This is a genomic window from Streptomyces sp. NPDC001828, from assembly GCF_042892175.1.
Lineage (GTDB): Bacteria > Actinomycetota > Actinomycetes > Streptomycetales > Streptomycetaceae > Streptomyces.
This window is the reverse complement of the sequence record NZ_JBIATV010000024.1, coordinates 1-57671: the sequence shown is the minus strand read 5'-3', so window position 1 is coordinate 57671 and position 57671 is coordinate 1. Positions and strand designations below refer to the sequence as shown.

The window sequence follows — 57671 nt, the reverse complement described above, 5'->3', positions numbered from 1 at the left end:
ATCTACGAGCAGTACGCCTCCCGCGAGGAGCAGCTCGGCTCCGACATCATGCGCGAGCTGGAGCGCCGCGTGGTCCTGTCGGTCCTGGACCGCAAGTGGCGCGAGCACCTCTACGAGATGGACTACCTCCAGGAGGGCATCGGCCTGCGGGCCATGGCGCAGAAGGACCCGCTGGTCGAGTACCAGCGCGAGGGCTTCGACATGTTCAACGCCATGATGGAGGGCATCAAGGAGGAGTCCGTCGGCTATCTGTTCAACCTGGAGGTCCAGGTCGAGCAGCAGGTCGAGGAGGTCCCGGTGGAGGACTCCGTCCTCGCCGACGCGCCCTCGCTCAGCAAGGAGGACGCCATCCCGGCCGCGCGCCCGGAGATCCGCGCCAAGGGTCTGGACGCCCCGCAGCGCCCCGACCGGCTGCACTTCTCGGCGCCCACGGTGGACGGCGAGGGCGGCGTGGTCGAGGGCGACTTCGACAACGGTGACGACGAGCCGGCCCGCTCGGAGACGGACGGTCTGACGCGCGCCGAGCGCCGCAAGGCCCAGAAGACCACGGGCGGCCGCCGCCGCAAGAAGTAGGCGAGCCCGAGCAGCCGTCGGCTGTACGCGGTCGAGGGGCCCGGCACCGGAAGGTGCCGGGCCCCTCGCTATGCCGGGACCCGCTCGCCGCCCAGCTCCACCGCGGCGCACCGCCAGCGCTGATCGGCGCCCCGCTCGAGGCGGAAGGCCATGGCACGCACCTGCTCGCCCGCCGCGATGCAGGCGGCCGCCTCGACGATCCCGCGGTCCAGCGGCGCCGCCCTGCAGGACCGTACGACCGGCCGGGCGCCGCGGGTGCGGAAGGGGGTGCGCGGGGCGAGCCGCACCAGCTGCTCGTAGGCGTCCCCGACCGTCAGGCCCAGCATCCAGTGCACCGGGCGCTCGCCGCTGAGCACCGCGAGCAGCTTCTGCGCGAACAGCTCGTGCGGGGTCAGCCGCTGCGGCCGCCGGGTTCCGGTGCTGCCGGGCCTGCGCTGGTCGCCGCGTCCCGCCGGTCCTGTCGTGGTCCCGCTCATGGCTGCCGCCCCCTTCGATACCAGTGGGTAACTTCTGTTGGGGATCTTGTACGGGGACGGCGGGAGCGGCCGCAAGGACCGGAACCGGGGTGGGTGACGCCGTACGGATTCACCTATCCGGATGAGCGGGCCCGCCGTCTTTGCAGGTGGGAGCCGGTCGGGGTGAGTCCCGGGGGCACCGGCGCCGAGGGGGCACCGGCAGCTCGAAGGGGGACTCCCGCGCGTATCCTGAACCCGTCTCACGACCGGATGGGACGACGAGAAGAGAGCGATCCCTCATGCGCGTCTACGTACCCCTGACCATCTCCGGTCTCGCGACGGCCCACGGCGCCGGAGAGCTCGGCCCCGGGCCGCTCACCGCCTACGCCGTGACGCCCGGCCTGCGCGAGTGGTACGTGTCCGACGACATCGAGGAGCTGGAGTACGCGGCGCTCAACCGTGCCGCCGCCGCCTCGCTGCGGCTGCTCGCCGGCGAGCCGGGCACGGCCAGGCGCCGCGTCGTGGTCGCCGTGGACGTGCCGGACAACACCGTGGCCGCCGACCCCGACAGCGCCCTGGACGCGAGCTCGCTCGGTGAGGTCAGGATCGCCGCCGCGGTCGCGCTGGCCAAGGCGGCCGCCGTGCACGTGGACGCCGAGGACGCGGTGGCCGACGTGACGGCCGCGGCCGACGCGCTCGGCGCGGCCGATCACGGCGACGACGACGCCCAGTTCACCGTGGACGGGGCCGAGGACCACGAACTGCTCTGGTTCGGCGTGCAGGAGATCCCGAATCTGATCGCCTGACCTGCGAGTATGGCCGCCCGTGGTCGATTGTCAGTGCGGGTGGGTACCTTTTTGGCATGGGGAACGGCAGGCAGGACACGGGGAAGCGCCAGGCCCATCTGGTCTGGGACTGGAACGGCACGCTGCTCGACGACAACGTGGCGGTCATCGATGCCACCAACGCCGCCTTCGCGGAGCTCGGCCTGGAGCCGATCACCCTTGAGCGGTACCGCGATCTGTACTGCGTACCGATACCCCGGTTCTACCAGCGGCTGATGGGCCGGCTGCCCACGGACGCCGAATGGCTGGTCATGGACGCCGCCTTCCACCGGCAGTACTGGTCGAGGGCGGAGTCCTGCGGGCTCACGGTGGGCGCGGCCGAGCTCCTCGCGGCGCGCTGGGCGGCCGGCCTCAGCCAGTCGCTGCTCTCCATGGCGCCGCACGAGCACCTGGTCCCGATCGTGCGCCGGCACGGCATCACCGAGCACTTCGTACGGGTCGACGGACGCACCGGGCCCTCGCACGGCAGCAAGGCGGAGCACATGGTCCGCCACCTGACCGCGCTGCGGACGGCGGACCCGGAGATATCCGGCGAGCGGATCGTGGTGATCGGGGACGCGGTGGACGACGCGGTGGCCGCGGCGGCCGTGGGCGCGCAGGCCGTGCTGTTCACCGGCGGCTCCCACAGCCGCACCAGCCTCGCCGCGGCGGGCGTGCCGGTGGTGGACACCCTCGCGGAGGCGGTTGCCGTGGCGGAGGATCTGGTGGCCTGAGGGACCCCCGGCTGGTGACCCGAGGGCCCCGGCTCGCCCCGCCCCGGCTCGGCCCGACCCGACCCGACCTGGCCCCGCCCCGACCCCGCCCGGTGCCGGTTACGTCACCGGAGCCTTCGCCCGCAGCACCGTCAGGAACTCCCGCATCCAGCTGGAGTGGTCCGGCCAGGCGCGGGCGGAGACCAGCGTGCCGTCCACCACCGTCTCCGCGTCCTGGAAGGTCGCGCCCGCCGTCTGCATGTCCAGCTCAAGGGCGGGATAGGCGGTGACCCGGCGTCCGCTCAGGCCGCCGATCGCGGCGGTGAGCAGCGGGCCGTGGCAGATCTGGGCCACCGGCTTGTCGGTGTCGAAGAAGGCCTTCAGGAGCTTCCTCAGCTCCGGGTCGTTGCGCAGGTACTCGGGCGCCCTGCCGCCCGGGATCACCAAGGCGACGTACTGGCCGGGATCGACCTCCGAGAAGGCCAGGTCGGCGGGCCAGGTGTAGCCGGGCTTCTCCGTGTACGTGTCGAAGCCGGGCTCGAAGTCGTGGATCACGAACCGCAGCTTCTTGCGGGCCGGGGCCGCGATGTGGACGTCGTACCCCTCCTCGCGCAGGCGCTGGTAGGGGTAGAGGACTTCCAGGGATTCGGCCGCGTCACCGGTGACGATGAGGATCTTGGCTGCCATGAGTGCACTCCCTCTCAGGGGGCCGGGGCTCGGATGGTCCGAGGTCGATCGCACCTGCGGGTTCCGTACCGTCAACCTGCCCCTGCGGCGGCCGTTTGCCAAGAGGCTCGTTCGCGCCGCCACGTCGCTGTCCAGAGTGTCAAACTTCGGGCCCAGCTTTTGTACACATAAGGCTCATGACGGTTCGGGGGGAAGGGGCGATAGCCTTGACCCGTGATCAGCGCGATATGTCGCGGAGGCACTGCCGCCTCTGCCCTGCGCCCGGAGCGCCACGGCGCCCGGGCAGTCGCTGATTCCCTCCACCCGGAATCAAGACCCGAAGCCACAAAATTGGCCGGGAAGCACCCGGGTATCTCTCATCGCGGCATAGCGTCGACACCGACCGGACACCCCGCGTCGTGGCGTTGCGTCGCTTCTTTCCCCTACGTCACGCAACGGCGCGCGACAGGAGCCAGAGGACATGCAGACCAAGCTGGACGAAGCCAAGGCCGAGCTGCTCGCACGGGCGGCCCGGGTAGCTGAGAACAGCCCGGCCGGGGGGCCCGGAGGCCTGGGGGACACCCCCAGGACCGACCGGGCGGCCACGACTGGGGCCACGAGCGAGGAAGGTCCCGACCAGGGCGTCCTCCTCGGGTACCTCCAGCGCTACTACCTGCACACCGCACCCGAGGACCTGGCCGACCGCGACCCGGTCGACGTCTTCGGCGCCGCGCTCTCCCACTACCGCCTCGCGGAGAACCGGCCGCAGGGCACCGCCAACGTCCGGGTGCACACCCCGACCGTCGAGGAGAACGGCTGGACCTGCAGCCACTCCGTCGTCGAGGTCGTCACCGACGACATGCCCTTCCTGGTCGACTCGGTCACCAACGAGCTGTCCCGGCAGAACCGCGGCATCCACGTCGTGATCCACCCCCAGGTCGTCGTCCGCCGCGACCTGACCGGCAAGCTCATCGAGGTGCTCGACACCGGATCCCAGACCGCCGAGCTGCCGCACGACGCGCTCACCGAGTCCTGGATCCACGTCGAGATCGACCGCGAGACCGACCGCGCCGACCTCAAGCAGATCACCGCCGATCTCCTGCGCGTCCTGTCCGACGTGCGCGAGGCCGTCGAGGACTGGGAGAAGATGCGCGACGCCGCGCTGCGCATCGCCGACGAGCTGCCCAAGGAGCCCAAGGCCGGCGACGTCGTCGACCAGGAGGTCGACGAGGCCCGCGAGCTCCTGCGCTGGCTCTCCACCGACCACTTCACCTTCCTCGGCTACCGCGAGTACCAGCTCACCGACGACGACTCGCTGTCCGCCGTCCCCGGCACCGGTCTCGGCATCCTGCGCTCCGACCCGCAGCACGGCGAGGAGGACGACGGCCACCCCGTCTCCCCCTCCTTCAGCCGGCTGCCCGCCGACGCCCGGGCCAAGGCCCGCGAGCACAAGCTCCTGGTGCTGACCAAGGCCAACAGCCGGTCCACCGTGCACCGGCCCTCCTACCTCGACTACGTCGGCGTCAAGAAGTTCGACGAGCAGGGCAACGTGATCGGCGAGCGCCGCTTCCTCGGCCTGTTCTCGTCGGCCGCGTACACCGAGTCCGTGCGCCGGGTGCCGGTCGTGCGCCGCAAGGTCGAAGAGGTCCTCAAGGGCGCCGGGTTCTCGCCCAACAGCCACGACGGCCGCGACCTGCTCCAGATCATGGAGACCTACCCGCGCGACGAGCTGTTCCAGACCCCGGCCGACCAGCTGCGCTCCATCGTCACGTCCGTCCTGTACCTCCAGGAGCGGCGCCGGCTGCGCCTGTACCTGCGCCAGGACGAGTACGGCCGCTACTACTCGGCGCTGATCTACCTGCCGCGCGACCGCTACACCACGGGCGTACGGCTGCGGCTCATCGACATCCTCAAGGAGGAACTGGGCGGCATCAGCGTCGACTTCACCGCCTGGAACACCGAGTCGATCCTGTCCCGGCTGCACTTCGTGGTGCGCGTCCCGGCCGGCACCGAGCTCACCGAGCTCACCGACGCCGACTCCGACCGCATCGAGGCCCGCCTCGTCGAGGCCGCCCGCTCCTGGGCCGACGGCTTCTCCGACGCGCTGAACGCCGAGTGCGGCGAGGAGCGCGCCGCCGAGCTGCTGCGCCGCTACGGCCACGCCTTCCCCGAGGGCTACAAGGCCGACCACTCCCCGCGTGCGGCGGTCGCCGACCTCGTGCACCTGGAGCAACTCACGCACGGGCGGCGGGACTTCGCGCTGTCCCTGTACGAGCCGGTGGGCGCGGCCCCCGGCGAGCGCCGCTTCAAGATCTACCGGATCGGCGAGCAGGTCTCGCTCTCCGCGGTCCTCCCGGTGCTCCAGCGCCTGGGCGTCGAGGTCACCGACGAGCGCCCCTACGAGCTGCGCTGCGCGGACCGTACGCACGCCTGGATCTACGACTTCGGCCTGCGCATGCCGAAGAGGACCAACGGCAACGGCGACTACCTGGCCGACGACGCCCGCGAGCGCTTCCAGGAGGCCTTCGCCGCGACGTGGACCGGCTCCGCCGAGAACGACGGCTTCAACTCCCTGGTGCTGCGCGCCGGGCTCAACTGGCGCCAGGCGATGGTGCTCCGGGCCTATGCCAAGTACCTGCGCCAGGCCGGTTCGACCTTCAGCCAGGACTACATGGAGGACACCCTCCGCGACAACGTCCACACCACCCGGCTGCTGGTCTCGCTCTTCGAGGCGCGGCTCTCGCCGGACCGCCAGAAGGCCGGCACCGAGCTCATCGACGGGCTCCTCGAAGAGCTCGACGGCGCCCTCGACCAGGTGGCCAGCCTGGACGAGGACCGCATCCTGCGCTCCTTCCTCACGGTCATCAAGGCGACGCTGCGCACCAACTACTGGCAGAAGAACGCCGAGGGGACGCCGCACGCGTACGTCTCCATGAAGTTCGACCCGCAGGCGATGCCCGATCTCCCGGCGCCCCGCCCGCAGTTCGAGATCTGGGTGTACTCGCCGCGTGTCGAGGGCGTCCACCTGCGCTTCGGCAAGGTCGCCCGAGGCGGCCTGCGCTGGTCCGACCGGCGTGAGGACTTCCGTACCGAGATCCTCGGCCTGGTCAAGGCGCAGATGGTGAAGAACACCGTCATCGTGCCGGTCGGCGCCAAGGGCGGGTTCGTCGCCAAGCAGCTGCCCGACCCGTCGGTGGACCGTGACGCCTGGCTCGCCGAGGGCATCGCGAGCTACAAGACGTTCATCTCGGCCCTGCTCGACATCACCGACAACCTGGTCGCGGGCGAGGTCGTCCCGCCGGCCGACGTGGTCCGCCATGACGAGGACGACACCTACCTGGTGGTCGCCGCCGACAAGGGCACCGCGACGTTCTCGGACATCGCCAACGACGTGGCGATCAGCTACGACTTCTGGCTCGGCGACGCCTTCGCCTCCGGCGGCTCCGCCGGATACGACCACAAGGGCATGGGCATCACCGCCCGCGGCGCCTGGGAGTCCGTCAAGCGGCACTTCCGCGAGCTCGGCCACGACAGCCAGACCGAGGACTTCACGGTCGTCGGCGTCGGCGACATGTCGGGCGACGTGTTCGGCAACGGCATGCTGCTCTCCGAGCACATCCGCCTGGTCGCCGCCTTCGACCACCGGCACATCTTCCTCGACCCGAAGCCGGACGCGGCGGTCTCCTTCGCCGAGCGCCGCCGGCTGTTCGACCTGCCGCGCTCCAGCTGGGCCGACTACAACAAGGAACTGCTGTCGGCCGGCGGTGGCATCCACCCCCGCACCGCCAAGTCGATCCCGCTGAACGCGCACGTCCGCGAGGCCCTCGGCATCCCGGCGGGCGTCACCAAGCTGACCCCGGCCGACCTGATGCAGGCCATCCTCAAGGCGCCGGTCGACCTGCTGTGGAACGGCGGCATCGGTACGTATGTGAAGTCGTCCACGGAGTCCAACGCCGAAGTCGGCGACAAGGCCAACGACGCGATCCGCGTCAACGGCGAGGACCTGCGCGTCAAGGTCGTCGGCGAGGGCGGCAACCTGGGCCTGACCCAGCTCGGCCGGATCGAGTTCAGCCGCAAGGGCGGACCCGAGGGCGAGGGCGGCAAGATCAACACCGACGCCATCGACAACAGCGCGGGCGTCGACACCTCCGACCACGAGGTCAACATCAAGATCCTGCTCAACGGGCTGGTCGCGGAAGGCGACATGACCGTCAAGCAGCGCAACAAGATCCTCGCCGCGATGACCGACGAGGTCGGCCACCTGGTGCTGCGCAACAACTACGCGCAGAACGTGGCGCTGGCCAACGCGGTCGCCCAGTCGCCCTCGCTGCTCCACGCCCACCAGCGCTTCATGCGCCGCCTGGGCCGCGACGGACACCTCGACCGGGCCCTGGAGTTCCTGCCCAACGACCGCCAGATCCGCGAACTGCTCAACACGGGCAAGGGGCTCAGCCAGCCCGAGCTCGCCGTGCTGCTCGCCTACACCAAGATCACGGTGGCGGACGAGCTGATCCACACGGACCTGCCGGACGCCCCGTACCTGGCCAAGCTGCTGCACGCCTACTTCCCGCAGCAACTGCGCGAGAAGTTCGCCGAGGCGGTCGACGGGCACGCGCTGCGCCGCGAGATCATCACCACGGTGCTGGTCAACGACACCGTCAACATCGGTGGCTCGACGTTCCTGCACCGGCTCCGCGAGGAGACCGGGGCTTCGCTCGAGGAGATCGTGCGGGCGCACGTCGCGGCCCGCGAGATCTTCGGCGTGAACAAGGTGTGGGACGCCGTCGAGGCGCTCGACAACAAGGTCGACGCCGAGGTCCAGACCCGCATCCGGCTGCACTCGCGCCGCCTGGTGGAGCGCGGCACGCGCTGGCTGCTCAACAACCGGCCGCAGCCGCTCCAGATGGCCGAGACGATCGAGGACTTCTCGGCCGGGGTGGCCCAGGTCTGGGACGCGCTGACGGACCTGCTGCGCGGCGCCGACCTGGAGTGGCACCAGGGCATCCTGGACGAGCTGACCGAGGCTGGAGTGCCCGAGGAGCTCGCGCGGCGGGTCGCCGGGTTCTCCTCGGCCTTCCCGGCGCTCGACATCGTGGCCATCGCCGGCCGCACCGGCAAGGAGCCGCTCCAGGTCGCCGAGGTCTACTACGACCTCGCCGACCGGCTGGGGATCGCCCAGCTCCTGGACCGCATCATCGAGCTGCCGCGGGCCGACCGCTGGCAGTCGATGGCGCGGGCCGCGATCCGCGAGGACCTGTTCGCGGCGCACGCCGCGCTGACCCAGGACGTGCTGTCCGTCGGCAACGGCACCACGCCGCCGGAGCAGCGCTTCAAGGCGTGGGAGGAGAAGAACGCGGCGATCCTGGGCCGGGCCCGCTCGACCCTGGAGGAGATCCAGTCCTCCGACGCGTTCGACCTGGCGAACCTGTCGGTCGCGATGCGGACGATGAGGACGCTGCTGCGCACGCACGTCTGAGGCTCCGGCCCGGCCGCCCGCGCGGCCGGGTGCTGACCCACCGAACCCCGCGCCCCTCAGGGGGTGCGGGGTTCCGTGCTTCGGGTGGCGGCCACCGTGGTCGTGGACGCGGTGACCGTCGAGGCCCACAGGCGGCGACAGGAGACCAGCGCCGCGGCCACCAGCAGGGTGTTGCGCGCGACCATGACCCCCGTGCCCAGGGCCGTCCCCGCGATGACCTGCTCGTAGAGGCAGGGGAAGGCCAGCGCGCTCAACGCGGCTGCGGGGAGCAGGAGTTGGGCCACCGTGCGCTGACTGGTCTGGCGCGAGGTGAGGCAGACGGCGGCCAGGCCGAGCAGCCAGACCAGGTACTGGGGGCTGATCACCCGGCTGGTCACGGTGAACAGCAGCACCGCGCACAGTGCCGCGTCCAGCGGCACCGCCACCGTCCAGCGCCGGGCGCGCACCCGCCAGAGCACCAGCCAGCAGAGGGCGAGCCCGGTCAGGGCGAGGCTGACCGTGGCGAGCGCGGACACGTACGGCCCGGCGAACTCCATGGCCCCGTACCGGTAGACGACCCGGCCGGGGTGGCCCGTGACGAGGTGGGCGAGCTGGTACGCGGTGCCGCCCAGGGATTCGATCTGGAGGCCCCGGCTGCCCTGCTGGCGGGCGAAGTCCAGGGTGTGGTCGAAGGCGAGCGCGAGCACGGTGAGCAGGGCGGCCACCGCGGCGAGCGCGCCGAGTCCGGCCCGGCGGGCTCCGCGGCCGGGCGGAGCGCCGATCAGGGTGAGCAGCGGCCACACTTTGACCAGGGCGCCCAGGGCCGCGAGCGCCCCGCCGGTGAACGGCCTGCGGCGCAGGGCGAGCAGGGCGCCCACCGCGAGGGCGGTGACCTGTACGTCGTAGCGGCCGTACGGGACATGAAGCAGCAGCGGGAGTCCGCCCACCCACAGCCACGCCCCGGCCTCGCTGCCGCCGGGGCGGGCGCCGGCCCGCAGCAGGGCGCGGGCGATCAGCGCGTCGCAGCCGAGGGTGATCGCGGTGAACGCCTGGAAGAAGGTGAGGAACGGGAAGAGCGAGGGGGCGAGCAGCAGCACGCCCGCGCCCGGCGGGTACTGCCAGGTGGGATCCCCGAACGGGAAGGAGCCCGTGCCGAGCTGCTCGTACCAGCGGCGGTAGAGGACGTACACCTCGCCGCTCACCCCGCCGACGCCGAGCCGGTCGGTGACCAGGAGGTGGAGCATCAGGGCGCGGGTGGCGAGCCAGCTCACGGCGAGCGCGGCGTACCGGGTACGGCGGCCGAAGGCGCCCGGGTCGGGCGCGGGCGCGGGGGCCGGGATGCGGACCCGGGCGGGCGGCGGGGGCATCTGAGAGGGCGTCATCGCGCGAAGTTTATGCGCGCTTTGTCCCGATTCCGCGAGGCGCCGCGACGGGGTGGCGAGCGGCGGGGGAGCGCCCGCGTGTGCGGGACGCGATGGGGGCGCCCGGGCAGGGATGGTGCGGGACACCATAGGCGTGCCAGGGGCGGGCATGGTGCGGGGAACCATGAGGGTGCCAGGGGCGGGCATGGTGCCGGGCACCATGGGAACGCTCGGCAGGCGTGGTGCCGGACACCGTGGGGGCGCTCGGCAGGCGTGGTGCCGGGCATCATGGGGGGCGCTCGGCAGGCGTGGTGCGGGGCACCAGGAGAGTGCCCCGCGCGGTGTGGGGCCGCTGCCTGCGGGCGGCGGCTACTTCTTCTTCGTGAACCGCTCGTACTCGGCGAGCACCTCGGCCGTCGGGCCGTCCATCCGCAGGGTGCCCGACTCCAGCCAGAGCGTCCGCTCGCAGGTCTCCCTGATCGAGGCGTTGCTGTGGCTGACCAGGAAGACCGTGCCCGCCTCCTTGCGCAGCTCGTTGATGCGCTCCTGGCTGCGGCGCTGGAACCGGGCGTCACCGGTGGCCAGGGCCTCGTCGATGAGCAGCACGTCGTGGTCCTTGGCGGCCGCGATGGAGAAGCGCAGCCGGGCGCTCATGCCGGAGGAGTACGTGCGCATGGGCAGCGAGATGAAGTCGTCCTTCTCGTTGATGCCGGAGAAGTCGACGATGTCGTCGTAGCGCTCGCGCACCTCCTCGCGGGTCATGCCCATGGCGAGCCCGCCGAGGGTGACGTTGCGCTCGCCGGTCAGGTCGTTCATCAGCGCCGCGTTCACGCCGAGCAGCGAGGGCTGGCCCTGCGTGTAGATCTTGCCGCGCGCGGTCGGGAGCAGGCCCGCGACCGCCTTGAGCAGGGTCGACTTGCCCGAGCCGTTGGAGCCGATGAGGCCGATGGCCTCGCCCCTGCGGGCCACGAAGGTGACGCCCTTGACGGCATGCACCTCGCGCATGCCGGGGGTCTCCTTGCGCGAGACGATCCGGTTGAGCGCGGCGGTGGCCCCGCCCTTGCCCTTGGCGCCGGTCCCGTTGACCTTGTAGATGATGTGCACGTCGTCGGCGATCACGGTCGGCTCGCCGAGTACGACCTCGTCCTCGGCCGGCCTGTCCAGGGTCTGGGTCTGGGTCTCAGCCACGTCCGTACTGCTCCTCTGCCTTCCAGAAGTACATGAAGCCGAGGGCCAGCGCGACGACCGCCCAGCCGCCGGCCACCGCCCACACGTGCGGGGGCAGCTTGTTCGCGTGGAAGCTGCGGATCATCGCGAACCGGACCAGGTCGATGTACACGGCGGCCGGGTTGAGCCCGAGCAGCTGGCCCACGATCGGCGACATCTTCTTGAGCTGCGGGCCCAGGTTCCACATCACGCCGGACATGTACATCCAGGTGCGCAGGATGAACGGCATCACCTGGGCGATGTCCGGGGTCTTCGCGGTGATCCGGGCCATCACGAGGGACAGGCCCGTGTTGAACATCGACTGCAGGACCAGGGCCGGGATCAGCAGCAGCCACGAGACGCCGGGCAGCTGGCCGAAGCACATGATGATGATCGCGAGCGCGGCCAGCGAGAACAGGAGCTGCTGGAGCTGCTGGAGGGCGAGCGAGACGGGCAGCGAGGCGCGGGGAAAGTGCAGGGCTCGCACCAGGCCGATGTTGCCGGTGATCGCGCGGGTGCCCGCCATGATCGAGTTGGCCGTGAAGGTCCAGATGAAGACGCCCGTGACCAGCCACGGGATGTAGTCGGGCGTGCTGCTCTTGTTGCCCATCAGGATGCCGAAGATGAAGTAGTACACCGCCGCGTTCAGGAGCGGCGTCATCAGCTGCCAGATCTGCCCCAGCTTCGCCTCGCTGTACTGCGCGGTCAGCTTGGCGGTGGCGAACGCGGTGATGAAGTGGCGGCGGGCCCACAGCTGGCGGACGTACTCCGGCAGCGTGGGGCGGGCGCCGCTCACCTTCAGGCCGTACTTGGCGGCCAGCTCGGCCGGGCTGAGGGCCTGGTCGCCGGTGTATCGGCCGGACTGCGTCGGAATGTAGGCCGACGCGGCCGGGGGTGCCGCGGTCTCGCGCGCTGGTGCGGTCTGGCTCACTGCGGTCGCTTTCGCCGGGGGTTCCCGGGAGGCTTCCCGGGGCGGGGGATCACTCGCGACGGAACGGACCCGTATCGTCGCTACGGGGAGAGTAGGACGCCTCGACGTCGCAACGCAACCGTCTCGTCGCAACGCTATGCTCAAGGCATGACCAAGACGGACCCGGAGACCCCCACGAAACGCCCGCAGCCGCGCCGCGCTCCCGCCGGGGCCGCCGTGCTGCGCGAGGACGTCACCGACGCCATCCGGGCGGCCGTCTTCGAGGAGCTCGCCGCGGTCGGCTTCGCCCGGATGTCCATCGAGGGCATCGCGCGCCGCGCGGGCGTGGGCAAGACGGCGGTCTACCGGCGCTGGAAGTCGAAGCTCAGCCTCGTCCTCGACCTGGTGTCGGCCTTCGCGGAACAGGGCCTCCCCGTGCCGCACACCGGCTCCCTGTACGGGGACATCCGCGCGCTGCTCGCCGTCGCCTCGCTCGCCCTGCGCCATCCGATCGCCTCGCAGGTCATCCCCGACCTGCTGGTGGAGTCGGTACGCCACCCGGAGATCGCCGAGGCGATCAAGGCGGCGCTGCTCGACGGGCAGCAGGGGGTGGCCGCGGTCGTCGTCCGCGAGGCCGTCGAGCGCGGGGAGCTGCCGGTGGGGGCGGATCCCGATCGGGCCCTCGATCTGATCGTGGGCCCGCTCTACTGGCGGCTCGTCGTCGTCAAGGGGCCGCTGCCGAAGGGGTACCTCGACGATCTGGCCAGGTCGGCGGTGGCGGCGCTCAGCGCGTAGCGCGGGCGGGTTGCGGTTCGGGCCCGCCTCGGTGGGGGGCCTCCGCGTGTTGTCCATCGGGTGCGGGCCGTGCGGGGCTGGTCGCGCGGTTCCCCGCGCCCCTGTAGGAGCCTGGCGGCTCCATCGGTTCTGGCGAGGTGCGACGCCCTCAGGGCCGCGGGGAACCGCGCGAGAGGGCACGGCGGGTCGCGCCTGGCGATGCGCGATGGCTCAGCGGCGCGGGGGCGCGGCGAGTGCTGGCGGGGCGAACTCCGTTGCGTGGGCGCGCTGTTCGGGCAGGCTTCGGGGCGCCGGAGCCGCCCCCGCCTCGCCGAGGAAGACGCGGCGGACCACCCGGTCGGCCGCGTGGCCGTCGTCGTACGGGCAGAAGCGGGCGCGGAACGCGGCGCGCAGCTGGGCCGAGCGGGAGCCGCGCCAGTGGCCGGTGGTGAAGATGTCGATCAGCTCGTCCTCGGTGTGGGCGACCGCGCCCGGCGGCCCGCCGCGCAGGTCGAAGTAGGTTCCCCGGGCCGCCTCGTACGCCTCGCGGTCGTCGTCGAGGATCACGATGGGCCGGTCCAGGTTGGCGTAGTCGAACATCAGGGACGAGTAGTCCGTCACCAATGCGTCGGCCACGAGCAGCAGTTCCTCGACCGAGGGGTGACCGGTGACGTCCAGGACGCGCGGCAGCGGCGTCCGGCTCAGGGGCTCCCGATAGGCGAAGTGGGCGCGGGTGAGGAGGAAGAACTCCGGGCCGAGCGCGCGGCCGAGCCGCTCCAGGTCGAGCGGAAGGTGCTGGGCGCGGCTGTAGTCGCGGTACGTCGGCGCGTACAGGACGACGGTCGACCGCCCCGGGATGCCCAGCCGGTCCCGCACCTGGGCCGCGTCGACGGCGGTGGCGCGGAGCAGTACGTCATTGCGCGGGCTGCCGTATTCGAGCGTCGTGTACGCGGCCGGGAAGGCGCGCTCGCCGGTGAGCGTGGAGTGACGGTTGGCGGACAGGACGAAGTCCCACTTGTCGGCGTCCGCGAGCAGCCGCGTGAAGTCGGTGCCGTGCGCGGCCGCCGGACGGTCCGTCAGGTCCAGGCCCATCGTCTTGAGCGGAGTGCCGTGGTGGGTCTGGAGGAGGGTCTGGCCGGGGCGCTTGACCAGGCGGTGGTCGAACTCCACGTTGTTCACCAGGTACTTGGCGCGTGCCAGGGCCGAGAAGTAGGCGAAGCCGCCGGGGCGCAGACGGCGGGTGGGCGTGGGCACGGTCGCGTCGTGCTCGGGCGTGGTGATCCACGCGGTGCGCGCACCCGGGACGAGTTCGCGGACCTTCGCCTCGATCGCGGCCGGGCCGCACGTGTAGCCGCCGTTCCAGTACGCGCTGAACACCGCCAGGTCCTCGCGTACGGGCAGGCTGCGCTGGACGCGGTAGTGCAGGCGGAGTGCGGCCGTCCGGGCCGGGCGGGCCAGGGCCGTCGCGAGCGCGCGGGCGCGGGCGCGCAGCGCGCGGAGCCCCCGCAGCGCGCGGTAGGTGCGGTACGTCCCGAAGCGGACCCCGGCATGGCGCAGCCCGGCGGCGCCGGGCACGCGGTGGCGGCCGTAGTGGGCGCGGGCGAGCCGGAAGAATTCGGAACGGGTGCGCGCCGAGAGCCCGGGGGCGGTGAGGACGTCGGCCGACGCGGCGGCCAGGTGGTCTGCCATCCGGCGGGCGAGGACCGGGCGCCAACTGCCCAGCGCCGGGCGGGAGTCGACGAAGTCGAAGACGCGGTCGTACTGCGGGAAGAGGTCGAAGTGGCGGCCGTGTGCGACGGCCGGGCCGCGCCGTGCGCGGTGGTGGACGCAGACCCGCTCCAGGGTGCTGAGCGAGGCCGCCGCGAGCAGGGTCGCGTACGACCAGAAGGTGTCCGTGTGCCGTCCGGGCGGGAAGGCGAGCCCCTCGCGCTCGATGAACTCCCGCCGGTACGCCTTGTTCCAGGACGGGGACGGCTGCCTCAACAGGGCCGGGCGCTCGGCCAGTTGGAAGGAGGCGGGGCCGGACTCGGTGAGGTGCGGCGGCACCGGAGGGTGTTCGGTCCCGCCCGACCAGCGGGTGCGGGCATGGCCGAAGACCAGCACGTCCGGGTCGCCGGAGGCCTTGAGCCGGTCCGCGATGTCGCGCAGGGCGTGCGGCGCGAGGGTGTCGTCGCCGTCCAGGAACAGCACGTAGTCGCCGGTGGCGCGGACGAGCCCGGCGTTGCGCGCGGGCCCCGGGCCCTGGCCCGGATCCGCCGGGTCGGCCGGCAGGTGCACCGCGGCGACCCGGGGATCGCGGGCGGCGAACTCGTCGATGATCTCGCCGCAGGAGTCGGGCGAGCCGGCGTCGACCGCGAGCACTTCCAGATCGAACGCCGGGCTCTCGTCGCTCTCGAACGTCTGACTCAGTACCGATTCAAGACAAGCGTGAAGATGGGCCTGGAGCTTGTACGCGGGCACGATGACGCTGAACCGGGGCAACGGACATCCTGGGGGCGTGAGAGGGCGCGGGCGGATGGCCCGTGAACGTCCGAAGGAGTGATCGGGTTACGCCACCGGTGCCGTCCGGCGTAGTTCCGTGATCATGCCCTTGACGTCGCGTCATGCGAGGCGCGGGCATGATCGTTCGATCGAGTGGTCAAGTCCGTTGTGCGTACGCTCACTTCACCGCGCCGGCCATCACCCCCGACACGAACTGCCGCTGGAAGGCGAAGAAGACCGCGAGCGGGATGACCATCGAGACGAAGGCACCGGGCGCGAGCACGTCGATGTTGTTGCCGAACTGGCGTACCTGCTGCTGCAGGGCGACCGTGATCGGCGGGTGCTTGGAGTCGGCGAAGATCAGCGCGACCAGCATGTCGTTCCAGACCCACAGGAACTGGAAGATGCCGAGCGAGGCGATCGCGGGGCCGCCGAGCGGCATCACGACCCGGGTGAACAGGCGGATCTCGCCGGCCCCGTCGAGCCGGGCCGCCTCCAGGAGCTCCCTCGGGATCTCCGCGAAGAAGTTGCGCAGCAGGAAGATCGCGAACGGCAGGCCGAAGGCGACGTGGAAGATGATCACGCCGATCGTCGTCTCGAAGATCCCGATCTGCCCGAAGAGCTTGGCGACCGGCACGAGGGCGACCTGGACCGGCACCACGAGCAGGCTCACCACGATCATGAACCACCAGTCGCGGCCCGGGAATTCCATCCAGGCGAAGGCGTAACCGGCGAACGAGCCGATGACGACGACCAGGACGGTGGCCGGGACGGTGATCGCGACCGTGGAGAGCAGCGAGTTGGTGATCGTGCTGTTGTCCAGCAGGTCCGCGTAGTTGTGGAAGGTGAACTGGGACGGGTCGGTGAACGTCTTCCACCAGCCGGTGGAGGCGATGTCGGAGGGGCTGCGCAGCGAGGACAGCAGCAGCCCGACGGTCGGCATCAGCCAGAACAGGCCCACCAGGATCAGGAACACGCGCAGCACGCCGCCGCCCGCCCGCGTCGCGATGCGCGCGGGCAACGACTGCCGGGCCTTGACGATCCCATCGACAGCGGTCATCGCCGGGCCTCCCGTCGCATGCGGCGGATGTTGCTGTGCTGTCCCGGGGGGCGGCCCCCGGACCCCCGGCAGGGGGTGTTCGCCGTACGCCGGGCCGTCATCGTCGGCCCTCCTTCCGCATGCGGCGGATGTTGAAGAGCATCACCGGGATGACCAGGAGGAGCAGCAGGACCGCGATCGCGCTGCCGATGCCCAGGTCCGCCTCGGTGCCGAAGGAGGAGCGGTAGAGCTGGAGGGCGAGGACGTTCGCGTCGGCCTGGCTGGAGCCGGGCGCGATGATGAAGACCAGGTCGAAGATCTTCAGGACGTTGATCATCAGCGTGACCAGGACGACCGCCAGGACCGGCGCGAGCAGCGGGACGGTCACCCGGCGGAAGACCTGCCACTCGTTGGCCCCGTCCACCCGCGCCGCCTCCAGGAGTTCGCGCGGCAGACCGGCGAGGCCCGCCGCGATGAGCACCATCGCGAAGCCCGCCCACATCCAGATGTACGAGCCGATGATGGCCGGGGTGACGAGCGTCGGGCCGAGCCACTCGATGCCGTTGTACGGCTGGTGGAAGTTGCTCTCGGGGAGCCGGAGTTGGGCCCCGTCGGCGGCGGCCGGCAGGGCGAACGTGCCGTCGGCCGCGGCGGTGGCCGAGGCGACGACCTTGCCGTCCTTCACGGCCTCGACCTTGATGCCCTTGAGGCCGAGCTCCTTGGCGTCGATGACGTTCGGCCGCCCGCCGCCACCCTTGGTGAAGTCGAGCCAGACCGTGCCGGTGACCTTGCCCGGCTCGTTCGGGGCGGGCTTCGCGACCCCGGCCGAGGCCGGCATCGTGTCGGCGGCCACCCCGACGAGGGGGAGCAGCGCGGGCTGCCCGGCTCGCACCGGGGCCCGGGTGACGAAGGTCCCGCCGCCCCCGTCCTTCAGGGGGGCGCTGGGCAGCGGATGCGCCTTGGGGTAGCCGGCCGACTCGGTGAACGTGTCGTGCACGCCCACCACCACCGCGTTGGCCACCCCGCGCGCGGGGTCCTGCTCGTACACCAGGCGGAAGATGATGCCCGCGGCGAGCATGGAGATCGCCATCGGCATGAACACGATGAGCTTGAACGCCGTTCCCCAGCGCACCCGTTCGGTCAGTACGGCGAAGATCAGGCCGAGGGCGGTGGCGATCGTCGGGGCGCACACGACCCAGATCGCGTTGTTCTTCACCGCCGTCCGGATGGTGTGGTCCGTGAACAGCGTCTTGTAGTTGTCGATTCCGGCGAACGAATGACCGGACTGATCGAAGAACGACCGATAGATCGAGAATCCGATCGGATAGACGACCAGTGCACCGAGCAGTACGAGCGCGGGCAGCAGGAACAGGGCCGCGATCCACTTGCGGGTACCGGTGACGCTCTTGGCGGGCCTGGGTGCGGGTGAGGCGGCGGGAGGCGGGGCGCCTCCCGCCGTGGCGGTGGTCATCGCCGGGTCAGTTCTTGAACGCCGCGGCCGCGTCGGCCTCCAGCTTGGACTGGGTGCCCGCGATGTCGGACGGGTTCTTCAGGAAGTCCTGGAGGTCCTTCCACTCGCCCTTGCCGGGAGTGCCGCCGAAGGACTGCGGGGCCTGGTCCGACATGTCGAAGCGGACGTTGTCCCCGGCCGCGATCAGCGCCTTGGCGATGCCGCGCTGCACGTCGTTGGGGTACGCGGACGCGTCGAGCGCCTTGTTCGGCGAGATGAAGCCGCCGGACGACGCCGCGATCTTCGCCGCATCCGTGGACGCCAGCCAGGTCAGCAGCGCCTGGGCGCCCTTGGTGTCCTTCAGCGCCACGGCCGCGTCGCCACCGGTGACGACCGGGGCCTTGTCGCCCACGGCGGGGAAGGGGAACGACTTGGCGTCGGTGCCGACCTTGGCGGAGGTCTCCGCGATGTTGACCGCCGCGAAGTCGCCCTCGAAGACCATGCCCGCCTTGGGCTGGTCGCCGCCGGTGAACGTCTGCGTCACGGAGGCGGGGAACTCGGTCTGGAGCGCCCCGTCGGTGCCGCCCGCGATGAGGTTCGGCTTGCCGAAGAGCTGGGCGAGGGTGGTGAGCGCGTCCTTCACGGACGGGTCGGTCCACTTGATCGCGTGCTTGGCCAGCTGGTCGTACTTCTCGGGCCCGGCCTGGGAGAGATAGACGTTCTCGAACCAGTCGGTCAGCGTCCAGCCGTCCGCGCCGCCCACCGACACCGGGGTCACCCCGGAGGCGGAGATGGTGTCGGCGGCGCTGAGGAAGTCCTTCCAGGTCGCGGGCGGGGTGACGCCCGCGTTCTCGAAGACCTTGGTGTTGTACCAGACCAGGGACTTGTTGGCGGCCTTGAAGTAGACCCCGTACTGGGTGCCGTCGACCGCGCCCAGGTCCTGCCACACCTTCGAGTAGTTCGCGGCGAGCTGGGCCTTGGCCTCGGGTCCGGCGGGCTTGGCCCACTTCTTCGCCACGGCCTGCTGGATCGCGCCGACCTGGGGGAGCATCGCCACATCGGGCGGACTGCCGCCGGCGATCTTGGTGCCGAGGAAGTTGACGATGGGGTCCTGGGCGGGCACGAAGGTGACGGTGGCCCCGGTCCGCGACTCGAACTCCTTGAGCACCTTGACGAAGTTGGCCTGCTCGGCCCCCGTCCACACGGCGGCGACCTCGATCTTCTCCCCGTTCAGCTTGGGGAGTTGGACCCCGCTGCCCGACTGCGCCGAGGTGGAGGTGCCGGCCGACGGTGTGCTCTTTCCGCCGTCGCCGCCACCGCACGCGGACGCGCCGAGGGCGAGCCCCCCGATGGCCAGCGCGGACATGAGGGTGCGACCCGTCGTGCTCGTGGCGATGGTGGTGCGGCCTGTACGAGTGCTGCGCATGCGTGCCCCGTCTCTCCCGTGCGCGTACGAACCGCCGCGCCCGGTGACGCAGGCGCCGCAGCTCTCGTCCCGTGCGACAGTCCTACGCCGGGTGCGGGGGCGCCGCAATACCGTCTTCGCCGTCAACCAGTTGATCGTGATGGGCTTGTGACGTTGGGTCATGCGGGATGTCCCAACTGCCGCCCATTGCGGACGGGTTGATCGCCGGGTGCCGCGCGCGGCGGCGGCCCGGCGTCAGGGCAGCGGCTGCACCGGAGGGGCGTTGACCAAGGAAGCGGCACGGTCGAGGGCACTGGCGAGCAGGGCCAGGTCGGTGGGGCCGTTGCCGAGCTCGCGGACGGGGCGGCGGGCCGGCGGATCGCCCATCCGCTCCCACTCCAGGACCACCACCGTGGGCCGCTGGGTCGCCGTCCGGGGTATGCGTCCGGTGACCCGGCCGCCCTGGAACGGCACGGACGCCCCGTCCGCCTGGTACAGCCGGCCGCGCCCCGGCGACGGCTCCTCCGGCGAGGGCGCGGCGGGCGGCGGGTCGAGCACCACCCGGTGCCGGGCGCCGCGCGCGAGCTCGGTGTCGGCGGTGCGCTCCGGCCGGGCCGAGGCCGCCACCAGATGCACCCCGAGCCGCTCGCCGTCGCGGGCCACCGCCTCCAGGGCCCGTACGACCGAACCCGCGGCGGGCCGCCCGGGACTGCCGAGCGCGGGGGCGACCAGCGCGTCCAGATCGTCGACGAGGACGACCAGGCGGGGCAGCGAGGGGCCCTCCTCGGTGCGGCTGCGCGAGACCGGGCGCAGCCGCAGGGTGCTGCTGCCCGGCGGATCGAGATCGCCCCGGCTCTCTGCGGCGGGCGCCTGGCGCTGACCCACGAGACGGCCCGCGACCTCGCGCCGGCTCTGCCACTCGGTGAAGCCGAGGCCGCCGAGCAGCTCGGCCCGGCGCTTGAGCTCGGCACCGAGGGACTGCGCGAACTCCCGCATCCGGACCGGGTCGGAGGCGATCAAGTGCGTTGCCACATGCGGGAGTTCGGTACAGGGGCGCAGGCCGTCGCCCCGCTCGCCGCCCGCCCCGTCGACGAGGATCAGGCCGAGCCGGTCGGGCCGGGCGCCCGCCGCGAGCGAGGCGGCGACCGCGCGCAGCAGCTCGGTACGCCCGCTGCCGGGGGGTCCTTCGACGATGAGGTGCGGGCCGTCGGAGACGAGGTCCACCCCGACCGGGCCGTGCGGTCCGGTGCCGAGCACGACCGCGCCGTCGGGCGCCGACTCCCAACGGGCCATCAGGGACGCGGGGGTGGCCCGCGCGAGGCCCAACTCGTCGAGCAGGCGCGACGACCGGGGCAGCGAGGAGGCAAGCCGGCCGGCCGTGGCGGAGGTGCCGTCGCCGGTGCGCAAAGGGGCGAGCGCGCGGGCGAACCGCTCGGCCCAGGGGCGCGACACCGCGTCGACCGCGGCCACCGTGCCGTGTCCGGCGGGCCGGCCGCCCGCGATGCGCAGCAGCCGCAGGGCGGTGGCCACGTCGCCGCTGAGCAGCGCGACCGCACCGCACTCGCGGAACGCGAGCGAGGCCGCGCACGCCGTCTCGTACGTCGCGGCGACCGGGGACGCGGCGGACGCGGCCGGGGTCTCGGCGAGGCAGAGCAGATGGATGCCGGCCGCCGCGCCCGCCGAGGCGAGGCGCGCGGTGCTCTCGCGCAGCGGGGCGGAACCCGGGTCGCCGTCCACGACGACCACCGTGAACGGGCCCTCGTAGCGGGCGGCGGCCTCGGCCACCGCGGCCCGGTCCGCCGAGGCCCAGCCCGGGCCGAGCGGGCCCGCGTCGAGCCTGCGGGCGAGCTCGGCCGTGCGGGCCGTCGCCTGGTCGCGGTCGTAGGCGAGGAGCAGCCGGCAGTCCTGGCCGTGTGCCGGGCGGACCTGGGGGAGCCAGCCCAGCCAGTCCCACTCGGCGGTGCGCGCCTGGAGGCCGCGCGCCCGGTCCGTGCTGATGAGGACGATCTCCAGGGTGGTCGGCGCGTGCAGCGCGGCGAGCTGCGCGATCGCGGAGCGCGCGAGGCCCGCGAGCCGCTCGCGGGGCCCGGCGAGGCCGAGCGAGCCCACTTCGCGCAGCCCCACGGTGACCGGCACGGCCGCCAGCTCGCCCCGGTCGGCGGTGCCGACCCGGACGGCGAGCGCCTCCGGATGGCCGAGCTCGCGCTCCCACAGGCGGGGGCCGGGGCCCAGCGCGGTCAGGAGCAGGGCGGCCGGATCGGGCCAGCTCTCCGGCGCGGGCTCGGCCGGGAGGCGCTGCGGCTCGGCGGGCGACAGCTCGGGCTCGGCCTCGCCGCGCCCGCCGGCCAGCCGCCGTGCCCAGGCGCCTATCCCGCCGCGCCGACGGCCGGCGTCGGCCTGGTCGGCGCGGGCGTGCTGCACCTCGTCGGGGGCCGTCAGGCCTTCGGGCAGCCGGGTGCCGCGTGTCGGGGTGCCCTGCCGTCTGCTCGGCGAGGGCGGCTCGCGCCGGTCGTCCCGGCCGTCGTGCCCGTACCCGGCCGGCGCCCCCAGCGCGTCGAATCCGCCGTACGGCTCCTGGTGCGCGCCCGACGCCGTGGACGTGCCGAAGGGCGGCGTGGACGTACCGGAGGAACCGGAGGAACCGGAGGAAGGGGCGAGTGGGGCCGGGGTGGTGCGGAAGGTGTGGGCCGTTTCGTCGGGCAGGGCGTCCAACTGACCTGCGGGACGCGGCTGTTGGACGCCCGGAGCGGACGGTGGTGCCGCGTTCGGCGTGAGCCGGAGGTGGCCCTCGCCGTCCGGCACGGTCGTGAGGGAGGGCTCCCGGGCGGGGCCGCCGGCGGCCAGGCGCAGGGCCGATTCGCCGATGCGGAGCAGCGCGCCGGGGGCGAACCGGACCGGCTGGGCGCCGATCTCGCGGCCGTCGAGGCGGGTGCCGTTCGTCGAGTTCAGATCCGCCACGCGGACCCGGCCGTCCGCCTCGACGGTGACCTCGCAGTGCTGGCGCGACACATCGGGGTCGTCGAGGGGGACGTCGGACTCGGTGGAGCGGCCGACGCCGATGCGGCCGCCGTGCAGCAGGTGGACGCCGCCCGCGTCCGGGCCCGCGACCACGTGCAGCCGGGCCGGGGCCGGACCGTCGTGGGCCGGCTCGTCCTCGGCGGGGGAGGCCAGGGAGAGCACCGCGCCGTCCACCAGGGGGGGCTCGCCGAGGATGCGGCGCTGGGCGTCGAGCCGCTCGCGGCCCGCGTACAGCACCACGGAGGCGCCCGAGACCTCCGCGCCGGACGCGGCCGACGCCAGGCCGGACGCGACGGCCGCGAGTGCCGTCCCCGCCGGGGCGGTGACGAGCACGTCGCAGGCGCGCGCCGCAGCGTGGCCGCTGCGCGGCGCGAGGACGGTCAGCCGGATCTGCATCGCCTCGGCGGTCCCTTCTGCGCGGGGGTGCCAAGAAGGGGGACCGGACCAGCCCTGTGATTCCCCCCACCCGGCACACAATTCGTGCTGAGGGCATCCTCGCACCTGCCACTGACAACACGCCCGTCGCCCACCTCGAATTGATCTTGATTGGTCGGCTCGGCGAGCAAAAGTGGACGGAAAAGTGGCTGGTTGCGACCGAGTGGGGCATTTCACGGGGAGGCGGGGCACGGCCGTTCGGCAACCTTCCGTGCGAAGACCGCGTCTTTCCCGGGAACGATGAGAAGCCGGTGAACAACCTGGTGGCGCCGACGCCACGACCCGTCGGCGGTGCCGGGAGCGGCACTAGAGTGGGCCGGAAACCCACACAGCAATGGACGCGAGCAGCAGGGAGCGCATGACGTGCGGCCGGTAGGCAGCAAGTACCTGCTCGAGGAGCCGCTCGGACGCGGCGCCACGGGCACCGTCTGGCGAGCCCGCCAGCGAGAGACCGCCGGCTCCGAGGCATCCGTGGCGGGCCAGCCGGGCGAGACCGTGGCGATCAAGGTCCTCAAGGAGGAGCTCGCCAACGACGCGGACGTGGTGATGCGCTTCCTGCGCGAACGCTCCGTGCTCCTGCGGCTGCGTCACGACAACATCGTGCGCACCCGCGACCTGGTCGTCGAGGGCGATCTCCTCGCCCTCGTGATGGACCTGGTCGACGGCCCGGACCTGCACCGCTACATCCGCGAGAACGGCCCGCTCACCCCGGTCGCCGCGTCCCTGCTCACCGCGCAGATCGCGGACGCGCTCGCCGCGAGCCACGCCGACGGCGTCGTGCACCGCGACCTGAAGCCCGCCAACGTCCTGCTGGACGAGCGCGACGGCGCGATGCACCCGATGCTGACCGACTTCGGCATCGCCCGCCTCGCCGACTCCCCGGGCCTGACCCGTACGCACGAGTTCGTGGGCACCCCCGCCTATGTCGCCCCGGAGTCCGCGGAGGGCCGCCCGCAGACCTCCGCCGTGGACATCTACGGCGCCGGAATCCTGCTGTACGAGCTGGTCACGGGACGCCCGCCGTTCGCCGGCGGCACCGCGCTCGAAGTGCTGCACCGCCACCTCAGCGAGGAGCCGCGCCGGCCCACCACCGTCCCGGCCCCGCTGTGGACGGTCATCGAGCGCTGTCTCAGCAAGGACCCCGACCGCCGCCCCAGCGCCGAGAACCTGGCGCGCGGGCTGCGCGTCGTCGCCTCCGGCATCGGCGTGCACTCCACCCCGGCCCAGGTCGAGGCGGCCGACGGGGTGGGGGCGCTGCTCGCGCCCGACCCGGCGCCGGCCCCGGTACCGGAAGCGCCGGGCGCGGCCGATCCGACCCAGGTGCTGCCGAGCAACGCGGGCTCGTACGACCCGGCCGCGCGCACCTCGGTGCTGCCGCAGACCGGTCAGGCCCCGGGCGCCGACCCGACGGCCGTCCTGCCGCCGGTCCCGCAGGGTCCGCCGCAGCCGCAGGAGCCGCACCCCTGGCAGTCCCAGCTCCGGGCGGCGCGCGACCGCAACGAGCAGACCCAGGTCGGCTATCTGCCGCCCGAGCAGGACCCGCTGCGCCGCCGCCCGCACCGCCAGCAGCAGCCCCCGCAGGGCTACGGCCAGCAGGGTCAGCAGCCGCCGCAGGGCTATGGCCGGCAGCGCCCGCCGCAGGGGCAGCAGCGTCCGCCCCAGCACCAGCAGTACGCCCCGCAGCCGCAGCAGCCGTATCAGCAGCAGCAACCGCAGCAGTACGCGCCGCAGCGCCAGCAGTACGCGCCGCCGCAGCCCCCGCCGCAGCAGCCGCAGGCACCGGCGCGCGAGCCCCGGGAGCCCCGCGAGCCGCGCAGGCGCAGCCCGAACCGGATGCGGATCCCGGGTCTCGGCTGTCTGAAGGGCTGCCTGTTCACCTTCGTGCTGCTCTTCGTGGCGGGCTGGCTGATCTGGGAGCTGACCCCGCTCCAGGACTGGGTCGCCCAGGGCAAGAGCTACTGGCAGGCGATCGGTGACGGGATTTCGACGGTATCCGGCTGGATAAAGAGCATCGGCGACTCCACAAAGCAGTAAAGGGCGGCGGACAAAGGGCCCCGGCCCGGCGGTCCGGGGCGCGACTTCATGGATTTGTCGACTTCCAGAGGGTGATTTCGGCGCCAGAAGTGAAGGTTGGCGTCCCGGCCGCGTAGCCTCAGCGTGCACAGCCAGCCGCTGAGGGAGCAGTCTTGGCACGGAATATCGGCAGCCGGTACACCGCCCACCAGATCCTGGGCCGCGGCAGCGCCGGCACGGTGTGGCTCGGCGAAGGGCCCGAGGGCCCCGTCGCCATCAAGCTGCTGCGCGAAGACCTGGCCGCCGATCAGGAGCTGGTGGGCCGCTTCGTCCAGGAGCGCACCGCCCTGCTCGGCCTCGACCACCCCAACGTGGTGGGCGTGCGCGATCTGGTCGTCGACGGCAACGACCTCGCCCTCGTCATGGACCTGATCCGGGGCACCGACGTCCGCACCCGTCTGGACCGCGAGCGCAGGCTCGCCCCCGAGGCGGCCGTGGCCATCGCGGCCGACGTCGCCGACGGGCTCGCAGCCGCCCACGCGGCCGGTGTGGTGCACCGGGACGTCAAGCCCGAGAACATCCTCCTGGACATGCAGGGCCCGCTCGGCCCCGGCGGCGCCCACCCCGCGCTGCTGACCGACTTCGGCGTCGCCAAGCTCATCGACACCCCCCGCCGCACCAAGGCGACCCGGATCATCGGCACCCCGGACTACCTGGCCCCGGAGATCGTCGAGGGCCTCCCGCCGCGCGCCGCCGTGGACATCTACGCGCTCGCGACCGTCCTGTACGAACTGCTCGCGGGCTTCACCCCGTTCGGCGGCGGCCACCCCGGCGCCGTCCTGCGCCGCCATGTGACCGAGACCGTGGTCCCGCTTCCCGGCATCCCCGACGAGCTGTGGCAGCTGATCGTCCAGTGCCTGGCCAAGGCACCGGCCTCGCGCCTGCGCGCCTCCGAGCTCTCGGTGCGGCTGCGCGAACTGCTCCCGCTGGTGGCGGGCATGCCCCCGCTCGACGTGGACGAGCCGGACGCCGAGGGGGCCGAGGACGAGGAGGCGTACGAGGACCCGTACCCGACCGTCCCCACCACCCCCCGCCGGGGCGCGGTCCCGCTGGTGCCCGGGGCGGGGCACGACTCCGCGAACCGTGACACCCACACCAGCATGCGGGTGCCCGGTCCGGACGAGCTGGCCGGCGGCCCGCTGGGCACCGCACGCGCGCCCCGCCCGGCGGGGGCGCCCCGGCCGGGCTCCGCCCGTCACCGCGCCGACCAGGTCCGCAAGCGCCGCCTCGTCCTGACGGCCTCGGCGGTCGCGCTCGCCGCGGCGGTCGGCGTCGGCGGCTGGCTGGCCCTGAGCGACGACTCCGGCAAGCAGCAGCCGCCGCAGGACACCAAGAACTCGGCGCCCGTCCTGCCGTAGGCGGCCCCGGATCCGGCCGGGAAGCCCGTGATCCGGCGGCCCGGGGAACGCCGGAGCGCGCAGCCGTTACGCTGGACCCGTGGCAGTCGTCGATGTATCCGAAGAGCTGAAGTCCCTCTCCTCGACCATGGGGTCGATCGAGGCCGTCCTGGACCTCGACACGATGCGGGCGGACATCGCCGTGCTCGAGGAGCAGGCGGCCGCCCCGTCCCTGTGGGACGACCCGGAGGCGGCGCAGAAGATCACCAGCAAGCTTTCGCACCTCCAGGCGGAGCTGCGCAAGACCGAGGCCCTGCGCGGCCGGATCGACGACCTCGCGGTGCTCTTCGAGCTCGCCGAGGAGATGGACGACCCGGACACCCGCACCGAGGCCGAGGCCGAGCTGGAGTCCGTCCGCAAGGCGCTGGACGAGATGGAGGTCCGTACGCTCCTCTCCGGCGAGTACGACTCCCGCGAGGCGCTGGTCAACATCCGCGCCGAGGCCGGCGGCGTCGACGCCTCGGACTTCGCCGAGCGCCTCCAGCGCATGTACCTGCGCTGGGCCGAGCGGCACGGCTACAAGACCGAGGTGTACGAGACCTCGTACGCGGAAGAGGCCGGCATCAAGTCGACCACCTTCGTGGTCAACGCCCCCTACGCCTACGGCACGCTCTCCGTCGAGCAGGGCACGCACCGCCTGGTCCGCATCTCGCCCTTCGACAACCAGGGCCGCCGCCAGACGTCCTTCGCGGGCGTCGAGGTGCTGCCCGTCGTCGAGCAGTCCGACCACGTCGAGATCGACGAGTCCGAGCTGCGCATCGACGTGTACCGCGCGTCGGGCCCGGGCGGCCAGGGCGTCAACACCACGGACTCCGCGGTCCGCATCACGCACATCCCGACCGGCATCGTGGTGTCCTGCCAGAACGAGCGCTCGCAGATCCAGAACAAGGCGAGCGCCATGAACGTCCTGCAGGCCAAGCTCCTTGAGCGCCGCCGCCAGGAGGAGCAGGCGCTGATGGACTCGCTCAAGGGCGACGGCGGCAACTCCTGGGGCAACCAGATGCGTTCGTACGTCCTGCACCCGTACCAGATGGTGAAGGACCTGCGCACCGAGTTCGAGGTCGGCAACCCGCAGGCGGTCCTCGACGGCGAGATCGACGGCTTCCTCGAAGCCGGCATCCGCTGGCGCAAGCAGCAGGAGAAGTAGCCCCCGCCGAGGGCCGCTTACGGACCCGGGCACTCGACGACGCCGGACCCTTTCACGGGGTCCGGCGTCGTTCGTTGTGCGGGCCGTGTGCCGTTTCGGCGGTGCTTCGGTGCCGGAAGCGGTGCGCCCGAGCGCCGCACGGCCGAATTCGCCGACGCAAGCGTTAATTGAGCGACTCGGAGCTTTGTCGACATCGCAACTCCCCGGCGGGGAGCGTCAGTTCGGGTCTTCTGTCACAGTCGTATTCCCGTACGCCCGGCAAGTGAGCTGAAATCGGGCATTGCGTACGCAACGACCTTGACGCCATCTTTAAAACTGGCAAAGCTAACGCGCGGCATGCGTAATTCTGGGGCGCGTGTGACAGGGGAGGGGCCCTCATCGACCTCCCGCGTTGCCGCCCCGGGCGCTGCTCCACGACGAATTAGCTACTGGGGGTAGCAGGCAGATGACCAAGCAAACTCGGGTCCGCTTCGCGCGGATAGCTGCCGGTGCGGTGATTGCCGCCGGCGCGTCCCTGACCGCAGCGGGGGCGGCCCAGGCCGTCGGTGCCGACTCCAACGAGAACAAGACGGCGAGCGTGCTCGACGAGCCGTGCAGCCCGACCAACCCGCTCTGCCTCCCGACGGGCGGCACCACGGGTTCGACCACCTCCGAGGGCACCACCGGCTCGACGACCTCTGAGGGCACCACCGGCTCGACCACCTCCGAGGGCACCACCGGTTCCACGACCTCCGCGGGTACCACGGGTTCGACGACCTCTGAGGGCACCACCGGCTCGACGACGTCCGCGGGTACCACGGGCTCGACGACCTCGGAGGGCACCACCGGCTCGACGACGTCCTCGGGTACCACGGGCTCGACGACGTCCGAGGGCACCACGGGCTCGACCACCTCGTCCGGCACGACGGGCTCCACCACGTCGTCCGGCACCACGGGCTCGACCACCTCCTCGGGTACGACCGGCTCGACCACGTCGTCCGGCACGACCGGTTCGACCACGTCGTCCGGCACCACGGGTTCGAGCACGTCCTCGGGCACCACGGGTTCGACCGGTTCCACGGGCTCGACCGGCAGCACGGGCTCCACCGGCTCCACCGGCTCCACCGGTTCGACCGGCAGCACGGGCTCCACCGGCACCACGGGCTCGACCGGTTCCACGGGCACCACGGGCAACACCGGCACCAACCCCGACACCGTCGGGTCGCAGCCGGTCGAGCAGGGGCAGCAGAAGGACGAGCTGGCCGCCACCGGTGCGGGCGGGACGACCTTCCTGCTCATCGGCGCCGCGACCATGATCGCGGGTGGCGTCGGCTTCCGCTTCATGCCGCGTCTGGTCGGCAGCGGCCGTAACGTCGCGTAACCAGCGACAGCGGACACACGAGAGGGCCCCGGGTGCGATCACGCACCCGGGGCCCTCTCGTGTCGTACGGCGTGAAGGACCGGCTCTCAGACGGTCTGGTGAGCCAGCAGGGCCAGAGCGCCCACCAGCACGATCAGCAGGGTGACGAGCGCCGCGGGGCTCAGGGCCCCCCACTGGCTCTCCTGCTGCAGACGCTCCCGGTTCGCCCGGCAGACGCGGCAGCGGCCCTCGCTCACGGGCGCCGCGCAGTTGGCGCACACCAATCGGTCATAGGTCATGCGCTCTCCTCCTCCCGCGCGGCGGAGCCGGCGCATACAACTGTCCAACGCGCTGTCTCTCCGCTCAACGCTCAGGGAAACGCAACCGTTCCCCCTACCACTGTGCCAGCTCGCGCGCGTTTCGGCGCGCCCCGCCTGATTCCTCCCCATCCCGCCCCGGAACCCAAGGGACATAAGGGGCATCCACGGACGGGGCCTGCGCGGGCTCGTTCCGTTCGCGTAAGGTCACGCACACCTATACTCCCGGCCGACCGTGGTGCACCCGTGATCCGATTCGACAATGTCTCCAAGACCTATCCCAAGCAGAACCGACCAGCCCTGCGGGAAGTCTCCCTCGACATCGAGAAGGGTGAGTTCGTCTTCCTCGTCGGCTCGTCCGGTTCCGGGAAGTCGACCTTCCTCAGGCTGATCCTGCGTGAAGAGCGCGCCAGCCATGGGCAGGTGCACGTACTGGGCAAGGACCTCGCCCGGCTCTCCAACTGGAAGGTGCCGCACATGCGGCGCCAACTGGGCACGGTCTTCCAGGACTTCAGGCTGCTCCCCAACAAGACCGTTGCGGAGAACGTGGCGTTCGCCCAGGAAGTCATCGGGAAGCCGCCCGGCGAGATCCGCAAGGCCGTGCCGCAGGTGCTCGACCTCGTCGGGCTCGGCGGCAAGGAGGACCGCAGGCCCGGTGAGCTCTCCGGTGGTGAGCAGCAGCGCGTGGCCATCGCCCGCGCCTTCGTCAACCGGCCCATGCTGCTCATCGCGGACGAGCCGACCGGCAACCTCGACCCGCAGACCTCCGTCGGCATCATGAAGCTGCTCGACCGGATCAACCGGACCGGCACCACCGTAATCATGGCGACCCACGACCAGAACATCGTCGACCAGATGCGCAAGCGCGTCATCGAGCTGGAGTCCGGCCGTCTCGTACGGGACCAGGCGCGCGGCGTCTACGGCTACCAGCACTGAGCGCCGTAGAGCACTCGTCGAGCACTGAAAGGCTGAAATCGTCGCCATGCGCGCCCAGTTCGTTCTCTCGGAGATCGGGGTCGGTCTCCGTCGCAACCTGACCATGACGATCGCCGTAGTCGTCTCCGTCGCCCTCTCCCTGGCCCTGTTCGGCGGTTCGCTGCTGATGCGGGACCAGGTCAACAACATGAAGGGCTACTGGTACGACAAGGTCAACGTCTCGATCTTCCTCTGCAACAAGGCGGACGCCGAGAGCGTCGCCAAGTGCGCCAAGGGCGCGGTGACGGCCCAGCAGAAGAAGGACATCGAGGGCGACCTCAAGAAGCTGGACGTCGTCCAGACGGTGTCGTACGAGTCGGCCGACGAGGCGTTCAAGCACTACAAGGAGCAGTTCGGCGGCTCCCCGATGGCCGGTTCGATCACGCCGGACCAGATGCAGGAGTCCTTCCGGGTCAAGCTCAAGGACCCGGAGAAGTTCAACGTGGTGGCCACCGCCTTCGCGGGCCGTGACGGCGTCCAGTCCGTGCAGGACCAGAAGGGCATCCTGGAGAACCTGTTCGGGCTGCTCAACGGCATGAACGTGGCGGCGATGCTGGTCATGTGCGTGATGCTGGTCGTCGCCCTGATGCTGATCGTCAACACCGTCCGCGTCTCGGCCTTCAGCAGGCGGCGCGAGACGGGGATCATGCGCCTGGTCGGTGCGTCGAGCTTCTACATCCAGGCGCCGTTCATCATGGAGGCCGCCTTCGCGGGCCTGATGGGCGGTGTGGCCGCCGCGGGCTTCCTGGTGGTCGGCCGGTACTTCATGATCGACCACGGTCTCGACCTGGCGCACAAGCTGAACCTGATCAACTTCATCGGCTGGGACGCGGTGCTCGCCAAGCTGCCGCTGGTCCTCGCGGCCAGCGTTCTGATGCCCGCGCTCGCGGCCTTCTTCGCGCTGCGCAAGTACCTCAAGGTCTGACGCCGGCACCTCGGAGTCCCGACCCCGCGTGTGACATACGCCCCGGGCGCGGTAGGAGCAACAGCCCCTGCCGCGCCCGGAGTCTGTCCTAGACTCGGCGCCATGTCGGGTCCGGACCTCTGTCCCAGGCCCCGCGGTGTGCGCCGCGGGGCGGCTCTGACATTGGTGTTCGCGAGCGTTCTGCTGACCGCGGCCGCGACCAACTGCCTGCCGCGCGCCGAGCAGCACCCCACCGCGTTGGCGGCCGGCCCCGCCGCCGCCGTCGATCCGCGCGAGGGCCACACCACCCGTGGCGGCGACCGCACCGCCGAGGACGTGCGGCGCGCGGCCGCCGACGCCGAGGCCGACGGGAAGTCCGCGAGCCGGGCCGCCGAGGAGGCCGTGGGCCGCAGCGGGGACCGCTGGGGCGCGGTGTACGACAAGGCGGAGTACGAGCAGTACGCGGACGCCCTCGACGGCCGCTACACCGGCGTCGGCCTCTGGGTCGCCCGCGCCGCCGACGGCCGCACCCGGGTCACCCGGGTCAAGGCCGGCGGACCCGCCGCCCGGGCCGGTATCGAGCCCGGTGACCTCCTCCGCAGCATCGACGGACGGTCCACGGACGGGCAGCCCGTCACCGACGTGGTCGCCCGGCTTCGCGGCGACGCGGCCGGGAGCAGGGTGGCCATCGGTCTCGGGCGCGGCTCGCGCGTCTGGACCGAGACCCTGGACCGCGCGGTCCTGGACACCGAGGACGTCTCCGTCCGGAACCTCTCCGCCCAGGTCGTGATGATCAAGGTGACCGCCTTCACGAAGGGCACGGGCGAGCAGGTGCGCACGGCCGTGCGCCGGGCTCCCAAGGGCGCCGGGATCCTGCTCGACCTGCGGGGCAACAGCGGCGGCCTGGTCGGCGAGGCCGTCACCGCCGCCTCCGCGTTCCTGCCCGGCGGCCTGGTCGCCACGTACGACGTGCACGGCTCCCAGCGGGCCCTGTACGCGAGCGGTGGCGGGGACGGCGAGCGGCCCCTGGTCGTGGTGATCGACGGCGGCACCATGAGTGCGGCCGAGCTCCTGACCGGCGCGCTCCAGGACCGGGGCCGCGCGGTCACCGTGGGCTCGCGCACCTTCGGCAAGGGCTCGGTGCAGATGCCCACCGGCCTCGCGGGCGGCTCGGTCGCCGAGCTGACCGTCGGCCACTACCGCACGCCCTCGGGCCACGGCCTCGACGGCAGGGGCATCACCCCGGACCTTCCCGTCACGGACCGGCCCCTCGAACACGCCGAGACGGTTCTGAGCGGTCTGGGCGGCACGTCTTAAACCTGTTGCGCCGAGGTGCGAAAATGGCCGCACTATGGCTAAGAACACGGGCAAGGACAAAGAGAAGGACAGCAAGCGCAAGCTGGTCGCGCAGAACAAGAAGGCACGGCACGACTACCTCATCATCGACACCTATGAGTGCGGGCTCGTGCTCACCGGTACCGAGGTGAAGTCGCTGCGCCAGGGCCGCGCCTCCCTGGTCGACGGTTTCGTCCAGATCGACGGCGGCGAGGCCTGGCTGCACAACGTGCACGTGCCGGAGTACGCGCAGGGCACCTGGACCAACCACAGCGCGCGGCGCAAGCGGAAGCTGCTGCTGCACCGGGTCGAGATCGACAAGCTGGAGGCGAAGTCCGGGGAGTCGGGTCACACGATCGTGCCCCTCGCGCTGTACTTCAAGGACGGCCGGGCCAAGATCGAGATCGCGCTCGCCAAGGGCAAGAAGGAGTACGACAAGCGTCAGACGCTGCGCGAGAAGCAGGACCGCCGCGAGACGGACCGCGCGATCTCCGCCGTCAAGCGCAAGGAGCGGGCCAGCCTGAGGTAGGGCCCGCGCGGAATAGGCTGGCACCCTCGGGCGTTGGTCACGTACGATGGGCCGTGCACCTCACAGCGGGTGCGCGTTTTGAAAACACCACATGGGGATGATCGGTTTCGACAGCGGATGTCGAAGCAGGGGAAGCGTGTCGAGGAAGCGGCAATGATCTCGTAAACCATATGTCGCAAACAATAATCGCCAACACCAAGCGCGATTCCTTCGCCCTCGCTGCCTAAGTAGCGACTTGCGAAGTGTCAGCCCGGGGCTGTTCCCGACCCGGATCCTGGCATCAGCTAGGGAACTAAACTTCTAGACCCGGTCACGGGGTTTAGAAGGAAATCAAACAGTGGCTGGGCCCGTCGGCGACTTGTTCGCGTGATTGCCGGGGCCGAGAAAATCGCAGCGAACTGCACACGGAGAAGCCCTGTTTTTGCACCGTTGGACGCGGGTTCGATTCCCGCCATCTCCACGATCGAGGAGCACCGGATTTCCGGATCTCCTCGCCCCATGTAGGCAAAGGCCCGGTCGCTTTCGAGCGGCCGGGCCTTTGTCGTGTCCGGGCGAGCCCGGGAGGGCCGCGCGGGTGCGGATCAGGCGACCGGCTGGCCGGTCAGCATGCCGAGGAGCTGGTCCATCTCGTTGCGCCACATGCGGTGCACGTTCATGCGCGTCGGCTTCGGCTGTCCCGGCAGCTGGCAGCGGAACGAGCTCCACAGGGTGTTGCGGCGGACGTCGCTGATCATGCGCATCGCCTCGTTCGGCGGGATCGCGACGACGATCTCCTGCGGTCGGTTGCTCATCCGGCTGGCCCGGTGCAGAAGCACTGCCTGCTGGGTCACGGTGATGAAGTAGTACGTCAGAAAGGCCTGGCCTATGACGCCGAACATGCTCATCAGCCAGACGCTGGGGCCCGCTATCGCCTGGATCGTGACGAGGGGGCGGTCCTGCGGATTGGCCTGCGCGATCGCCTCGGCTACCTGCTGCTGGATCGTCGACTTCTTCATGGCCATGGGGATCGGCCTTTCCTGACACACGGTCATACTCAAGCGGAGGGGACGTCCCGCCCATCGGCGGGGCGGTGCAGCGTACCGCCCGTGTCCGGCGGCGCTCACCAGCAGGGCGAGGGATGCCGCGCAGACCGGGACCAAGTAGCCCATCTCCGCGCCCGCTTGCTCGATGACCTGGCCGCCGAGGGCCGAACCGGCCGCGATGCCGCCGAGGATCGCGGTGACCGCGAGGGTCATGCCCTCGTTCAACTGCCCCTCGGGCGTGCGCCGCTGGACCAGGGTCATGCCGGTGACCATGGTGGGCGCGGTCGCGGCGCCCGCGCAGAGCAGCGCCGCCGCGAGCGCCGCGAGCGAGCCGGTGGCCCGCGCCGCGAGCAGCGGAAGGCACATCAGCGCGGCCATCGCGGCGACGCAGCCCACCAGACGGCGGGACGCGCTGGAGGCCGGCCGCGCCGACCCGTACAGGAGCCCGGCCGCGCAGGATCCGGCGGCCTGGAGCGCGAGCACCCCGCCGGCCGCCGAGCGGTGGCCGAGCCCGTCGGCGTACGCGATGGTCACCACCTCCAGGGAGCCGAAGACCGCGCCGGTCGCGAGGAAGACGGCGAGCAGCGGGGCGAACCCCCTTGTCCGCACAGGGGACTTGGCGCCCTTCGTGCGGGGTGCGGCGGGCGGCTCGGTCGCGCGCTGGGCGGTGAAGAGCAGGATGCCGGTCATCAGCAGGACCGCGCCGACGAGCGTGCCCGCCTCGGGGAACAGCGCCGAGCAGAGCAGCGCGGCGACGACCGGGCCGAGCATGAAGCAGAGCTCGTCGACGGCCTGCTCGAAGGAGTTGGCGGTGTGCAGGACCGCCGGGTCGTCCCGGTGCAGATGGGCCCAGCGGGCCCGGGACATGCCGCCGGTGTTGGGGGTGGTGGCGGTCGCGGCGTACGCGGCGAACAGGGTCCAGTCGGGGGCGCCGAGGCGTACGCACAGGAGCAGGGCGAGCGAGCCGGCGGCCGCGACGGCCGTCGCCGGCACGGCGATCCGGGCCTGGCCGTACCGGTCGACGAGCCGGGCCGTCCACGGTGCGACCAGCGCGGTCGCGGCGAGCCCGGTGGCGGTGACCGCGCCCGCGAGGGCGTAGGAGCCACGGGTGCCCGCGATCATGAACACGGCGCTGACGCCGAACATGCCCATGGGGAGCCGGGCGACGAGATTGCCCAGCGTGAAGGCGAGGGCGCCGGGCGTGCGGAACAGGCGTATGTAGGCGTCCCGGCGGCGGCCGAGCGGGGTTGTTTGCGGCATGCCCCGATCCTCTCGGGGGCCGCGTACGGGGGTCCAACACCTGATCAGCGCCCATTCACCCACTCTTGTTGTGGGTGCCCGCGCTGTTGTTGACTGCCCGGTGTGCCCCATGACACCGACCCGCGCCTGCTGCGCTCCTTCGTCGCCGTCGCCGAGGAGCTCCACTTCACCCGCGCGGCCGCCCGGCTCTTCGTCGCCCAGCAGGCGCTGAGCCGTGACATCCGGCGCCTGGAGCGGGAGTTGGGCACCGGCCTCTTCGTGCGGACCACCCGGGCCGTGGAGCTCACCGCCGACGGCGCGAGGCTGCTGCCGTACGCCCGCAGGGTGCTCGCCGCGCACGACGAACTGCGCGACGCGTGGGCGGGCGGTGGCGCCGAGAGGCCGCTGCTCGTCGACGTCTCGGCGCCCGTCGGTACCGGTGCGCGGGTGCTCGCCGGGGCCCGCGAACGGGCCCCCGGCGTCGAGTTCGTGGCCCGGTTCATCAGCGGGCTCACCGGGGCCGCCGCCGAGATCCTCGCCGGGCGCCTCGACGTCTCCTTCGGCCGGGTGGCCGGGCTCGACCCCACGGTCCTCGCGGGGCTCGACCACCAGCCGGTGCGCTTCGAACGGATGGCGGTGCTCCTCGACGCGGGCCACCGGCTCGCGGGCCTGGCCGAGGTCCCCCTCGACGCGCTGGCCGGCGAGACGCTGTACGTGGCGGCCGGCAATCCGGCCACCGTCGAGTGGACCGACCTGGCCGAGCGGCTCTTCGCCGGGCGCGGGATCCGGGCGGCCGCACCCTTCCCGGAGATCGCGGGCGAGGAGGAGTTCGTACGGGTGGTGCGCAAGCAGGGCTGGTCGGTGCTCGCCAGCACCGAGTTCATGGACGTACCCGGCATGGTGGTGCGGCCGCTGACCGGGCCCGTACCGCTGGCTCCGGTGTCCCTGGTGTGGCGCAGGGGGCTCGCGCATCCCGGCGTGCGCGTCCTGCGGGGGGTCGCGCGCGAAGCCTCGGCGGCGCACGGATGGTTGGAAATGCCCCACGGAAGCTGGCTTCCGGCGCCCGACATGTCCCTGATGGCGGCCGATGCCCCGCATGTGGCCGGGCTAAGGCGAACATCACGCGATACGTGAACACATGTCCACAGTCTCGTGCGCTACATTCATCGCCCGGGTGCGGCGGGATATGGGGGCGCGCGGAACGAGTGGGGTCTCCTCGTTCCGGATGTGGCGCCCGGGAGTCGTGCGCGCAACCCGCGAAACACATTCAGGGAGTGCGTACGAACATGGACAGTCGGATATCCAACGGGCCGGGCGGACAGCCCCGTTCCGGCCAGTCGGCGGATCGCCCGCCGTCGCCCGACGCGACGATGCAACTCGGCGTCTTCGCGGCGGAGTTGATCAAGAAGGAACCGGTCGAGCGGTCACCGACCGTGGAGATCCCCGTCTTCAACCCGCTGCCGGGCATCCCGGCCCAGCAGGGCCACGACCGGCCGGTGTTCGTCGACGCCAGCGGGCGGCGCGGCAAGAAGCTGCGCGGGCTCGGCTGGCTCTGCGGACTCGCCGCCACCGGCTTCGCCGTGGCGCTCGTCGGCTCGCTGCTCGGCGGCAACTCCCAGGCCCCCGGCCTCGACCTCCCCGACGGCGGGAAGGCCGACGCCGTCACCGCGCCGCCCCGGGCGACCGCCTCGCAGGCCCCGCAGCCGAAGGCCTCCCCGAAGGAGGTCGTGGCCCCCACGCACGGCGTGCCCAGGTCCCCCTCGCCCAAGGCGTCGAAGCTCGCCAAGACCTCGCACAACGCCACGCCCGTCACGGGACACAGCCCCGTGAACACCAAGGTCTCCCTGCGCCCCAGTGCCTCGCACAAGCCGGCCAACGGCGCGATCACCCCCACCGCCGGCAAGACCGGCGCCTGAGCTCCGCCGGCTCCCGGCCCGCCCGCAGTGGCCCGGGAGCGACGGCCCCGAGTACCCCGTCCCCGGCCCGCCCGCAGTGGCCCGGAAGCGACGGCCCTGAGCACCAACCCCGTACGGCCACCTCGGCGTACCGGCCCGAAGGCGTAACGACACCTGCCATGAGAACCACCCAGGCCAAGCCGCGGCCAACGCGGCGCAAGCGGCTGCCCATGCGGTATCTGCTGCCGCTGCTCCTGCTCGTCGCGCTCGTCGCGATGCTGATGCTGCGCGGCTATGTGCACAGCGAGATCTCCGCGGACCACCGCGTCCGCGATCCCGCGCCCACCGACAAGGTGCCCGAGAAGATCATCGACGGCGGCCCGGTCATCGACGCGCGCACCCCCGGCAAGCCGGTCAGCCTCCAGATACCGGACCACAAGATCGTCATCACCTTCGACGACGGCCCGGACCCGACCTGGACCCCGAAGATCCTGGACGAGCTGAAGAAGTACCACGCGCACGCCGTCTTCTTCGTCACCGGGACCAACGCCTCGCGCTACCCCGACCTCATCAAGCGCATGGTCGCCGAGGGCCACGAGGTGGGTCTGCACACCTTCAACCACCCCGATCTGTCCTACCAGTCGAAGTCGCGGATCGACCGGGAGCTCTCCGAGAACCAGCTCGCGCTCGCGGGCGCCGCGGGGGTGCACAGCTCGCTGTTCCGGCCGCCGTACTCCTCGTTCGCCGACGCCATGGACAACGACACCTGGCCGGTCGTCCAGTACGTCGGCAGCAAGGGCTACGTCGTGGCGCTGGACTCCACGGACAGCGAGGACTGGCAGCGGCCCGGCGTCAAGAAGATCATTCACAACGCCACCCCTGAGGACGACAAGGGCGCCGTCGTCCTGATGCACGACTTCGGCGGCGACCGCTCGCAGACCGTGGCGGCGCTCGACAAGTTCCTGCCGGACATGCAGGAGTCGGGCTACACCTTCGTCAACCTCACCACCGCCCTCGGCGCGCCCAGCGCGCTCACCCCGGTCAGCGGCATGGACCTGTGGAAGGGCCAGGCGTTCGTCGGTGCCGTACAAGTCGCCGAGCACACCACCGACTTCCTGGTCGTCGGCCTCGCCGTCATCGGCGTGCTCGTCTTCACCCGCTTCGGCCTGATGCTGGTCCTGTCCTTCGTGCACGCCCGCAAGGTGCGCCGCAAGGACTTCGCGTGGGGGCCGCCGGTCACCGAACCGGTCTCCGTGCTCGTGCCCGCGTACAACGAGCGCGAGTGCATCGCCAACACCATTCGTTCGCTCATGGCGAGCGATCATCCGATCGAAGTGATCGTCATCGACGACGGTTCGAGCGACGGCACCGCCGACATCGTCGAGGCGCTCGGCCATCCCAACGTCCGCGTGGTGCGCCAGGAGAACGCGGGCAAGCCCGCCGCCCTCAACAACGGCATCGCGCACGCCCGTTACGAGATCGTCGTGATGATGGACGGCGACACCGTCTTCGAGCCCGGCACCGTACGCGAACTGGTGCAGCCCTTCGGCAGCTCGCGCGTCGGCGCGGTCGCGGGCAACGCCAAGGTCGGCAACCGGGACTCGCTCATCGGCGCCTGGCAGCACATCGAGTACGTGATGGGCTTCAACCTCGACCGCCGCATGTACGACCTGATGGGCATCATGCCCACCATCCCCGGCGCGGTCGGCGCGTTCCGCCGCCAGGCCCTGGAGCGGGTCGGCGGCATGAGCGAGGACACCCTCGCCGAGGACACCGACATCACCATGGCCATCCACCGCGACGGCTGGCGCGTGGTCTACGCCGAGAACGCCCGCGCCTGGACCGAGGCCCCCGAGTCGGTCCAGCAGCTCTGGTCGCAGCGCTACCGCTGGTCGTACGGCACCATGCAGGCGATCTGGAAGCACCGCGGCGCCATCAAGGACCGCGGCGCATCGGGCCGCTTCGGCCGCATCGGCCTGCCGCTCGTCTCCCTGTTCATGGTGGTGGCCCCGCTCCTCGCCCCGCTCATCGACATCTTCCTGCTGTACGGGATCGTCTTCGGCAAGACCGAACAGACCATCGTGGCCTGGCTCGTCGTGCTCGCGATCCAGGGGGTGTGCGCCGCCTACGCGTTCCGGCTCGACAAGGAACGGCTCACCCATCTGCTGTCCCTGCCCCTCCAGCAGGTCCTGTACCGGCAGTTGATGTACGTCGTGCTGCTCCAGTCCTGGATCACCGCGGTCACCGGCGGCCGGCTGCGCTGGCAGAAGCTGCGCCGCACCGGCGCCGTCGAGGCCCCGGGCAACCCGGCCGAGCGGAAGGCGGTCGCCGGATGACCGCGTACGTGGAGGTGCCGGAGGCGGCGGCCACCCCGCCCGCCCCGGCGCCCCGGCCGCCCTCCCGCGACCGCTACTTCGACTTCCTGCGCGGCCTCGCCCTGTTCCGGGTGGTGCTCTACCACCTGATGGGCTGGGCCTGGCTGCCGCTCGCCTTCCCCTCCATGGGCGTGATGTTCGCGCTCGCCGGAAACCTGATGGCCCGCTCCCTGAAGCGGCCCGCCGTCCAGGTCGTCCGGGGCAGGCTGCGCCGGCTGCTTCCGCCGATGTGGCTGCTCGGCGCGGTCGGCATCACCGGCATGCTGGCCCAGGGCTGGGGCCCCGAATCCGACGGGCACCCCGCCTGGTGGTGGGGGCACCTGTTGTTCTGGGTGGTCCCGCTCAGCGACCCGCCGTACGCGGCCGACCTGCCCGGCATCCACCACGTGCTCGGCGACAACTGGGGCGCCAACCTCGCCGAGCCGCTCTGGTACCTGCGCGCCTACCTGTGGTTCGTGCTGCTCTCGCCGCTCTTCAGGACCATGCTCCGGCGCCTCCCGTGGCCGACGGTCTTCGCGCCGGTCGCGCTCTCGGCGCTCCTGGAGTTCGTGGACCTCGGGCTGCCCGAGCGGGTCGACTCCGCGCTCACCGACTTCGCCACCTTCGGCGCCTGCTGGATCCTCGGCATGGCCCACCAGGCGGGCGTACTGCGGAAGTTGCCGAACTACCTGGTGCCCTCGCTCGCGCCGATCGTGATGGCCGTCGGCTTCTGGTGGGCGGTGCACGGCGGGTTCTCCCCCTTCGGCGACACCGAGCTCGACTCGATCCCGCTGGCACAGACCCTGTGGTCGCTCGGCGCCGTCTTCCTGCTGCTCCACATCAGCCCCTCCTGGGCGACCTGGCCCGCCCCGCTGCGCCGCTGGGACCGGCTCATCACCCTGCTCAACTCGCGGGCCGTGACGATCTACCTGTGGCACAACCTGTGCATCCTGGTGGCCGCCACGGTCTGGGACGACCTGTGGAGCATCGACGCGCTGGCCGGCGCCGGCGAGTTCCTCAACAGCTCGTGGCCGGTGCTCCTGGTGACCTGGGCCCTCATCGGCCTGTGCGTGCTGTGCTTCGGCTGGGTCGAGGACGTGGCGGCCAAGCGCCGCCCACGGCTCTGGCCCGCCTGAGGCCGCCGGGCGGCGGCGGTCTCACCGCCGCCGCCCGCACCGCGTGAAGACAAGGTTGCACCCCGGTCACCCGCGGGCACGCGGCCGAAACCCCTCCTCCGTAAGGTCTCGGGCACGACAAGCGCTGCGACCGTGGAGGCATGATGGCTGGCCGTTGGATCGAGCGGTGGGAGCCGGAGGACGACACCTTCTGGCGCGAGACGGGCGAACGGATCGCCCGGCGCAACCTCCTCCTGTCCGTGTTCTGCGAACACGTCGGGTTCTCCGTCTGGACCCTGTGGTCGGTGATGGTGCTCTTCATGGGCCCCGCCTACGGAGTCGACCCCGCGGGCAAGTTCTTCCTCATCTCGGTGGCGACCCTCGTCGGCGCCCTCGTCCGCATCCCGTACACCTTCGCCGTCGCCCGCTTCGGCGGCCGCAACTGGAGCGTCTTCAGCTCCCTGCTGCTCCTCGTCCCGACGGGCGCCGCCTGGTTCGCGATGGAGCCGGGCACCTCGTACGGCACGTTCCTGCTCGTCGCCGCGCTCGCCGGGGTGGGCGGCGGCAACTTCGCCTCCTCGATGACCAACATCAACGCCTTCTTCCCGCTCCGCGAGAAGGGCTGGGCACTCGGCCTGAACGCCGGCGGCGGCAACATCGGCGTACCGGTGGTGCAGCTCGTCGGGCTGCTCGTCATCGCGACCGCCGGCGCCACCCACCCGCGCCTCGTGCTCGCCGTCTACCTGCCGCTCATCGCCCTCGCCGGGCTCGGAGCCGCGCTCGGCATGGACAACCTGGCGCCCGTGCGGGGCGACAAGGGCGCGGCCGGGGAGGCGCTGCGCGACGGGCACACCTGGATCATGGCGTTCCTCTACGTCGGCACCTTCGGCTCCTTCATCGGCTACGGCTTCGCCTTCGGCCTGGTGCTCCAGACCCAGTTCGGCCGGACCCCCTTGCAGGCCGCCTCGCTCACCTTCATCGGGCCGCTGCTCGGCTCCCTGATCCGGCCCGTCGGCGGCCGCCTCGCCGACCGCTACGGCGGCGCCCGCATCACGCTGTGGAACTTCGCCGCGATGGCCGCCGCCACGGGAGTCGTCCTGTACGCCTCCGTACAGAAGTCGCTGCCCGTCTTCCTCACCGGGTTCATCGCCCTGTTCGTGCTCAGCGGGCTCGGCAACGGCTCCACGTACAAGATGATCCCCGCCATCTTCCAGGCCAAGGCCCTCGCGCGGGGCCTCGCGGGGGAGGCGGCGGCGGCCTACGGGAGGCGGCTCTCGGGGGCCGCGATGGGGATCGTCGGGGCGGTCGGCGGGCTCGGCGGGCTCGCCATCAACCTCGCCTTCCGCCAGTCCTTCCAGACCTCGGGCACCGGCACCGCCGCCTTCGCCGCCTTCCTCGCCGGTTACGCGGCCTGCTCCGCGGTGACCTGGGCGGTATACGTCCGCACACCCGCCGGGGCGTCCGCGTCGGCCGCGCCCGCGCCCGCCTACGCGGAAGTGTGATCCTGGCCGCGAGGGGCGACGTAACACCCGGGAAATCACGGTGAACCCCGGGCGTCACGCCCCCTTGGCAGTCTCGGACGCCACCGCACCACCTGGAGAGTCATGTCCGCAGAACCAGAAGCGGCCGCACCGCACGGGCCGCTCGCCGGGTTCACCGTCGGCGTCACCGCCGCCCGCCGCGCCGACGAGCTCGCGACGCTGCTGACCCGGCGGGGGGCCGCCGTGCTGCACGCGCCCGCGCTGCGGATCGTGCCGCTCGCCGACGACCGCGAACTCCTCGCCACCACCCGGGAGTTGATCTCCGAGGTGCCCGACACGGTGGTGGCCACCACCGCCATCGGATTCCGCGGCTGGGTCGAGGCCGCCGACGGCTGGGGGATGGGGGACGCCCTCCTCAAGACCCTGGCAGGCGTCGAACTCCTCGCCCGGGGGCCCAAGGTCAAGGGCGCGGTACGGGCCGCCGGGCTCACCGAGCAGTGGTCGCCGTCCTCCGAGTCGATGGCCGAGGTCCTCGACCGGCTGCTCGCCGAGGGCGTGACGGGCCGGCGCATCGCGATCCAGCTGCACGGCGAGCCCCTGCCGGGCTTCGTGGAGGCGCTGCGCGCGGCCGGCGCCGAGGTCGTCGGGGTGCCGGTCTACCGCTGGCTGCCGCCGCAGGACCCGGCGCCGCTCGACCGGCTCCTGGACGCCACCGTCTCGCGCGGCCTGGACGCGCTCACCTTCACCAGCGCCCCCGCCGCGGCCTCGCTCCTGAAACGCGCCGAGGAACGCGGCATGCTCGACGAGCTGCTGCCCGCCCTGCGCGACGAGGTGCTCGTGGCCTGCGTCGGCCCGGTCACCGCGCTGCCGCTCCAGGCCCGCGGTGTCACCACGCACGCCCCCGAGCGCTTCCGCCTGGGCCCGCTCGTCCAGCTCCTGTGCGGTGAACTCCCTTCCCGCGCACGGGTGTTGCCGCTGGCCGGCAGCCGGGTCGAGATCCGCGGCCAGGCGGTCGTGGTGGACGACGAGCTGAAGCCGGTGCCGCCCGCCGGCATGGCCCTCCTGCGCACGCTCGCGCGCCGCCCGGGCTGGGTCGTGCCGCGCGCCGAACTGCTGCGCGCGCTGCCCGGATCGGGCACCGACGAACACGCGGTGGAGACGGCGATGGCCCGCCTGCGCACGGCGGTTGGCGCCCCGCGCGTCATCCAGACGGTGGTCAAACGCGGCTACCGCCTCGCCCTGGACCCGGCGGCGGACGACAAGTACGGGGAGGGGTGAGGGCGGGTCAGTGGGGTGCGCACGGCGCTTCGACGAGGTGCGCACGGCGCCTCGGCGGGGTGCGCACGGCGGAGGGTGCCTCGGGGTGCGGCCTGCCGAGGCACCCGGAGGCGCGCGGCCCGTGTTCCGGATCGTTACCGTACGCCCATGACGACACTGCGCCCCGCCGAGCTCTCCGACGCCCCTGCCATAGCCGCCGCCCTGCTGCGCAACCGGGAGCACATGCGGCCCTGGGAGCCATATCGGGACGAGTCCTTCTACACCGCCGACGCGCAGCGCGAGCGCTTGTCCGAGCCGGGGGTGCGCCGCTGGCAGTGGATGGACGGGGTGCGGGTGGTCGGGCTGTTCACGCTGTCCTCGATCGTGCTCGGGCCGCTGTGCAGCGCGAACCTCGGGTACTGGGTCGACGCCGAGTACAACGGACGGGGCCTCGCCACCAGCGGCACCGAGGAGATCTGCCGCATCGCCCGCGACGAGCTGGGCCTGCACCGGGTCGAGGCGGGCACGGTGCTCCACAACCACGCCTCCCAACGGGTGCTCCGCAAGGCCGGGTTCGAGGAGTTCGGCCTCGCGCCCCGCTTCCTGCACATCGACGGCGAGTGGCGCGACCACCGGCTCTTCCAGCGCATCCTGCACGACGGGCCGCCCCCCGGCACGCCCGGCCGGTAGGAGGTCTTCCGGGGGCGGCCCGGGACGGGCACTCTGGGGGGAGGCACCCACCGGTAACCCCTAGGCGGTGACAGGCGCATGGCGCGGTTCGACTCCGGGCGGATCTGTCTGGATCTGGTGGCGACCGGCGCGCAGGAGAGCGAACAGCTGGGCAGCGCCGAGGAGTTGGCCCGCTGGCTGGTGGACGCCGGACTCGTCCCGAGGGGCACGCCGCTCAGCGGCCTCGGCGGTGACTGGCTCGCCCGTTTCGTCGAACTGCGTTCCTGCGTGAGCCAGTTGGTTCACGCGGAACTCGGGGCGCCGGCCGAGGACGCACCCGCCGCACTCGACCGGATCAACGCGCTCGCCGCCGCCCCGCCGCCGGGCGTCCGCGCGATCAGGGGCGCGGACGGCGGACTCGTCCGCACCCTGAGCCGGGCCCCCGAGTGCGGCGCGCTGCTCGCCGCCGTCGCCCGGGACGCCGTCGACCTGCTCACCGACCCCGAGGCCAGGGCCCGTTTGCGCCAGTGCGAGGGCGACAGCTGCCGGCTGCTCTACCTCGACACCTCGCGCGGGCGGCGGCGCCGCTGGTGCTCGAGCGAGGTGTGCGGAAACCGCGAACGGGTGGCCCGGCACCGGCGCCGCGTCGCCGCGCTCTGAAGGAGCGGGCCGCGCTGCGCGCGAGATCGTCGAGAAATCCGGCGCGCCTTTGAATGGTTCCCGACAACCGTCCGTATGGAGGGATGAACCGGCGCGCAGCCGCGCACCGGGATGGTCTCGACCTGGAGGTGCCGGTTGCGCAAGGATGCCGCCGTGGCCGATGACCGTCCGCGCGGGGCCAGGCATCGCTCCGTGCCCGACGAGGAGCTGATGCGGGCGCTGTACCGCGAGCACGCGGGGCCGCTGCTCGGATACGTCATGCGTCTCGTCGCCGGCGACCGCCAGCGGGCCGAGGACGTGGTGCAGGAGACGCTCATCCGTGCCTGGAAGAACGCCGGTCAGCTCAATCGGGCCACCGGTTCGGTCCGCCCCTGGCTGGTGACGGTCGCGCGCCGCATCGTCATCGACGGCCACCGCAGCCGGCAGGCCCGGCCGCAGGAGGTCGATCCGTCGCCGCTGGAGGTCATGCCCGCGGAGGACGAGATCGACAAGGCGCTGTGGCTGATGACCCTCTCCGACGCACTCGACGACCTGACCCCGGCCCACCGGGAGGCACTCGTCGAGACGTACTTCAAGGGACGTACCGTCAATGAGGCGGCCCAGGCGCTCGGCGTACCCAGCGGGACCGTACGGTCCCGGGTCTTCTACGCCCTGCGCTCCATGAAACTGGCACTGGAGGAGCGGGGGGTGACGACATGACGACCGGGGACCACGCGGAAGGCTCGCTGCACGAGGCCGTCGGCGCGTACGCGCTGGGCATCCTGGACGACGCCGAGGCCACCGCGTTCGAAGCGCACCTCGCGGGCTGCGGGGCGTGTGCCGCCGAACTCGACGCCCTGGCCGGCATGGAGCCGATGCTGGCCACCCTCAGGGAGTTCCCCGGCCCCGCCGCCCAGCCGATGCGGCCCGCCCCGCCCGACATGTCCACGTCCCTGATCAACGAGGTCGCCGCGCAGCGCGCCCGGCGCCGCCGGCGCACCACGTACCTGGTGGCGGCCGCGGCCGTGCTGATCGTCGGCGGCCCGGCGGTCGCGGTGGTGGCGACCTCCTCGTCCACCGGCACCCACCAGAGCGCCGAGGCGCACCCGACCAGCCCGGCCGAGGACGCCTTCTTCAACCACATGAGCCAGAAGGTCTCCGCGACCGACCCGAGGACCCAGGTCACCGCGACGGTCGGCACCGAGCCCAAGGCCTGGGGCACCCACACGGTCCTGGAACTGAAGAACGTCAAGGGCCCGCTGAAGTGCAGCCTCATCGCGGTCGGCAAGAACGGCGACCAGGAGACCGTCACGTCCTGGGCGGTGCCGAACTGGGGCTACGGCATCGAGGACAGCCCGCACGAATCGGCGAAATACCCCCTGTACGTGCACGGCGGGACCGCGATGACCCGCGAGCAGATCGACCACTTCGAGGTCCGTACGTTCGACGGGAAGGCGCTCGTGGACGTCCCCGCGTGAGCCACGGGGCGGGACAGCCGTCCCGACATGCGGTTCGGCACCGAATTGTGGCCTGACATCGGGTCCCCCTTCGCGTACGGTTGACGGCTGCCCAATGCACGTCAGAAGGGGGCCTCGGTGGCCGCGCAGGATGCCGCTGTCGATTCCGCTGCCGGTACCTCCGAATCCGCTGTGGATTCGGTCCGGGAACGCGAAATCGCTGGGGAACAGGTACATCTCGACCAGGTGTACCGCCGCCTGGAGGAGAAGATCCACGAGGCGGAGTTCCTGATGAACGACGCCGCCAAGCGCGGGCAGGTCGGCACGCCCGGCGCCCTCGCCGAACGCGACGCCCAGGTCTTCCGGGCGGGGGTCCATCTCAACCGGCTCAACAACGAGTTCGAGGACTTCCTCTTCGGCCGGATCGACCTGCTGCTCGGAAAGGACGGCAAGAAGGGCCCGGACGGCGCGTACACCTCGGTGGACCCGGCCGAGGACGCCGTGCGCCCCGACGGCACGGCCGACATCGCCGAGACCCTGCACATCGGCCGGATCGGCGTCCTGGACGCCGACTACTCGCCGCTGGTCATCGACTGGCGGGCGCCGGCCGCGGCGCCGTTCTACCGCTCGACGCCGGTCGACCCGGGCCGGGTCGTGCGCCGCCGCGTCATCCGGTCCAAGGGCCGCAAGGTGCTCGGCGTCGAGGACGACCTGATGCGCCCGGAGCTGAAGGCGACGCTGGACGGCGCCGAGCTGCCCGTCATCGGCGACGGCGCCCTGATGGCCGCGCTCGGCCAGGCCCGCAGCCACACCATGCGGGACATCGTGGCCTCCATCCAGGCCGAGCAGGACCTGGTGATCCGCGCCCCCGCCGCCTCCGTGACGTACGTCGAGGGCGGCCCGGGCACCGGCAAGACGGCGGTCGCGCTGCACCGCGCGGCCTACCTGCTCTACCAGGACCGGCGGCGCTACTCCGGCGGCATCCTGATCGTCTCGCCGACCCCGCTGCTCGTCGCGTACACCGAGGGCGTGCTGCCCTCGCTCGGCGAGGAGGGCCAGGTCGCGATCCGCGCGGTCGGCAACCTCGTGGACGGGGCGGAGGCCACCGAGTACGACGATCCGGCGGTCGCGCGCGTCAAGGGCTCGTCCCGCATGCTCCACGTCCTGCGCAGAGCCGCCAGGGGCGCTCTGGAGGGCCCGGGGGAGCATCCCAGGCGCTCCCGGCGGCGCGGCGGCGAACAGCTCGCCCTGGGCGAGCAGGCGCCCGCCCCGCACCCCGCCCAGCGGCTGCGCGTGGTCGCCTTCGGCGCGCGCGTCGAGCTGGAGGGCGAGGAGCTGCGCCGCATCCGCCAGACCGTGCTCGGCGGCACCGCGCCCGTCAACCTGCTGCGCCCGCGCGCCCGCAGGCTGCTCCTGGACGCGCTGTGGGCGAAGTCGGGCGCCTCCGGACGCCACACCGACCCGGAGCTCGCGGCCGAGCTGCGCTCCTCCTTCGACGACGACATCGCATCCGAGGACGCCTTCATCGCCTTCCTCGACGCGTGGTGGCCGGAGCTCACCCCGCGCGGGGTGCTGGCCGCGATGGCCGACGAGAAGAGACTGGGGCGCTGGTCCCGCCGGGTCCTCAACCAGGGCGAGGTGCGGCGCCTGGCCCGCTCGCTCGCCCGCGCCGCCGACGGCGCCTTCTCGGTGCACGACGTGGCCCTGCTCGACGAGTTGGAGACGCTGCTCGGCGCCCCGGCCCGGCCGAAGCGGAAGCGCGAGTACGACCCGATGGACGCGCTGACCGGCCTCGAAGAGCTGATGCCGCACCGCGAGGAGACCCAGCGCGAGCGCGCCGAGCGGCTCGCCCAGGAGCGCACCGAGTACGCGCACGTCATCGTCGACGAGGCGCAGGACCTCACGCCCATGCAGTGGCGGATGGTCGGCCGGCGCGGCCGCACCGCGACCTGGACGGTGGTGGGCGATCCCGCCCAGTCCTCCTGGTCCGACCCGGACGAGGCCGGCGAGGCCCGCGACGAAGCCCTGGGCAGCCGCCCGCGCCGCCGCTTCGAGCTGACCGTCAACTATCGCAACCCCGCCGAGATCGCCGAACTGGCCGCCCGGGTACTGGCGTTGGCGATGCCCGGCATGAAGTCCCCGGCCGCCGTGCGCTCCACGGGCGTCGAGCCCCGGTTCGCCGTGGTGCGGGGCGGCGACCTCGCCCGTTCGGTGCGGGAGGAGGCGGCGCGCCTGCTCGACCAGGTGGACGGCACGGTCGGCGTGGTCGTCGCCATGCGGCGCCGCGAGCAGGCGGCGCGCTGGCTGGCGGGGCTCGGCGACCGGGTGGTGGCGCTCGGCAGCCTGGAGGCCAAGGGCCTGGAGTACGACGCCACGGTGGTCGTGTCGCCGGCCGAGATCGCGGACGAGTCCCCGGCCGGACTGCGGGTGCTGTACGTGGCGTTGACCCGGGCGACGCAGCAGCTCACGGTCGTCTCGGGGGACCGGGACGAGCCCGACGCGAACGGGGTGCCGGACCTGCTCCGCGATTAATTTCGGGGTCAACTCGCGATGCGGGGATCACTTGGCGGAGTGGTTTGTTAGCCTGGTTGTGGCACCGGCTCGATCCAAGCCCCCGGGCCCAACCTTAGTCGCTCAGAGCGACCACTTGCCGCGAGGCGAGCATGGCGGGCCGGTGTCTTAACGTGAGCGACAGGCCCACGTCATCTTCGGATGGCGTGGGCCTGTTGTCATTGGTGCGGGTGGTCCGCCCCGCTGCTGCCGGGTGCCCGAAGGGTCTTCCGCCCGACCACTGCTTTCTCGTATGGTGGAAACAACTTTCCGAAAAGTGTCGTCCATTATCGGCTACCAGCCAGTAGGTGCGACCATCGGATGGCATCGCCGCGCCACAGCCGGGGCGGTGCTAGCAACGAAGCTAGGGAAAGCAGAGGAACACGGTCATGGCAACGGCGCCCAGCGTCTCGTACTCGATGACGGTCCGCCTTGAGGTGCCCGCCAGCGGCACGGCGGTCTCTCAGCTCACCACGGCCGTGGAGTCCTCCGGCGGATCGGTGACCGGCCTCGACGTGACCGCATCCGGCCACGAGAAGCTGCGCATCGACGTCACCATCGCGGCCACCTCCACCGCGCACGCCGACGAGATCGTCGAGCAGCTGCGCGGCATCGAGGGCGTCACCCTCGGCAAGGTCTCCGACCGTACGTTCCTGATGCACCTCGGCGGCAAGATCGAGATGCAGTCGAAGCACCCCATCCGCAACCGTGACGACCTCTCGATGATCTACACCCCGGGCGTGGCCCGCGTGTGCATGGCGATCGCCGAGAACCCCGAGGACGCCCGGCGCCTGACCATCAAGCGCAACACCGTCGCGGTCGTCACGGACGGCTCCGCGGTGCTCGGCCTCGGCAACATCGGCCCGATGGCCGCCATGCCGGTCATGGAGGGCAAGGCGGCCCTCTTCAAGCGCTTCGCCGACATCGACGCCTGGCCGATCTGCCTGGACACCCAGGACACCGACGCCATCGTCGAGATCGTCAAGGCGATCGCCCCCGGCTTCGCGGGCATCAACCTGGAGGACATCTCCGCGCCGCGCTGCTTCGAGATCGAGGCCCGCCTGCGCGAGGCCCTCGACATCCCCGTCTTCCACGACGACCAGCACGGCACCGCCATCGTGGTGCTCGCCTCGCTGACCAACGCGCTGCGCGTGGTGGGCAAGAACATCGGTGACGTACGGGTCGTCATGTCCGGTGCGGGCGCGGCCGGTACGGCCATTCTCAAGCTCCTCATCGCGGCCGGCGTCAAGAACTCCGTCGTCGCCGACATCCACGGCGTGGTCCACGCCGGCCGCGAGGACCTCGTCGACGCGAGCCCCGAGTCCGCGCTGCGCTGGATCGCCGACAACACCAACCCCGAGGGCCTCACGGGCACCCTCAAGGAGGCCGTGGTCGGTGCCGACGTCTTCATCGGCGTCTCCGCCCCCAACGTCCTCAACGGCGACGACGTCGCCGCGATGGCCGACGGCGCGATCGTGTTCGCGCTCGCGAACCCGGACCCCGAGGTGGACCCCGCGATCGCCCGCCAGACGGCGGCGGTCGTGGCCACCGGCCGCTCGGACTTCCCCAACCAGATCAACAACGTGCTGGTCTTCCCGGGTGTCTTCCGCGGCCTGCTCGACGCGCAGTCCCGCACCGTCAACACGGACATGATGCTGGCCGCGGCCGGCGCGCTCGCGGACGTCGTCGCCGAGGACGAGCTCAACGCCAACTACATCATTCCCTCGGTCTTCAACGACAAGGTCGCCGGAGCCGTCGCGGGAGCCGTTCGCAACGCCGCCAAGGCCGCCGGAGCCGCTGTGACGGGTCCCACGTCGGTCTGAGCTACGGCGCGTCGCGGGATGCGGGCCCAGTAACGCCCCCTTAGGGTGGCGGACCATGACCCGCATCCGCACCGGCCCCGGCCCGGGAGTCCTCACCCTGTCGACGGAGCGTCACCTTGATGAGGCAGTGGCGCTTTTCGTGTGACTCAGGGTGACTCGGGAGGGTGCCGGATTGGCTTTCCCGCCGTAGGTGGGGGCAGGATGCTTAACCGGGCGCGAGGGTCTGACACAGACCCGGGTCCGGGGACTGTCCGAGAGCCCTGGCAGCATCGGCTTCGCTGTATCCAACATGCGGCTTCCGCCGCGTGGCACGCCTCACAGGCAAGAAGAACACGGGAGTAAGAACATGAACCGCAGTGAGCTGGTGGCCGCGCTGGCCGACCGCGCCGAGGTGACCCGCAAGGACGCCGACGCCGTGCTGGCCGCTCTCGCCGAGACCGTCGGCGAGATCGTCGCCAAGGGCGACGAGAAGGTCACCATCCCCGGCTTCCTGACCTTCGAGCGCACCCACCGTGCCGCTCGTACCGCTCGTAACCCGCAGACCGGCGACCCGATCAACATCCCGGCCGGCTACAGCGTGAAGGTCTCCGCGGGCTCGAAGCTCAAGGAAGCCGCCAAGGGCAAGTAAGCGCCCCTGGCTTTGCAAGGCGCTTAGCAGCAACGCGAAGGGCGGCCACCCTGGTTCTCCAGGGTGGCCGCCCTTTTCGCGTGCGCGGGCTGTGGTGGGCTGACTGCCGGGGCTGCGAAGGCCGCTGAGCGCAGTTCCCCGCGCCCCCGACTACTCGGTGCCGGCCCGCATCAGGCATCTTCAGCCCGTCATGGGGGTCCCCCCCTGGCCCTTAAGGCCTTGGGGGAGATTGAGGACGAGCGCCCTCAAGGCGCGAACGGGGTCCGGGGCGGAGCCCCGGCGGGGGGCCTGGGGGCGGAGCCCCCAGGGGGGTTAGACCAGCGAACCGTTGGGGAGCTCGACCTTCGCGCCCAGGCTCTCCAGCTTCTCCATGAAGTTCTCGTAGCCGCGGTTGATCAGGTCGATGCCGTGGACGCGAGACGTGCCCTGGGCCGCCAACGCGGCGATGAGGTACGAGAAACCGCCCCGGAGGTCCGGGATGACCAGATCGGCGCCCTGGAGCTTCGTGGGGCCGCTCACGACCGCGGAGTGCAGGAAGTTGCGCTGGCCGAAACGGCAGTCCGAGCCGCCGAGGCACTCGCGGTACAGCTGGATGTGTGCGCCCATCTGGTTGAGCGCGGAGGTGAAGCCGAGCCGCGACTCGTACACCGTCTCGTGGACGATGGACAGGCCGGTGGCCTGGGTGAGGGCGACGACCAGCGGCTGCTGCCAGTCCGTCTGGAAGCCCGGGTGCACGTCGGTTTCGAGCGCGATGGACTTGAGCGAGCCGCCCGGGTGCCAGAAGCGGATGCCCTCGTCGTCGATCTCGAAGGCGCCACCCACCTTCCGGTAGGTGTTCAGGAACGTCATCATCGAGCGCTGCTGGGCGCCGCGCACGTAGATGTTGCCCTCGGTCGCCAGCGCGGCGGACGCCCACGAGGCGGCCTCCAGGCGGTCCGAGAGGGCCCGGTGGGTGTAGCCGCCGAGGGTGTCGACACCGGTGACGCGGATGGTCCGGTCGGTGTCCATGGCGATGATCGCGCCCATCTTCTGCAGGACGCAGATGAGGTCCTCGATCTCCGGCTCCACCGCGGCGTTGGAGAGCTCGGTCACACCCTCCGCGAGCACGGCGGTGAGCAGCACCTGCTCGGTCGCGCCGACCGAGGGGTAGGGCAGCGTGATCTTGCAGCCGCGAAGCCTCTGGGGGGCCTCCAGGTACTGGCCGTCCGCGCGCTTCTCGATGGTCGCGCCGAACTGGCGGAGCACCTCGAAGTGGAAGTCGATGGGCCGGCCGCCGATGTCGCAGCCGCCGAGGCCCGGGATGAAGGCGTGGCCCAGGCGGTGCAGGAGCGGGCCGCAGAGCAGGATCGGGATCCGCGAGGAACCCGCGTGCGCGTCGATGTCGGCGACGTTCGCGGACTCGACGTGGGAGGGGTCGAGGATCAGCTCGCCCGGCTCGTCGCCGGGGCGGACGGTGACGCCGTGCAGCTGCAGCAGGCCCCGTACGACGCGTACGTCGCGGATGTCGGGCACATTGCGCAGTCTGCTCGGGCCGCTGCCGAGGAGGGCGGCGACCATCGCCTTCGGCACGAGGTTCTTCGCGCCGCGGACGCGGATCTCGCCCTCGAGCGGGGTTCCGCCGTGGACAAGCAGTACATCGTCTGTGCCGGTCATGAATCTCGCGTTCCGGAGTGGTCGGGCAAGGGGCAGGGATAAAGGGTAAGGGGCTTTCACCCCTGCCCCGTAAGGCCGAGGAGGGTTCACGAAGGTAATGAATTCGCTACAGCACGCTGCGTACGGAAGGTCCTGCACAGTGTCACGTGTCCCGGCCGTTCCCGGGGGCGCACGGTGAACCGTGTCCTGATGCCGCCGTGCGCCCGCCCGTCACCCGGCCGCCACCCCTCATTGACGCGCTTCGCGCGGCGCATTCCCTCCCGGTTCCCCCGAATGTGCGGGATCATGTCCGCATGACCGAGGTGTCCTCGCTCACCGGGCGGCTGCTCGTCGCCACCCCCGCGCTCGCCGATCCGAACTTCGACCGCGCGGTGGTGCTGCTCCTCGACCACGACGAGGAGGGCACGCTCGGCGTGGTCCTGAACCGGCCTACGCCGGTCGGCGTCGGCGACATCCTGGAACCCTGGGCGGGTCTGGCGGGGGAGCCGGGGGTGGTCTTCCAGGGCGGTCCCGTCTCGCTCGACTCGGCCCTCGGCGTGGCCGTCATCCCCGGCGACGAGGGGCCGCTCGGCTGGCGCCGGGTGTACGGGGCGATCGGTCTGGTCGACCTGGAGGCGCCCCCGGAGCTGCTCGCGGCGGCCCTCGGCTCGCTGCGGATCTTCGCCGGGTACGCCGGCTGGGGTCCTGGCCAGCTGGAGGACGAGCTGACCGACGGCGCCTGGTACGTGGTCGAGTCGGAGCCCGGTGACGTCTCGTCCCCGGATCCGGAGAGCCTGTGGCGGGCGGTGCTGCGCCGCCAGCGCAGCGAGCTCGCGATGGTGGCCACGTATCCGGACGATCCCTCGCTCAATTGACCCGTCCTGGAGGGAGCGGCCTACCCGGCCTGGACGGAGCGGCCGACCCGTCCCGGAGGGGGCGGCGGGTGGCTCGGGGAACGGCGGGACGAACAGGTGGTGACGCCCCTCCACCCAATCCGGTTGCCTTCAGTACCCTTGGTGGTTATGAGCACTCTTGAGCCCGAGCGCGGGGCAGGTACGGGGACCCTCGTAGAGCCGACACCCCAGGTGTCGAACGGCGACGGCGACCACGAGCGCTTCGCCCACTACGTCCAGAAGGACAAGATCATGGCGAGCGCGCTCGACGGCACCCCCGTCGTCGCGCTCTGCGGCAAGGTCTGGGTGCCGGGGCGCGACCCGAAGAAGTACCCGGTCTGCCCGATGTGCAAGGAGATCTACGAGTCCATGGGCGCCGGTGGCGACAAGGACAAGGACAAGGGCGGCAAGGACAAGAAGTAGGCCCGCCAGAGGGCCCGGAAGGCGGCAGGCCCGCCTCCGTAAAACGGCCCCCGGGGTGTGCGTCACGCACACCCCGGGGGCCGTTTTGTGTGTGCCGAGTTGGCCGGATCGGCGGTGCCGGGTTGTCCAGACCTCTTGCCGGGGGCTTTGCCTCCGCCATAATCTCCTCCCTGTTCTGCAGTATGCGAAACAGTCGTTGCGTATGTTGCAACGGTCATGGGGAGGATCTCCGCAGTGAAGCTCTCTGCCCGAACCGCCTTGCCGCTGGCGGTACTTGCCCTCGCCGGCCTTTCCGCCTGCGCCCCTCAGACGTCCGACAACAGCGCGAAGAGCGACGACAAGAGCGGCACCCTGAGGGTCTGGCTCTTCCAGGAGGTGAGCAACGGCCCCAAGCAGCAGGTCGTCGACAAGGCCGTGGCCGCCTTCAAGCAGTCCCACAAGGGCGCCGACGTCCAGGTCGAGTACATACCCGTCGAGACCCGCGCCCAGAAGATCAAGTCCGCCTTCAACGACCCCGGCTCCGCACCCGACTTGATCGAGTACGGCAACACCGACACGGCCGGGTACGTGAAGGACGGCGGACTTGCCGATGTGAGCGCCGAGTTCGCCGCCTGGAACGAGGCGAAGGACACCGACCCGACCGCCAAGCAGTCCGTCACGGTGGGTGGAAAGGTCTACGGCGCCCCGCTGTTCGTGGGCGTGCGCGCGCTGTACTACCGCACCGACATCCTCAAGGACCTCGGCGTCGCCGTGCCGAAGACCCAGGACGAGCTGATCGCGACCGCCAAGAAGATCCACCAGGCCAAGCCCGATCTGTACGGGCTCGCGGTGGGCGGCGCCTACACCTACGGGGCGCTGCCGTTCCTGTGGGCCAACGGCGGTGAACTGGCCACCGAGAACGGCGGAAAGTACACCTCGGCGCTGGACGGCGCGGCCGCGCGCAAGGGCATCACGGCCTACACCTCGCTCTTCGGCGACGACAACTGCCCCGCCGCCAAGTGCGCGCAGATGGGCGGCAACGCCACCGTCACCGCCTTCGCGAACGGCAAGGCCGCCATGGCGATCGGCGGCGACTTCAACCACGCGGCCGTCGAGGCCGGCACCGTCAAGGGCAAGTACGCCGTCGTACCGCTGCCGGGCCTGACGCCGGGATCGGTCGCGCCCGCCTTCGCCGGCGGCAACAACATCGGTGTCCTGAAGAGCAGTTCGCACCGCACGCTCGCCGTCTCCCTCATGGAGCAGCTCGCCGGCAAGGCCACCCAGCGCGAACTCTTCGACGCGATGGGCTTCCTGCCGACGTACACCGACGTACGCGCCGACGTCGCCAAGAAGCAGCCGTTCGTCGAGCCGTTCGTCCGCACCCTCGCGGCCGGCGCGAAGTTCGTTCCCGCGTCGCCCGGTTGGGGCCAGATCGACTCCTCGCTCGTGCTGCCCACGATGTTCCAGGAGATCGTCAGCGGCAAGAAGGACGTCGCGAAGGCGTCGACGGACGCGGCCAAGAAGATGAACGACGTGTTCGGGGCGGCGGGTTGAGCCCCGTGACTGCCGAGCCCGAGACCGCCCGGGTGCCGGTCGCGGCGCGGGGGCGGGACCGCCGCCCCCGCTCGCCCCGGCGGGCCGGCTGGACGCCCTGGCTCTACCTGGCCCCCGCGCTCGCCGTCCTCGGCGCGCTGCTCGTCTACCCGATCTACCAACTCGGCCTGATCTCCTTCCTGGAGTACACCCAGGCCCAGGTCAGCGGCGGCGAGCCGACCAGCTTCCAGGGACTCGGGAACTACACCGCGCTGTTCTCGGACAGCCAGTTCTGGTCGGTGCTGCTCGCCACCGTCGTCTTCGCGGCGGCCTGCGTCGTGAGCACCCTCGCGGTCGGCTGCGCGCTCGCCGTACTCCTGACGCGGGTACGGGCGCTGCCCCGGCTCGCCCTCATGCTGGCCGCGCTCGGCGCGTGGGCGACGCCCGCGATCACCGGCTCGACCGTGTGGATGTTCCTCTTCGACCCCGACTTCGGCCCGGTCAACCGGGTCCTCGGCCTCGGCGACCACTCCTGGACGTACGGGCGCTACAGCGCGTTCCTGCTCGTGCTGCTCGAAGTGGTGTGGTGCTCCTTCCCGTTCGTGATGGTCACGGTGTACGCCGGGATCCGGGCGATCCCGGGCGAGGTCCTGGAGGCGGCCGCGCTCGACGGGGCGTCGCAGTGGCGGATCTGGCGGTCCGTCATGGTGCCGATGCTGCGCCCGATCCTCACGGTCGTCACGATCCAGTCGGTCATCTGGGACTTCAAGGTGTTCACGCAGATCTACGTCATGACGAACGGGGGCGGCATCGCGGGCCAGAACCTGGTCCTCAACGTGTACGCGTACCAGAAGGCGTTCGCCTCCTCGCAGTACAGCCTCGGCTCGGCGATCGGCGTGGTGATGCTGCTGATCCTGCTGGCCGCGACGCTGGTGTATCTGCGGTTGCTGCGGCGGCAGGGGGAGGAGCTGTGATGGCGGTGGCGCCGGTGAAGTCAGCGAAGTCCGTGAAGGCCGGTGAGTCCGTGAAGTCCTCGAAACTCTCGAAGTCCGGGAGGTTGGGGAGGTCCGCGGAGCCCGGGGGAGCCTCGGGGTTCTCCAAGTCCGTCGCGTCCCTACGGGTGCGCCGGCCCGGGCGGCTGGTCGCCGAGGGGGTCGCGCTGCTCGTCGCCGTCGTGGTCGCCTTCCCGCTGTACTGGATGGTGCTCTCGGCGTTCAAGCCGGCGGGGGAGGTGCAGTCGAGCCATCCCCGGCCGTGGACCCTTTCCCCCTCCCTCGACTCCTTCCGGCGGGTCTTCACCCAGCAGGACTTCGGGCGGTACTTCCTCAACAGCCTCGTCGTGGCGGGCTCGGTGGTGCTGCTCTCGGCGCTGATCGCCTTCCTGGCGGCGACGGCGGTGACGCGCTTCCGGTTCAAGTTCCGCACCACGCTGCTGATCATGTTCCTGGTGGCGCAGATGGTGCCGGTCGAGGCGCTCACCATCCCGCTGTTCTTCCTGATGCGCGATCTGGGCCAGCTGAACACGCTGGGCTCGCTGATCCTGCCGCACCTCGCGTTCTCGCTGCCGTTCGCGATCTGGATGCTGCGGGGGTTCGTGCGGGGGGTGCCGGTCGCGCTGGAGGAGGCGGCGGCGCTCGACGGTGCGAGCCGCACGCGGTTCCTGTGGCAGATCCTGTTCCCGCTGGTGTTCCCGGGGCTGGTGGCGACGAGCGTCTTCTCCTTCATCTCCGCGTGGAACGACTTCCTGTTCGCGAAGTCCTTCATCATCAGCGACACGTCGCAGTCCACGCTGCCGATGGCTCTGCTCGTCTTCTTCAAGCCGGACGAGAACGACTGGGGCGGGATCATGGCGGCGTCCACGGTGATGACCGTGCCGGTGCTCCTGTTCTTCGTGCTGGTGCAGCGGAGGTTGGTTTCGGGGGTGGGGGGTGCGGTCAAATGACCCCGGCCCGGCCGAGCACCCCGGGGGCCCTGGCCCCCGACCCCGGGGGTTTGCCCACCCGCCCGCCCGTGGCCCGGGGTTGGTTGGTTCCGGTCCCCCTGGGGCTCCGCCCCAGACCCCGGGGGACTTGCCCACCCACCCGCCCGTGCAAGGGGTTGAAGGGTTCGGCTCCTGGGGCTGCGCCCCAGACCCCCTGCGGGGGCTCCGCCCCCTGCACCCCCTTCGGGGCTCCGCCCCGGACCCCGGGGGGTTTGCCCACCCTCCCGCCCGTGCAAGGGGTCGGAGGGTTCGGCTACTGGGGCTGCGCCCCAGACCCCCTGCGGGGGCTCCGCCCCCTGCACCCCCTTCGGGGCTCCGCC

Annotated in this window: 43 protein-coding genes, 1 other RNA gene and 1 pseudogene (1 of these 45 running past the window's edge); 32 read left to right on the top strand and 13 right to left on the bottom strand. The window is 71.7% G+C overall.

Features of this window, described 5'->3' with window-relative positions:
* A protein-coding gene (gene secA / locus ACFYZA_RS39465; protein WP_382600633.1) for a preprotein translocase subunit SecA crosses the window boundary here: on the top strand, nucleotides 1-573 show its end. It extends 2283 nt beyond the left edge of the window; the window shows 573 of its 2856 coding nt (coding positions 2284-2856); its start codon lies off the left edge, out of view; it ends in the stop codon at nucleotides 571-573.
* 68 nt (nucleotides 574-641) lie between these two features.
* Here the strand turns inward: secA and ACFYZA_RS39460 are convergent, their stop codons facing one another.
* On the bottom strand, nucleotides 642-1049 hold the full coding sequence (locus ACFYZA_RS39460; RefSeq protein ID WP_388495043.1) for an Rv3235 family protein: 408 nt from the start codon (nucleotides 1047-1049) through the stop codon (nucleotides 642-644).
* A gap of 278 nt (nucleotides 1050-1327) precedes the next feature.
* Here ACFYZA_RS39460 and ACFYZA_RS39455 point away from each other — a divergent pair, with 278 nt between their 5' ends.
* The gene (locus ACFYZA_RS39455; RefSeq protein ID WP_382597977.1) at nucleotides 1328-1834 is read left to right on the top strand and encodes a DUF6912 family protein; all 507 of its coding nucleotides are present in this window, start codon (nucleotides 1328-1330) and stop codon (nucleotides 1832-1834) included.
* A gap of 56 nt (nucleotides 1835-1890) precedes the next feature.
* Nucleotides 1891-2586, top strand: a complete 696-nt coding sequence (locus ACFYZA_RS39450) for an HAD family hydrolase (RefSeq protein ID WP_382597979.1) — start codon at nucleotides 1891-1893, stop codon at nucleotides 2584-2586.
* A gap of 99 nt (nucleotides 2587-2685) precedes the next feature.
* On the opposite strand, the gene ACFYZA_RS39445 is transcribed toward ACFYZA_RS39450, so the two are convergent.
* The gene (locus tag ACFYZA_RS39445; protein ID WP_382597981.1) at nucleotides 2686-3252 is read right to left on the bottom strand and encodes a DJ-1/PfpI family protein; all 567 of its coding nucleotides are present in this window, start codon (nucleotides 3250-3252) and stop codon (nucleotides 2686-2688) included.
* Nucleotides 3253-3712: 460 nt separating this feature from the next.
* Here ACFYZA_RS39445 and ACFYZA_RS39440 point away from each other — a divergent pair, with 460 nt between their 5' ends.
* Entirely contained in the window at nucleotides 3713-8707 is a 4995-nt protein-coding gene (locus ACFYZA_RS39440) for an NAD-glutamate dehydrogenase (protein ID WP_382597983.1), read from the top strand.
* Nucleotides 8708-8763: 56 nt separating this feature from the next.
* On the opposite strand, the gene ACFYZA_RS39435 is transcribed toward ACFYZA_RS39440, so the two are convergent.
* From ACFYZA_RS39435 to ACFYZA_RS39425, 3 genes are all read right to left on the bottom strand, one after another.
* Nucleotides 8764-10068 (bottom strand): glycosyltransferase 87 family protein, encoded by a 1305-nt coding sequence (locus ACFYZA_RS39435; protein WP_388495042.1) that lies wholly within the window; start codon nucleotides 10066-10068, stop codon nucleotides 8764-8766.
* Between the two features lie 348 nt (nucleotides 10069-10416).
* Nucleotides 10417-11211, bottom strand: coding sequence for an ABC transporter ATP-binding protein (locus ACFYZA_RS39430; protein WP_382598040.1), 795 nt, complete (start codon nucleotides 11209-11211; stop codon nucleotides 10417-10419).
* Between the two features lie 16 nt (nucleotides 11212-11227).
* Nucleotides 11228-12127: an ABC transporter permease gene (locus tag ACFYZA_RS39425; protein WP_388495053.1), complete on the bottom strand. Its 900-nt coding sequence runs from the start codon at nucleotides 12125-12127 to the stop codon at nucleotides 11228-11230.
* 204 nt (nucleotides 12128-12331) lie between these two features.
* On the opposite strand from ACFYZA_RS39425, the gene ACFYZA_RS39420 reads away from it, so the two are divergent.
* Entirely contained in the window at nucleotides 12332-12958 is a 627-nt protein-coding gene (locus ACFYZA_RS39420; RefSeq protein ID WP_382597987.1) for a TetR/AcrR family transcriptional regulator, read from the top strand.
* Nucleotides 12959-13168: 210 nt separating this feature from the next.
* Here the strand turns inward: ACFYZA_RS39420 and ACFYZA_RS39415 are convergent, their stop codons facing one another.
* From ACFYZA_RS39415 to ACFYZA_RS39395, 5 genes are all read right to left on the bottom strand, one after another.
* Nucleotides 13169-15418, bottom strand: coding sequence for a CDP-glycerol glycerophosphotransferase family protein (locus ACFYZA_RS39415; RefSeq protein WP_388495041.1), 2250 nt, complete (start codon nucleotides 15416-15418; stop codon nucleotides 13169-13171).
* A gap of 178 nt (nucleotides 15419-15596) precedes the next feature.
* A complete protein-coding gene (locus ACFYZA_RS39410) occupies nucleotides 15597-16478 on the bottom strand; it encodes a carbohydrate ABC transporter permease (protein WP_382597992.1) in 882 nt (293 codons plus the stop codon).
* A 97-nt stretch (nucleotides 16479-16575) separates the two neighbouring features.
* Nucleotides 16576-17928 (bottom strand): carbohydrate ABC transporter permease, encoded by a 1353-nt coding sequence (locus ACFYZA_RS39405; RefSeq protein WP_388495040.1) that lies wholly within the window; start codon nucleotides 17926-17928, stop codon nucleotides 16576-16578.
* Between the two features lie 7 nt (nucleotides 17929-17935).
* Nucleotides 17936-19273, bottom strand: a complete 1338-nt coding sequence (locus ACFYZA_RS39400; RefSeq protein ID WP_388495052.1) for an ABC transporter substrate-binding protein — start codon at nucleotides 19271-19273, stop codon at nucleotides 17936-17938.
* A gap of 294 nt (nucleotides 19274-19567) precedes the next feature.
* Nucleotides 19568-22726: an FtsK/SpoIIIE domain-containing protein gene (locus ACFYZA_RS39395; protein ID WP_388495039.1), complete on the bottom strand. Its 3159-nt coding sequence runs from the start codon at nucleotides 22724-22726 to the stop codon at nucleotides 19568-19570.
* Between the two features lie 402 nt (nucleotides 22727-23128).
* Here ACFYZA_RS39395 and ACFYZA_RS39390 point away from each other — a divergent pair, with 402 nt between their 5' ends.
* The 4 genes from ACFYZA_RS39390 to ACFYZA_RS39375 all read left to right on the top strand — a co-directional run bounded on the left by ACFYZA_RS39390 (nucleotide 23129) and on the right by ACFYZA_RS39375 (nucleotide 28742).
* Nucleotides 23129-24799, top strand: a complete 1671-nt coding sequence (locus ACFYZA_RS39390; RefSeq protein ID WP_388495038.1) for a serine/threonine-protein kinase — start codon at nucleotides 23129-23131, stop codon at nucleotides 24797-24799.
* Nucleotides 24800-24951: 152 nt separating this feature from the next.
* The gene (locus ACFYZA_RS39385) at nucleotides 24952-26196 is read left to right on the top strand and encodes a serine/threonine-protein kinase (RefSeq protein WP_382598000.1); all 1245 of its coding nucleotides are present in this window, start codon (nucleotides 24952-24954) and stop codon (nucleotides 26194-26196) included.
* 79 nt (nucleotides 26197-26275) lie between these two features.
* The gene (prfB, locus tag ACFYZA_RS39380) at nucleotides 26276-27382 is read left to right on the top strand and encodes a peptide chain release factor 2 (protein ID WP_382598002.1); all 1107 of its coding nucleotides are present in this window, start codon (nucleotides 26276-26278) and stop codon (nucleotides 27380-27382) included.
* A gap of 445 nt (nucleotides 27383-27827) precedes the next feature.
* Nucleotides 27828-28742 (top strand): hypothetical protein, encoded by a 915-nt coding sequence (locus ACFYZA_RS39375; RefSeq protein ID WP_388495037.1) that lies wholly within the window; start codon nucleotides 27828-27830, stop codon nucleotides 28740-28742.
* An 86-nt stretch (nucleotides 28743-28828) separates the two neighbouring features.
* Here ACFYZA_RS39375 and ACFYZA_RS39370 read toward each other — a convergent pair whose 3' ends face one another.
* Complete coding sequence (locus ACFYZA_RS39370; protein ID WP_382598006.1) at nucleotides 28829-29020, bottom strand: hypothetical protein; 192 nt, start codon at nucleotides 29018-29020, stop codon at nucleotides 28829-28831.
* Between the two features lie 264 nt (nucleotides 29021-29284).
* On the opposite strand from ACFYZA_RS39370, the gene ftsE reads away from it, so the two are divergent.
* The 5 genes from ftsE to ssrA all read left to right on the top strand — a co-directional run bounded on the left by ftsE (nucleotide 29285) and on the right by ssrA (nucleotide 33244).
* Nucleotides 29285-29974, top strand: coding sequence for a cell division ATP-binding protein FtsE (gene ftsE / locus ACFYZA_RS39365; protein ID WP_382598008.1), 690 nt, complete (start codon nucleotides 29285-29287; stop codon nucleotides 29972-29974).
* Between the two features lie 46 nt (nucleotides 29975-30020).
* A complete protein-coding gene (ftsX, locus tag ACFYZA_RS39360) occupies nucleotides 30021-30938 on the top strand; it encodes a permease-like cell division protein FtsX (protein WP_382598010.1) in 918 nt (305 codons plus the stop codon).
* Between the two features lie 102 nt (nucleotides 30939-31040).
* Nucleotides 31041-32234 carry a S41 family peptidase gene (locus tag ACFYZA_RS39355; protein ID WP_388495036.1) on the top strand — a complete coding sequence of 398 codons (1194 nt, stop codon included), beginning with the start codon at nucleotides 31041-31043 and terminating at the stop codon, nucleotides 32232-32234.
* A 34-nt stretch (nucleotides 32235-32268) separates the two neighbouring features.
* Nucleotides 32269-32781 carry an SsrA-binding protein SmpB gene (gene smpB / locus ACFYZA_RS39350; protein WP_100578625.1) on the top strand — a complete coding sequence of 171 codons (513 nt, stop codon included), beginning with the start codon at nucleotides 32269-32271 and terminating at the stop codon, nucleotides 32779-32781.
* Between the two features lie 93 nt (nucleotides 32782-32874).
* Nucleotides 32875-33244, top strand: a transfer-messenger RNA (tmRNA) gene (gene ssrA, locus ACFYZA_RS39345).
* A gap of 616 nt (nucleotides 33245-33860) precedes the next feature.
* On the opposite strand, the pseudogene ACFYZA_RS39340 reads toward ssrA, so the two are convergent.
* A pseudogene (locus tag ACFYZA_RS39340) lies at nucleotides 33861-35063 on the bottom strand (MFS transporter); the annotation flags it as partial.
* A 102-nt stretch (nucleotides 35064-35165) separates the two neighbouring features.
* Here ACFYZA_RS39340 and ACFYZA_RS39335 point away from each other — a divergent pair.
* From ACFYZA_RS39335 to ACFYZA_RS39275, 13 genes are all read left to right on the top strand, one after another.
* Entirely contained in the window at nucleotides 35166-36176 is a 1011-nt protein-coding gene (locus ACFYZA_RS39335; RefSeq protein ID WP_388495035.1) for a LysR family transcriptional regulator, read from the top strand.
* Nucleotides 36177-36328: 152 nt separating this feature from the next.
* On the top strand, nucleotides 36329-36958 hold the full coding sequence (locus ACFYZA_RS39330) for a hypothetical protein (protein ID WP_388495034.1): 630 nt from the start codon (nucleotides 36329-36331) through the stop codon (nucleotides 36956-36958).
* Nucleotides 36959-37167: 209 nt separating this feature from the next.
* On the top strand, nucleotides 37168-39273 hold the full coding sequence (locus ACFYZA_RS39325) for a bifunctional polysaccharide deacetylase/glycosyltransferase family 2 protein (protein WP_388495051.1): 2106 nt from the start codon (nucleotides 37168-37170) through the stop codon (nucleotides 39271-39273).
* Nucleotides 39270-40427 (top strand): acyltransferase, encoded by a 1158-nt coding sequence (locus ACFYZA_RS39320; RefSeq protein WP_388495033.1) that lies wholly within the window; start codon nucleotides 39270-39272, stop codon nucleotides 40425-40427. The genes ACFYZA_RS39325 and ACFYZA_RS39320 overlap by 4 nt, the downstream gene beginning before the upstream one ends.
* Nucleotides 40428-40570: 143 nt before the next feature.
* The gene (locus ACFYZA_RS39315) at nucleotides 40571-41908 is read left to right on the top strand and encodes a nitrate/nitrite transporter (protein WP_382598048.1); all 1338 of its coding nucleotides are present in this window, start codon (nucleotides 40571-40573) and stop codon (nucleotides 41906-41908) included.
* Between the two features lie 102 nt (nucleotides 41909-42010).
* Entirely contained in the window at nucleotides 42011-43165 is a 1155-nt protein-coding gene (locus ACFYZA_RS39310; protein ID WP_388495032.1) for a uroporphyrinogen-III synthase, read from the top strand.
* 147 nt (nucleotides 43166-43312) lie between these two features.
* On the top strand, nucleotides 43313-43834 hold the full coding sequence (locus tag ACFYZA_RS39305) for a GNAT family N-acetyltransferase (protein ID WP_388495031.1): 522 nt from the start codon (nucleotides 43313-43315) through the stop codon (nucleotides 43832-43834).
* Between the two features lie 78 nt (nucleotides 43835-43912).
* Nucleotides 43913-44473 carry a CGNR zinc finger domain-containing protein gene (locus tag ACFYZA_RS39300; RefSeq protein ID WP_388495030.1) on the top strand — a complete coding sequence of 187 codons (561 nt, stop codon included), beginning with the start codon at nucleotides 43913-43915 and terminating at the stop codon, nucleotides 44471-44473.
* Nucleotides 44474-44584: 111 nt separating this feature from the next.
* A complete protein-coding gene (locus tag ACFYZA_RS39295; protein WP_382598029.1) occupies nucleotides 44585-45172 on the top strand; it encodes a sigma-70 family RNA polymerase sigma factor in 588 nt (195 codons plus the stop codon).
* Entirely contained in the window at nucleotides 45169-45930 is a 762-nt protein-coding gene (locus tag ACFYZA_RS39290; RefSeq protein WP_388495029.1) for an anti-sigma factor family protein, read from the top strand. Before ACFYZA_RS39295 ends, ACFYZA_RS39290 begins: the two co-directional genes overlap by 4 nt.
* A gap of 117 nt (nucleotides 45931-46047) precedes the next feature.
* Nucleotides 46048-48441, top strand: coding sequence for a HelD family protein (locus tag ACFYZA_RS39285; protein WP_388495028.1), 2394 nt, complete (start codon nucleotides 46048-46050; stop codon nucleotides 48439-48441).
* A gap of 407 nt (nucleotides 48442-48848) precedes the next feature.
* On the top strand, nucleotides 48849-50282 hold the full coding sequence (locus ACFYZA_RS39280) for an NAD-dependent malic enzyme (RefSeq protein ID WP_382598035.1): 1434 nt from the start codon (nucleotides 48849-48851) through the stop codon (nucleotides 50280-50282).
* 346 nt (nucleotides 50283-50628) lie between these two features.
* Nucleotides 50629-50910, top strand: a complete 282-nt coding sequence (locus ACFYZA_RS39275) for an HU family DNA-binding protein (RefSeq protein WP_003968811.1) — start codon at nucleotides 50629-50631, stop codon at nucleotides 50908-50910.
* Between the two features lie 312 nt (nucleotides 50911-51222).
* On the opposite strand, the gene murA is transcribed toward ACFYZA_RS39275, so the two are convergent.
* Nucleotides 51223-52563 (bottom strand): UDP-N-acetylglucosamine 1-carboxyvinyltransferase, encoded by a 1341-nt coding sequence (gene murA / locus ACFYZA_RS39270; RefSeq protein WP_120723134.1) that lies wholly within the window; start codon nucleotides 52561-52563, stop codon nucleotides 51223-51225.
* Nucleotides 52564-52856: 293 nt separating this feature from the next.
* Between murA and ACFYZA_RS39265 the strand changes: the two genes are divergently transcribed.
* From ACFYZA_RS39265 to ACFYZA_RS39245, 5 genes are all read left to right on the top strand, one after another.
* Complete coding sequence (locus ACFYZA_RS39265; protein WP_382598038.1) at nucleotides 52857-53417, top strand: YqgE/AlgH family protein; 561 nt, start codon at nucleotides 52857-52859, stop codon at nucleotides 53415-53417.
* A gap of 147 nt (nucleotides 53418-53564) precedes the next feature.
* Nucleotides 53565-53858, top strand: a complete 294-nt coding sequence (locus ACFYZA_RS39260) for a DUF3039 domain-containing protein (RefSeq protein ID WP_100578609.1) — start codon at nucleotides 53565-53567, stop codon at nucleotides 53856-53858.
* A 234-nt stretch (nucleotides 53859-54092) separates the two neighbouring features.
* Nucleotides 54093-55391, top strand: a complete 1299-nt coding sequence (locus tag ACFYZA_RS39255; protein WP_388495027.1) for an extracellular solute-binding protein — start codon at nucleotides 54093-54095, stop codon at nucleotides 55389-55391.
* A 32-nt stretch (nucleotides 55392-55423) separates the two neighbouring features.
* Entirely contained in the window at nucleotides 55424-56344 is a 921-nt protein-coding gene (locus ACFYZA_RS39250) for a carbohydrate ABC transporter permease (protein WP_382600892.1), read from the top strand.
* Complete coding sequence (locus ACFYZA_RS39245) at nucleotides 56344-57312, top strand: carbohydrate ABC transporter permease (protein ID WP_388495026.1); 969 nt, start codon at nucleotides 56344-56346, stop codon at nucleotides 57310-57312. Before ACFYZA_RS39250 ends, ACFYZA_RS39245 begins: the two co-directional genes overlap by 1 nt.
* Nucleotides 57313-57671 lie beyond the last annotated feature (359 nt).

What these genes read in the sequence shown, in the direction of transcription:
- ACFYZA_RS39460 (WP_388495043.1), bottom strand. Translation starts at nt 1,049, where the DNA reads ATGAGCGGGACCACGACAGGACCGGCGGGACGCGGCGACCAGCGCAGG.
- ACFYZA_RS39455 (WP_382597977.1), top strand. Translation starts at nt 1,328, where the DNA reads ATGCGCGTCTACGTACCCCTGACCATCTCCGGTCTCGCGACGGCCCAC.
- ACFYZA_RS39450 (WP_382597979.1), top strand. Translation starts at nt 1,891, where the DNA reads ATGGGGAACGGCAGGCAGGACACGGGGAAGCGCCAGGCCCATCTGGTC.
- ACFYZA_RS39445 (WP_382597981.1), bottom strand. Translation starts at nt 3,252, where the DNA reads ATGGCAGCCAAGATCCTCATCGTCACCGGTGACGCGGCCGAATCCCTG.
- ACFYZA_RS39440 (WP_382597983.1), top strand. Translation starts at nt 3,713, where the DNA reads ATGCAGACCAAGCTGGACGAAGCCAAGGCCGAGCTGCTCGCACGGGCG.
- ACFYZA_RS39435 (WP_388495042.1), bottom strand. Translation starts at nt 10,068, where the DNA reads ATGACGCCCTCTCAGATGCCCCCGCCGCCCGCCCGGGTCCGCATCCCG.
- ACFYZA_RS39420 (WP_382597987.1), top strand. Translation starts at nt 12,332, where the DNA reads ATGACCAAGACGGACCCGGAGACCCCCACGAAACGCCCGCAGCCGCGC.
- ACFYZA_RS39410 (WP_382597992.1), bottom strand. Translation starts at nt 16,478, where the DNA reads ATGACCGCTGTCGATGGGATCGTCAAGGCCCGGCAGTCGTTGCCCGCG.
- ACFYZA_RS39405 (WP_388495040.1), bottom strand. Translation starts at nt 17,928, where the DNA reads ATGACCACCGCCACGGCGGGAGGCGCCCCGCCTCCCGCCGCCTCACCC.
- ACFYZA_RS39400 (WP_388495052.1), bottom strand. Translation starts at nt 19,273, where the DNA reads ATGTCCGCGCTGGCCATCGGGGGGCTCGCCCTCGGCGCGTCCGCGTGC.
- ACFYZA_RS39395 (WP_388495039.1), bottom strand. Translation starts at nt 22,726, where the DNA reads ATGCAGATCCGGCTGACCGTCCTCGCGCCGCGCAGCGGCCACGCTGCG.
- ACFYZA_RS39375 (WP_388495037.1), top strand. Translation starts at nt 27,828, where the DNA reads ATGACCAAGCAAACTCGGGTCCGCTTCGCGCGGATAGCTGCCGGTGCG.
- ACFYZA_RS39370 (WP_382598006.1), bottom strand. Translation starts at nt 29,020, where the DNA reads ATGACCTATGACCGATTGGTGTGCGCCAACTGCGCGGCGCCCGTGAGC.
- ftsX (WP_382598010.1), top strand. Translation starts at nt 30,021, where the DNA reads ATGCGCGCCCAGTTCGTTCTCTCGGAGATCGGGGTCGGTCTCCGTCGC.
- ACFYZA_RS39355 (WP_388495036.1), top strand. Translation starts at nt 31,041, where the DNA reads ATGTCGGGTCCGGACCTCTGTCCCAGGCCCCGCGGTGTGCGCCGCGGG.
- smpB (WP_100578625.1), top strand. Translation starts at nt 32,269, where the DNA reads ATGGCTAAGAACACGGGCAAGGACAAAGAGAAGGACAGCAAGCGCAAG.
- ACFYZA_RS39330 (WP_388495034.1), top strand. Translation starts at nt 36,329, where the DNA reads ATGGACAGTCGGATATCCAACGGGCCGGGCGGACAGCCCCGTTCCGGC.
- ACFYZA_RS39325 (WP_388495051.1), top strand. Translation starts at nt 37,168, where the DNA reads ATGCGGTATCTGCTGCCGCTGCTCCTGCTCGTCGCGCTCGTCGCGATG.
- ACFYZA_RS39320 (WP_388495033.1), top strand. Translation starts at nt 39,270, where the DNA reads ATGACCGCGTACGTGGAGGTGCCGGAGGCGGCGGCCACCCCGCCCGCC.
- ACFYZA_RS39315 (WP_382598048.1), top strand. Translation starts at nt 40,571, where the DNA reads ATGGCTGGCCGTTGGATCGAGCGGTGGGAGCCGGAGGACGACACCTTC.
- ACFYZA_RS39310 (WP_388495032.1), top strand. Translation starts at nt 42,011, where the DNA reads ATGTCCGCAGAACCAGAAGCGGCCGCACCGCACGGGCCGCTCGCCGGG.
- ACFYZA_RS39305 (WP_388495031.1), top strand. Translation starts at nt 43,313, where the DNA reads ATGACGACACTGCGCCCCGCCGAGCTCTCCGACGCCCCTGCCATAGCC.
- ACFYZA_RS39300 (WP_388495030.1), top strand. Translation starts at nt 43,913, where the DNA reads ATGGCGCGGTTCGACTCCGGGCGGATCTGTCTGGATCTGGTGGCGACC.
- ACFYZA_RS39295 (WP_382598029.1), top strand. Translation starts at nt 44,585, where the DNA reads ATGGTCTCGACCTGGAGGTGCCGGTTGCGCAAGGATGCCGCCGTGGCC.
- ACFYZA_RS39290 (WP_388495029.1), top strand. Translation starts at nt 45,169, where the DNA reads ATGACGACCGGGGACCACGCGGAAGGCTCGCTGCACGAGGCCGTCGGC.
- ACFYZA_RS39280 (WP_382598035.1), top strand. Translation starts at nt 48,849, where the DNA reads ATGGCAACGGCGCCCAGCGTCTCGTACTCGATGACGGTCCGCCTTGAG.
- ACFYZA_RS39275 (WP_003968811.1), top strand. Translation starts at nt 50,629, where the DNA reads ATGAACCGCAGTGAGCTGGTGGCCGCGCTGGCCGACCGCGCCGAGGTG.
- murA (WP_120723134.1), bottom strand. Translation starts at nt 52,563, where the DNA reads ATGACCGGCACAGACGATGTACTGCTTGTCCACGGCGGAACCCCGCTC.
- ACFYZA_RS39265 (WP_382598038.1), top strand. Translation starts at nt 52,857, where the DNA reads ATGACCGAGGTGTCCTCGCTCACCGGGCGGCTGCTCGTCGCCACCCCC.
- ACFYZA_RS39260 (WP_100578609.1), top strand. Translation starts at nt 53,565, where the DNA reads ATGAGCACTCTTGAGCCCGAGCGCGGGGCAGGTACGGGGACCCTCGTA.
- ACFYZA_RS39245 (WP_388495026.1), top strand. Translation starts at nt 56,344, where the DNA reads ATGGCGGTGGCGCCGGTGAAGTCAGCGAAGTCCGTGAAGGCCGGTGAG.